At 65.0% G+C, this 54,219-nt stretch carries 61 protein-coding genes and 1 pseudogene (1 of these 62 only partly in view); 34 read left to right on the top strand and 28 right to left on the bottom strand.

From position 1 onward, the window contains the following. Positions 1-268: 268 nt before the first annotated feature. The gene (locus LU671_RS23000) at positions 269-1,132 is read right to left on the bottom strand and encodes a universal stress protein (RefSeq protein ID WP_232856984.1); all 864 of its coding nucleotides are present in this window, start codon (positions 1,130-1,132) and stop codon (positions 269-271) included. A gap of 156 nt (positions 1,133-1,288) precedes the next feature. Between LU671_RS23000 and LU671_RS23005 the strand changes: the two genes are divergently transcribed. Further along, positions 1,289-1,906, top strand: a complete 618-nt coding sequence (locus LU671_RS23005) for a tRNA-(ms[2]io[6]A)-hydroxylase (RefSeq protein WP_232856986.1) — start codon at positions 1,289-1,291, stop codon at positions 1,904-1,906. A 1-nt stretch (position 1,907) separates the two neighbouring features. On the opposite strand, the gene LU671_RS23010 is transcribed toward LU671_RS23005, so the two are convergent. After that, positions 1,908-2,228, bottom strand: coding sequence for a DUF883 family protein (locus LU671_RS23010; RefSeq protein WP_031315252.1), 321 nt, complete (start codon positions 2,226-2,228; stop codon positions 1,908-1,910). A gap of 132 nt (positions 2,229-2,360) precedes the next feature. Here LU671_RS23010 and LU671_RS23015 point away from each other — a divergent pair, with 132 nt between their 5' ends. Both LU671_RS23015 and LU671_RS23020 read left to right on the top strand, forming a co-directional pair. Next, positions 2,361-2,624 (top strand): hypothetical protein, encoded by a 264-nt coding sequence (locus tag LU671_RS23015; protein WP_203651948.1) that lies wholly within the window; start codon positions 2,361-2,363, stop codon positions 2,622-2,624. A gap of 65 nt (positions 2,625-2,689) precedes the next feature. After that, the gene (locus LU671_RS23020) at positions 2,690-3,631 is read left to right on the top strand and encodes a carbon-nitrogen hydrolase family protein (protein WP_232856987.1); all 942 of its coding nucleotides are present in this window, start codon (positions 2,690-2,692) and stop codon (positions 3,629-3,631) included. A 25-nt stretch (positions 3,632-3,656) separates the two neighbouring features. Here the strand turns inward: LU671_RS23020 and LU671_RS23025 are convergent, their stop codons facing one another. Next, positions 3,657-4,127: an LEA type 2 family protein gene (locus LU671_RS23025; protein WP_203652624.1), complete on the bottom strand. Its 471-nt coding sequence runs from the start codon at positions 4,125-4,127 to the stop codon at positions 3,657-3,659. Positions 4,128-4,250: 123 nt separating this feature from the next. Beyond that, a complete protein-coding gene (locus LU671_RS23030) occupies positions 4,251-5,141 on the bottom strand; it encodes a LysR family transcriptional regulator (protein ID WP_232856988.1) in 891 nt (296 codons plus the stop codon). A gap of 102 nt (positions 5,142-5,243) precedes the next feature. On the opposite strand from LU671_RS23030, the gene LU671_RS23035 reads away from it, so the two are divergent. The 6 genes from LU671_RS23035 to LU671_RS23060 all read left to right on the top strand — a co-directional run bounded on the left by LU671_RS23035 (position 5,244) and on the right by LU671_RS23060 (position 10,907). Beyond that, a complete protein-coding gene (locus tag LU671_RS23035; protein WP_232856989.1) occupies positions 5,244-6,323 on the top strand; it encodes an extracellular solute-binding protein in 1,080 nt (359 codons plus the stop codon). 23 nt (positions 6,324-6,346) lie between these two features. Continuing rightward, positions 6,347-7,312 (top strand): agmatinase, encoded by a 966-nt coding sequence (gene speB, locus LU671_RS23040; protein WP_232856990.1) that lies wholly within the window; start codon positions 6,347-6,349, stop codon positions 7,310-7,312. A 332-nt stretch (positions 7,313-7,644) separates the two neighbouring features. Then, positions 7,645-7,965 (top strand): hypothetical protein, encoded by a 321-nt coding sequence (locus LU671_RS23045; RefSeq protein ID WP_186735038.1) that lies wholly within the window; start codon positions 7,645-7,647, stop codon positions 7,963-7,965. A gap of 21 nt (positions 7,966-7,986) precedes the next feature. Then, entirely contained in the window at positions 7,987-9,135 is a 1,149-nt protein-coding gene (locus tag LU671_RS23050) for a PQQ-dependent sugar dehydrogenase (protein WP_232856991.1), read from the top strand. Between the two features lie 75 nt (positions 9,136-9,210). Then, positions 9,211-10,311: a cell division protein ZapE gene (gene zapE, locus LU671_RS23055; protein WP_232856992.1), complete on the top strand. Its 1,101-nt coding sequence runs from the start codon at positions 9,211-9,213 to the stop codon at positions 10,309-10,311. A gap of 11 nt (positions 10,312-10,322) precedes the next feature. Beyond that, positions 10,323-10,907, top strand: coding sequence for a DinB family protein (locus LU671_RS23060; RefSeq protein WP_232856993.1), 585 nt, complete (start codon positions 10,323-10,325; stop codon positions 10,905-10,907). Positions 10,908-10,914: 7 nt separating this feature from the next. Here LU671_RS23060 and LU671_RS23065 read toward each other — a convergent pair whose 3' ends face one another. Next, entirely contained in the window at positions 10,915-11,283 is a 369-nt protein-coding gene (locus tag LU671_RS23065; protein WP_232856995.1) for a CesT family type III secretion system chaperone, read from the bottom strand. A 308-nt stretch (positions 11,284-11,591) separates the two neighbouring features. Between LU671_RS23065 and LU671_RS23070 the strand changes: the two genes are divergently transcribed. From LU671_RS23070 to LU671_RS23135, 13 genes are read left to right on the top strand one after another with little or no spacing between them, the layout of a single operon-like run. Continuing rightward, positions 11,592-12,365 carry a helix-turn-helix transcriptional regulator gene (locus LU671_RS23070; RefSeq protein WP_442800109.1) on the top strand — a complete coding sequence of 258 codons (774 nt, stop codon included), beginning with the start codon at positions 11,592-11,594 and terminating at the stop codon, positions 12,363-12,365. Between the two features lie 34 nt (positions 12,366-12,399). After that, complete coding sequence (locus LU671_RS23075; RefSeq protein ID WP_232856997.1) at positions 12,400-12,822, top strand: CesT family type III secretion system chaperone; 423 nt, start codon at positions 12,400-12,402, stop codon at positions 12,820-12,822. Then, positions 12,810-14,330 (top strand): type III secretion system outer membrane ring subunit SctC, encoded by a 1,521-nt coding sequence (gene sctC, locus LU671_RS23080; protein ID WP_269806797.1) that lies wholly within the window; start codon positions 12,810-12,812, stop codon positions 14,328-14,330. Before LU671_RS23075 ends, sctC begins: the two co-directional genes overlap by 13 nt. Before the next feature lies 1 nt (position 14,331). Then, positions 14,332-15,234: an FHA domain-containing protein gene (locus LU671_RS29470; RefSeq protein WP_269806798.1), complete on the top strand. Its 903-nt coding sequence runs from the start codon at positions 14,332-14,334 to the stop codon at positions 15,232-15,234. Beyond that, entirely contained in the window at positions 15,224-15,421 is a 198-nt protein-coding gene (locus LU671_RS23095; RefSeq protein WP_232856998.1) for an EscE/YscE/SsaE family type III secretion system needle protein co-chaperone, read from the top strand. Before LU671_RS29470 ends, LU671_RS23095 begins: the two co-directional genes overlap by 11 nt. 1 nt (position 15,422) lies before the next feature. Beyond that, complete coding sequence (locus LU671_RS23100; RefSeq protein ID WP_232856999.1) at positions 15,423-15,683, top strand: EscF/YscF/HrpA family type III secretion system needle major subunit; 261 nt, start codon at positions 15,423-15,425, stop codon at positions 15,681-15,683. Positions 15,684-15,685: 2 nt separating this feature from the next. After that, a complete protein-coding gene (locus LU671_RS23105) occupies positions 15,686-16,036 on the top strand; it encodes a YscG family type III secretion system chaperone (RefSeq protein ID WP_232857000.1) in 351 nt (116 codons plus the stop codon). Continuing rightward, positions 16,033-16,254 carry a hypothetical protein gene (locus LU671_RS23110; protein ID WP_232857001.1) on the top strand — a complete coding sequence of 74 codons (222 nt, stop codon included), beginning with the start codon at positions 16,033-16,035 and terminating at the stop codon, positions 16,252-16,254. Before LU671_RS23105 ends, LU671_RS23110 begins: the two co-directional genes overlap by 4 nt. Further along, the gene (gene sctI, locus LU671_RS23115; RefSeq protein WP_203651978.1) at positions 16,251-16,589 is read left to right on the top strand and encodes a type III secretion system inner rod subunit SctI; all 339 of its coding nucleotides are present in this window, start codon (positions 16,251-16,253) and stop codon (positions 16,587-16,589) included. Before LU671_RS23110 ends, sctI begins: the two co-directional genes overlap by 4 nt. Positions 16,590-16,617: 28 nt before the next feature. Then, the gene (gene sctJ, locus LU671_RS23120; protein WP_232857002.1) at positions 16,618-17,331 is read left to right on the top strand and encodes a type III secretion system inner membrane ring lipoprotein SctJ; all 714 of its coding nucleotides are present in this window, start codon (positions 16,618-16,620) and stop codon (positions 17,329-17,331) included. Then, positions 17,328-17,942, top strand: coding sequence for a SctK family type III secretion system sorting platform protein (locus LU671_RS23125; RefSeq protein WP_232857003.1), 615 nt, complete (start codon positions 17,328-17,330; stop codon positions 17,940-17,942). Before sctJ ends, LU671_RS23125 begins: the two co-directional genes overlap by 4 nt. Beyond that, positions 17,921-18,556, top strand: a complete 636-nt coding sequence (locus LU671_RS23130; RefSeq protein WP_232857004.1) for an HrpE/YscL family type III secretion apparatus protein — start codon at positions 17,921-17,923, stop codon at positions 18,554-18,556. Before LU671_RS23125 ends, LU671_RS23130 begins: the two co-directional genes overlap by 22 nt. Then, the gene (locus LU671_RS23135) at positions 18,553-18,729 is read left to right on the top strand and encodes a hypothetical protein (protein ID WP_203651987.1); all 177 of its coding nucleotides are present in this window, start codon (positions 18,553-18,555) and stop codon (positions 18,727-18,729) included. Before LU671_RS23130 ends, LU671_RS23135 begins: the two co-directional genes overlap by 4 nt. A 189-nt stretch (positions 18,730-18,918) precedes the next feature. Here LU671_RS23135 and sctU read toward each other — a convergent pair whose 3' ends face one another. The 8 genes from sctU to sctN are packed head-to-tail and all read right to left on the bottom strand — an operon-like array spanning position 18,919 to position 25,210. Next, the gene (sctU, locus tag LU671_RS23140) at positions 18,919-19,965 is read right to left on the bottom strand and encodes a type III secretion system export apparatus subunit SctU (RefSeq protein WP_232857006.1); all 1,047 of its coding nucleotides are present in this window, start codon (positions 19,963-19,965) and stop codon (positions 18,919-18,921) included. Next, entirely contained in the window at positions 19,962-20,750 is a 789-nt protein-coding gene (sctT, locus tag LU671_RS23145; protein ID WP_203651991.1) for a type III secretion system export apparatus subunit SctT, read from the bottom strand. The genes sctU and sctT overlap by 4 nt, the downstream gene beginning before the upstream one ends. Next, complete coding sequence (sctS, locus tag LU671_RS23150) at positions 20,747-21,013, bottom strand: type III secretion system export apparatus subunit SctS (RefSeq protein WP_232857008.1); 267 nt, start codon at positions 21,011-21,013, stop codon at positions 20,747-20,749. The genes sctT and sctS overlap by 4 nt, the downstream gene beginning before the upstream one ends. 1 nt (position 21,014) lies before the next feature. Continuing rightward, positions 21,015-21,668, bottom strand: coding sequence for a type III secretion system export apparatus subunit SctR (gene sctR, locus LU671_RS23155; RefSeq protein ID WP_203651994.1), 654 nt, complete (start codon positions 21,666-21,668; stop codon positions 21,015-21,017). Next, a complete protein-coding gene (sctQ, locus tag LU671_RS23160) occupies positions 21,665-22,588 on the bottom strand; it encodes a type III secretion system cytoplasmic ring protein SctQ (protein WP_232857010.1) in 924 nt (307 codons plus the stop codon). The genes sctR and sctQ overlap by 4 nt, the downstream gene beginning before the upstream one ends. Continuing rightward, a complete protein-coding gene (locus LU671_RS23165; RefSeq protein ID WP_232857011.1) occupies positions 22,585-23,427 on the bottom strand; it encodes a type III secretion system needle length determinant in 843 nt (280 codons plus the stop codon). The genes sctQ and LU671_RS23165 overlap by 4 nt, the downstream gene beginning before the upstream one ends. After that, entirely contained in the window at positions 23,421-23,891 is a 471-nt protein-coding gene (gene sctO / locus LU671_RS23170; protein ID WP_203651996.1) for a type III secretion system stalk subunit SctO, read from the bottom strand. Before sctO ends, LU671_RS23165 begins: the two co-directional genes overlap by 7 nt. Further along, a complete protein-coding gene (sctN, locus tag LU671_RS23175) occupies positions 23,882-25,210 on the bottom strand; it encodes a type III secretion system ATPase SctN (RefSeq protein WP_232857012.1) in 1,329 nt (442 codons plus the stop codon). The genes sctO and sctN overlap by 10 nt, the downstream gene beginning before the upstream one ends. A 207-nt stretch (positions 25,211-25,417) precedes the next feature. Between sctN and LU671_RS23180 the strand changes: the two genes are divergently transcribed. From LU671_RS23180 to LU671_RS23230, 11 genes and pseudogenes are all read left to right on the top strand, one after another. Next, positions 25,418-26,260 carry an HrpJ domain-containing protein gene (locus LU671_RS23180; RefSeq protein WP_232857013.1) on the top strand — a complete coding sequence of 281 codons (843 nt, stop codon included), beginning with the start codon at positions 25,418-25,420 and terminating at the stop codon, positions 26,258-26,260. Beyond that, positions 26,241-26,525 carry a TyeA family type III secretion system gatekeeper subunit gene (locus LU671_RS23185; protein WP_203651998.1) on the top strand — a complete coding sequence of 95 codons (285 nt, stop codon included), beginning with the start codon at positions 26,241-26,243 and terminating at the stop codon, positions 26,523-26,525. The genes LU671_RS23180 and LU671_RS23185 overlap by 20 nt, the downstream gene beginning before the upstream one ends. Positions 26,526-26,527: 2 nt before the next feature. Further along, complete coding sequence (locus tag LU671_RS23190; protein ID WP_232857014.1) at positions 26,528-26,899, top strand: hypothetical protein; 372 nt, start codon at positions 26,528-26,530, stop codon at positions 26,897-26,899. Next, positions 26,896-27,261 (top strand): hypothetical protein, encoded by a 366-nt coding sequence (locus tag LU671_RS23195; RefSeq protein WP_203652001.1) that lies wholly within the window; start codon positions 26,896-26,898, stop codon positions 27,259-27,261. The genes LU671_RS23190 and LU671_RS23195 overlap by 4 nt, the downstream gene beginning before the upstream one ends. Before the next feature lie 4 nt (positions 27,262-27,265). After that, a complete protein-coding gene (locus LU671_RS23200; protein ID WP_203652003.1) occupies positions 27,266-27,595 on the top strand; it encodes a tetratricopeptide repeat protein in 330 nt (109 codons plus the stop codon). Beyond that, positions 27,592-29,690, top strand: a pseudogene (sctV, locus tag LU671_RS23205) (type III secretion system export apparatus subunit SctV). The gene LU671_RS23200 and the pseudogene sctV overlap by 4 nt, the downstream one beginning before the upstream one ends. A 146-nt stretch (positions 29,691-29,836) precedes the next feature. Continuing rightward, entirely contained in the window at positions 29,837-30,796 is a 960-nt protein-coding gene (locus tag LU671_RS23210) for a virulence-associated V antigen (protein WP_232857015.1), read from the top strand. Between the two features lie 8 nt (positions 30,797-30,804). Continuing rightward, positions 30,805-31,311: a SycD/LcrH family type III secretion system chaperone gene (locus LU671_RS23215; protein WP_232857016.1), complete on the top strand. Its 507-nt coding sequence runs from the start codon at positions 30,805-30,807 to the stop codon at positions 31,309-31,311. Further along, positions 31,301-32,461, top strand: coding sequence for a type III secretion system translocon subunit SctE (gene sctE, locus LU671_RS23220; RefSeq protein ID WP_232857017.1), 1,161 nt, complete (start codon positions 31,301-31,303; stop codon positions 32,459-32,461). Before LU671_RS23215 ends, sctE begins: the two co-directional genes overlap by 11 nt. A gap of 14 nt (positions 32,462-32,475) precedes the next feature. Next, positions 32,476-33,297: a hypothetical protein gene (locus tag LU671_RS23225; RefSeq protein ID WP_232857018.1), complete on the top strand. Its 822-nt coding sequence runs from the start codon at positions 32,476-32,478 to the stop codon at positions 33,295-33,297. Positions 33,298-33,408: 111 nt separating this feature from the next. Next, on the top strand, positions 33,409-34,617 hold the full coding sequence (locus LU671_RS23230) for a hypothetical protein (RefSeq protein WP_232857019.1): 1,209 nt from the start codon (positions 33,409-33,411) through the stop codon (positions 34,615-34,617). A 55-nt stretch (positions 34,618-34,672) separates the two neighbouring features. Here LU671_RS23230 and LU671_RS23235 read toward each other — a convergent pair whose 3' ends face one another. From LU671_RS23235 to trhP, 5 genes are all read right to left on the bottom strand, one after another. Continuing rightward, positions 34,673-35,110, bottom strand: coding sequence for a YqaA family protein (locus LU671_RS23235; protein WP_203652021.1), 438 nt, complete (start codon positions 35,108-35,110; stop codon positions 34,673-34,675). Then, complete coding sequence (locus LU671_RS23240) at positions 35,110-35,538, bottom strand: DUF411 domain-containing protein (protein ID WP_232857020.1); 429 nt, start codon at positions 35,536-35,538, stop codon at positions 35,110-35,112. The genes LU671_RS23235 and LU671_RS23240 overlap by 1 nt, the downstream gene beginning before the upstream one ends. 137 nt (positions 35,539-35,675) lie before the next feature. Next, positions 35,676-36,581, bottom strand: a complete 906-nt coding sequence (locus tag LU671_RS23245; protein WP_203652023.1) for a copper resistance protein B — start codon at positions 36,579-36,581, stop codon at positions 35,676-35,678. Next, positions 36,574-38,310, bottom strand: coding sequence for a copper resistance system multicopper oxidase (locus LU671_RS23250; protein ID WP_232857021.1), 1,737 nt, complete (start codon positions 38,308-38,310; stop codon positions 36,574-36,576). The genes LU671_RS23245 and LU671_RS23250 overlap by 8 nt, the downstream gene beginning before the upstream one ends. 146 nt (positions 38,311-38,456) lie before the next feature. Next, positions 38,457-39,791 (bottom strand): prephenate-dependent tRNA uridine(34) hydroxylase TrhP, encoded by a 1,335-nt coding sequence (gene trhP / locus LU671_RS23255; protein ID WP_232857022.1) that lies wholly within the window; start codon positions 39,789-39,791, stop codon positions 38,457-38,459. A 124-nt stretch (positions 39,792-39,915) separates the two neighbouring features. Here trhP and LU671_RS23260 point away from each other — a divergent pair, with 124 nt between their 5' ends. Then, positions 39,916-40,980 (top strand): AI-2E family transporter, encoded by a 1,065-nt coding sequence (locus tag LU671_RS23260; RefSeq protein WP_110733451.1) that lies wholly within the window; start codon positions 39,916-39,918, stop codon positions 40,978-40,980. A 99-nt stretch (positions 40,981-41,079) separates the two neighbouring features. Here the strand turns inward: LU671_RS23260 and LU671_RS23265 are convergent, their stop codons facing one another. The 10 genes from LU671_RS23265 to nuoF form a co-directional block, all read right to left on the bottom strand. Beyond that, complete coding sequence (locus LU671_RS23265) at positions 41,080-43,131, bottom strand: TonB-dependent receptor family protein (protein ID WP_232857023.1); 2,052 nt, start codon at positions 43,129-43,131, stop codon at positions 41,080-41,082. A gap of 215 nt (positions 43,132-43,346) precedes the next feature. Continuing rightward, the gene (gene nuoN / locus LU671_RS23270) at positions 43,347-44,816 is read right to left on the bottom strand and encodes an NADH-quinone oxidoreductase subunit NuoN (protein WP_102685131.1); all 1,470 of its coding nucleotides are present in this window, start codon (positions 44,814-44,816) and stop codon (positions 43,347-43,349) included. A 7-nt stretch (positions 44,817-44,823) separates the two neighbouring features. Then, complete coding sequence (gene nuoM / locus LU671_RS23275) at positions 44,824-46,356, bottom strand: NADH-quinone oxidoreductase subunit M (RefSeq protein ID WP_110733457.1); 1,533 nt, start codon at positions 46,354-46,356, stop codon at positions 44,824-44,826. Between the two features lie 40 nt (positions 46,357-46,396). Beyond that, on the bottom strand, positions 46,397-48,250 hold the full coding sequence (gene nuoL, locus LU671_RS23280; protein WP_062573488.1) for an NADH-quinone oxidoreductase subunit L: 1,854 nt from the start codon (positions 48,248-48,250) through the stop codon (positions 46,397-46,399). Next, on the bottom strand, positions 48,247-48,555 hold the full coding sequence (nuoK, locus tag LU671_RS23285) for an NADH-quinone oxidoreductase subunit NuoK (protein WP_008096201.1): 309 nt from the start codon (positions 48,553-48,555) through the stop codon (positions 48,247-48,249). Before nuoK ends, nuoL begins: the two co-directional genes overlap by 4 nt. 3 nt (positions 48,556-48,558) lie before the next feature. Beyond that, the gene (nuoJ, locus tag LU671_RS23290) at positions 48,559-49,059 is read right to left on the bottom strand and encodes an NADH-quinone oxidoreductase subunit J (RefSeq protein WP_110733459.1); all 501 of its coding nucleotides are present in this window, start codon (positions 49,057-49,059) and stop codon (positions 48,559-48,561) included. A 10-nt stretch (positions 49,060-49,069) separates the two neighbouring features. Continuing rightward, positions 49,070-49,618 carry an NADH-quinone oxidoreductase subunit NuoI gene (gene nuoI / locus LU671_RS23295; protein ID WP_003251442.1) on the bottom strand — a complete coding sequence of 183 codons (549 nt, stop codon included), beginning with the start codon at positions 49,616-49,618 and terminating at the stop codon, positions 49,070-49,072. Between the two features lie 11 nt (positions 49,619-49,629). After that, positions 49,630-50,637 (bottom strand): NADH-quinone oxidoreductase subunit NuoH, encoded by a 1,008-nt coding sequence (nuoH, locus tag LU671_RS23300; RefSeq protein WP_050706494.1) that lies wholly within the window; start codon positions 50,635-50,637, stop codon positions 49,630-49,632. Next, positions 50,634-53,348, bottom strand: coding sequence for an NADH-quinone oxidoreductase subunit NuoG (nuoG, locus tag LU671_RS23305; protein ID WP_232857025.1), 2,715 nt, complete (start codon positions 53,346-53,348; stop codon positions 50,634-50,636). The genes nuoH and nuoG overlap by 4 nt, the downstream gene beginning before the upstream one ends. Positions 53,349-53,480: 132 nt before the next feature. After that, positions 53,481-54,219: the 3' portion of an NADH-quinone oxidoreductase subunit NuoF gene (gene nuoF, locus LU671_RS23310; protein ID WP_203652033.1), read on the bottom strand. It continues 629 nt past the right edge of the window; only the last 739 of its 1,368 coding nucleotides appear in the window; its start codon lies beyond the right edge, outside the window — the gene reads right to left on this strand; the stop codon is at positions 53,481-53,483.

The raw sequence follows: 54,219 nt of genomic DNA on the forward strand, positions 1-54,219 counted from the left end.
CGCCGATGGTAGTGTGGGGTTTCCCCATGTGAGAGTAGGTCATCGTCAAGATTCATTTCGCAAAACCCCTATCTGCGCGAGCAGGTAGGGGTTTTGTCTTTTCTGCGTTGCAAAATAAACACAGTCTCCCCCTGTAGGAGCGGCCTCGCGCCGCGAAAGGGCCGCAACGCGGCCCCGGCGATATCAGCGTGATGCACAAACCCCGGAGCCGCTACGCGCCCCTTTCGCGGCACAAGGCCGCTCCTACAGAGGGGGCGCGTTGCGTCTTTCAGCCCCGCGCCAACTCGGCCAAATGCGCCTTGGCCTCTTCGCTCTTGAGCACCAGCACATCGCTTTCCAGCGAGTCCAGCACCACCTCCGCGGTATTGCCGATCAGCGCGCCGGAAATCCCGGTTCGGGCCACGGTGCCGATTATCGTCACCACCGCATCGCACTGCTTCTCGGTATAAGGAATGAGCACATCGGCCGGCCCTTCTGCGACATGCAAGCGTTCATCGCTAATGCCGTACTCCGCCTGGAACGCCCTGCACGCCTCGCGATAGCGCTTCTCGATGGTCTCGGTGAGCTGGTAGACCGGGTCCGCAGCGGACAGCATGGGCGAGGGGTGGGCACTGATCACATGCAGCTCGCCCTTGGCCAAGCTGGCGATGTCATAGCCATGGTCGATGATGCTGGCATGCAGCAGGCGATGGGCTTCGTCCTGATTGCCAACATCCACGGCCGCCAGGATCTTGCCACCTGTCCATGGTCGCTCGCTCTTGACCATCAGCACCGCGCAGGGGCACTCGCGCAGCAGCTTCCAGTCGCTGGGGGTGAGCAATGCCTTGCGCAGCGGATTGTCCGGCCGATGCTCCTTGATCACCAGTTCACAGCCTTCGGCCTGCTGCACATGGATGATCGACTTGTGCAGATTGTCCTTCCAATGCTGCTCATGGGTGACACTGTCATACCCATCATCATGCAACTGGCTGCTGAGCAAGCTGAGCAGCGCGTCATGATCCTGCTTCTTGTCGCACATCAACAGATGCAGGCGCGCGCCGGTTACCCCGGCGATCAGCTTGGCCCGGGTCAGGGCACGGCTGTGGGCGTGCTCGGGGTCGAGGACGACAAGGATGCTGCGTACGGCTTGCATGGGCGTGAACTCCCTTCAGAATGGCGGCCAATGCCTGACTATAGACGGCGCCGCTGCCGCCGCCGCTTGATATGTATCAAGCATAGTCACTGGCACTCGGCACGGCCGCCGGTATAATCGCCGGTCCTGCCGATGTCCTGTGTGATTGTGAGTGCCATGTCCCTGATTCCTGAAATCGACGCCTTCCTCGGTTGCCGTACCCCTGATGCCTGGATCGAGGCGGCGCTGGCCGACCAGGAGACCCTGCTGATCGATCACAAGAACTGCGAGTTCAAGGCGGCCAGCACCGCGCTGAGCTTGATCGCCAAATACAACACCCACCTCGACCTGATCAACATGATGTCGCGCCTGGCCCGCGAGGAACTGGTGCACCACGAGCAGGTGTTGCGCCTGATGAAGCGCCGGGGCGTGCCGCTGCGGCCGGTCTCGGCCGGGCGCTATGCTTCGGGCCTGCGGCGGCTGGTGCGCGCCCATGAGCCGGTCAAGCTGGTGGATACCCTGGTGGTGGGGGCTTTTATCGAGGCGCGCAGTTGCGAGCGCTTCGCCGCCCTGGTGCCGCACCTGGACGAAGAACTCGGCACCTTCTACCACGGCCTGCTCAAGAGCGAGGCACGGCATTACCAGGGCTACCTGAAGCTGGCCCACCAGTATGGTGACGAAGCGGATATCGCCCAGGTGGTGGAGCAGGTGCGCGAGGCCGAGGTCGGGCTGATTACTTCACCCGACCAGGAACTGCGCTTCCACAGTGGAATTCCGCTGGCGCAAGCCGCCTGAGCTACTGGCGGCGCCCGAGCAACAAGCCGACCACCAGGCCGAAACCTGCGGAAATCGCCACCGTCTGCCAGGGGTGGCCGCCAATGTACTCCTGTGTCGCCTCGACCACCGGTTGTGCCTTCTGGCCCAGTCGGCTGGTGGCGTCGCGCGCCTGGCGCAGCTTCAGCCCCAGTTGCGCGCGCATGCCTTCGGCTTCCTCACCCACCAGCGACGCGCTGTCGCTGAGCAGCTTTTCGGACTCCTCGATCAATGCCTGCAGCTCGCTGAACACCTGATCCTTGATCTGGTCGTTGTTGCCTTGCGCGGCGGTTTTCCTGGCCATGTACACATCCTCGTGAAGGGTTGGGCGTTGAACAGTGGATGCCACGGCGCCGGGAAAGTTGCAGCGGCGTACCGATGGCGCGTCGCTACAGTGTAAGATAGCGCCCATTTCCCAGCGGCAGGTAATACCCCCATGAGTTTCAATCTGGCCAACATGAGCTTCCAGGAACGGGCGCAGATCGAGGCAGAGAAGGCCCGTTTGTTCGAGTACTGGCAGAACAACCTGGGCAAGGCCAAGGGTGAGGCCGCTCGGCTGATCGCGGAGAAACCGCGGCGCAAGGGCAAGTGGGCCGAGTGGGTGCGTGCGGAGCTCGACGGCATGTCGCCGGCGGAATTCACCCAACTGGTACGCAGTGAAGTGAACAAGATGATGGCCGCCGCCAGCACCAGCCGCTGAGGCAGGCGAACACTTGCGGTGCGGGGTGCGCACCTTTCGGCTTTCTTCTGACAGGAGTCCCCAGGATGCCAAGATCCATCGTTGCCGCCCTGCAGATCGGCTCGCTGCCTGCGGGCAAGGCTGCCACCCTGGAACAGATCCTCGGCTACGAGCAGGCCATCCGCGAGGCCGGTGCCAGCCTGGTGGTGATGCCCGAGGCGTTGCTCGGCGGTTACCCGAAAGGCGAGGGGTTCGGTACCCAGCTCGGTTATCGCCTGCCCGAGGGGCGTGAAGCCTTCGCCCGCTATTTCGCCAACGCCATCGATGTACCGGGTGCCGAAACCGAGGCGCTGGCCGGGCTGTCGGCGCGCACCGGGGCGAGCCTGGTGCTTGGCGTGATCGAGCGCAGCGGCAATACCCTGTACTGCACCGTGCTGTTCTTCGAGCCTGAAGGCGGCCTGGTGGCCAAGCACCGCAAGCTGATGCCCACCGGCACCGAGCGGCTGATCTGGGGCAAGGGCGACGGCTCCACGCTGCCGGTCGTGGAGAGCCGCGCCGGGCGCATCGGCGCGGCGATATGCTGGGAGAACTACATGCCCCTGCTGCGCACTGCCATGTACGCCAAGGGCGTGCAGCTGTGGTGCGCGCCGACGGTGGATGAGCGCGAGCTGTGGCAGGTCAGCATGCGCCATATCGCCGCCGAAGGACGCTGTTTCGTCATCAGTGCCTGCCAGGTGCAGGACTCACCGGCGGCGCTCGGCCTTGAGGTGGCCAACTGGCCGGCAGACCGGCCGTTGATCAACGGTGGCAGCGTGATCGTCGGCCCCCTCGGCGAGGTACTCGCTGGGCCCCTGGTAGGTGAACGAGGGTTGCTTTGTGCCGAGGTCGACACCGATGAGTTGGTACGTGCACGTTACGACTTCGATGTGGTCGGCCACTATGCACGGCCGGATGTGTTCGAACTCAGCGTGGATGAACGTCCACGCCCCGGTGTGCGCTTTGTCGGTTCCGCCGCTGCTGGCGAGTGATCGTTCGCTTACCTGAACAACAGGTTTACCAGCCGGCACTTGTGGCGGCGGGCAGGTCCAGCTTGCCTTTGTCGGTGAAGCGCATTGTCCCGAGCGTGCCGCCCGCCAGCTTGCCGCGCAATACATAGGGCAGGCCTTGCAGGGACTCCACCCGGCTCAGGCCATAGGCCTGGCGCAGGAAGGCGAAGGCGGTGATGCTCACCGGCACCACGATCACCGCCTCGTCGTAGCGACCGATATGCCCGCGTTGATCACTCACTCCGGCGGCCAGGGGCTGGTCGTTGACTTCCAGGTTGAGGGCGATGCCGTTGAAGTCCACCGGGGTTTCGTTGGGGTTCTGCACGCGGATCTTCACCGCCATGCGCAGCTCCAGGTCCTGGCCGGGCAAAGGATCGATGCCGATCACGCTGATGTTCAGCGGGTCACGGCCCTGGAACAGGGCGCAGGCACTCAGGCCAAGGGTCAGCAGCAGGATCAGGCAGGCGCGGGCATACATGGTGATAGGGTCTCGGGACACGGGCGAGTCCTCAGTGTGGCAAATGCGTGGCGCCGCTATCAAGGAATGTGCGGCTCCTGTGGGAGCGGGATTGCCCGCGATGGGCCGCAAAGCGGCCCCAATTCAAACGAATACACTGCGCAGATCTTCCATGAACGCCTGCTGCGCTTCACCGGGCTCCTGCCCACGGTGCCGCGCCAAGGTGAACGGCACCACGAAATCCAGTGTCGGGTCCAGTGCCCGCAACAACCCCTGGGCCTCCCAGGACGCGGCGCAGTGGCAGGGCAGGTAGCCGATATGGCGTCCCGACAGGATCAACGTCAGCGCGCTGTCGATCTGTTCCGCCACCGCCAGGCTGCGTCGGCTCTGGAAGGGTTCGCCCTGCTTGAGAAAGCGGTAGGGATGGCAGACCTGGTCGGCCTCCAGCAATTGCTCGCGACTGACCTGGACCTGGTCGAACAGCTCATGCCCCTGGCCGCAGTAGAGTCGCTGGCGTTCCTCGAACAATGGCAGGTAATCGAATGCCGCCTGGTTGCCGGAGAAGTAACTGATGGCGCAGTCCAGGCGCTGTTCCAGCAACAACCGTTCAAGCTCGGCGGGTGGCGCGCTGGTCAGTTCCAGGCGGACATGCTCGTCGCGTTGGCGAAAACGGGCGATGGTCCGGGCCAGGCGCAAGGTGACCTCGCGGTCCTGGTTCTCGGCCAGGCCGATGCGCAGCGTGCCAAGCAAGCGTCCGGCCACGCCGTTGGCCTGCTGGCGGAACTGCTCGATCTGCAGCAACAGGCCTCGGGTCGCCTGGAGCAGCAGCTCGCCTTTCTCGGTCAGCCGGAAACCGCCCTTGCCACGGCTGCACAGGCGATAGCCCAGGCGGGTCTCCAGCCTGGCCATCTGCTGGCTGATGCTGGGCTGGCTGAGCCCCAGCACGCCCTGGGCGGCGCTGAAGCCGCCGGCCTCGACTACAGTGACGAACAGCCGCAGCAGGTGCAGGTCCGGGTCGTGCAATTGTCCGAGCATCACATTGATCCTGGTGAATGTCAGCTTCGCAAAGTTGCCATTTTTACAATGTAACCCGGCAGGCATGCTGGCGGCATCCACCCCCACGCCGAGGTGCCCGCCATGCGTCGAACGTTGTGCCTGCTTTCATTGTTGATCGCCCTGCCGCTGCAGGCCGAGGAGAAGGTCGTCAACCTGTACAGCTGGGCCGACTATGTCGCCCCGCAGACCCTGGCGCGGTTCGAGCAGGAAACCGGCTACAAGGTCCGCTACGACACCTTCGACACCACCGAGGTGCTGGAGACCAAGCTGCTCACCGGCGGCAGCGGCTACGACGTGGTGGTGCCGTCGGCCACGGTGCTGGCCCGGGCGCTCAAGGCCGGCGCCCTGCAGCCGCTCGAGGCGCAGGCGATGCCCGGCTACGCCAACCTCGACCCGGACCTGCTGGCCAAGCTGGCCGAGGCCGACCCCGGCAACCGCCATGCCGTGCCATACACCTGGGGCACGCTGGGGCTGGGGGTGAATGTCGAGGCCGTGCGCCAGCGCCTGGGCGATGTGCCGCTGGACAGCCTCGACCTGTTGTTCAAGCCCGAATACGCCAGCCGCCTGAAGGACTGCGGGATCGCCATGCCGGACTCGCCCCAGGAGGTAATCGGCCTGACCCTCAACTACCTGGGCAAGGACCCGTACAGCCAGAGCAAGGCCGACCTGGACGCCGCCCAGGCACTGTTGCAGCAGTTGCAGCCGTCGATCAGCTACGTGGCCAACGGCCGCCAGATCAACGACCTGGCCAACGGCAGCGTGTGCCTGGCGCTGACCTACAACGGCGACGCTGCCATGGCCGCCGACCAGGCCCGTCGCGCCGGCAAGCCGTTCGAGCTGATCTACCGCATCCCCCGCGAGGGCACCCTGGTCTGGCAGGACAACCTGGTGATCCCCAAGGACGCGCCGCACCCCGAGGCGGCCCGTGCCTTCATCGCCTTCATGTTGCGCCCAGAATCGGTGGCGGCGCTGACCAACACGCTGTTCTTCGCCAACGCCAACCAGGCCGCGACGCCGCTGGTGGATGCGGCGATCCGCAATGACCCGGACATCTACCCGCCGGCCGAGGTGCGCCAGCGCCTGTTCGCCGACCGCAGCATGGCGCTGTCCGACCTGCGCCAGCGCAACCGCCTGTGGACCACCTTCCGCAGCCGCCAGTGAACAACAACGACAGGAGACAGACCGTGGACCTCGCCCAGGACAACGACCAGGCCATGACCCGTGACAGCCTCTACGGCACCGCCGCCGAGAGCACCTATGCCGGTATCACCAGTTTTTCCCGGCGCCGCTATAGCCGCGACCTGCGCGGTGTCGACGTGGTGGTCAGCGGTGTGCCGTTCGACACCGCCACCAGTAACCGCCCCGGCGCGCGCTTCGGCCCGCGGGCGATCCGCAACGCCTCGGTGCAGCAAGCCTGGGCCCGACACTGGCCCTGGACGTTCGACCCGTTCGATCACCTGGCGGTGATCGACTACGGCGACTGCGCGTTCGACAGCGGCACGCCCGCGTCGGTGCCGGACAGCATCGAGGCGCACGCCGAGCACATCCTCGAGGCCGGCTGCGCCATGCTCACCCTGGGTGGCGACCACTTCATCAGCTATCCGCTACTCAAGGCCCATGCCCGCCGGCATGGCCCGCTGGCGCTGGTGCACTTCGACGCCCACAGCGACACCTGGCCGGATGAGGAGGGCAAGCGCATCGACCACGGCACCATGTTCTGGCACGCGGCGCGCGAAGGCCTGGTGGACCCGGCGCACTCGGTGCAGATCGGCCTGCGCACCACCAATGACGACAGCCAGGGGTTCGCCATCCTCGATGCCCGCCAGGTACATCGTTCGGGCACCGAGGCGATCATCGCCGCGATCCGCCAGCGGGTGGGGGACAGGCCGGTGTACCTGACCTTCGATATCGACTGTCTGGACCCGGCCTTCGCGCCCGGCACCGGCACGCCGGTATGCGGGGGGCTGAGCACGGTGCAGGCGCTGGAGATCCTCGGCGGCTTGCGCGGGATCAACCTGGTGGGCATGGACCTGGTGGAGGTGGCGCCGGCCTATGACCATGCCGATATCACCGCGCTGGCCGGGGCGACGCTGGCGATGGAGATGCTGTGCCTGTATGCGGCGCGGCACAAGGTGGATATGGCAAGGTAGCGCAGGGGCCGCTTTGCGGCCCTTTCCGGCCGGTCCGACGCCTCGGCAAGGCCGCTCTCATGGAACAAAACATAAATCTTTGATTTGACTGGAGCCGCGTGGGAGCGGGCTTGCCCCGCGATGTGGCGTTTGGCACCGGCTTCGCCGGTGATCCGGGCGGTGCGGCGTTCCGACCAGCCCGCTCCCACGCTGGAACCCTGTTCCCTACGCGACAGCGCAGCCCAGGGGGCCATACTGAAACATCAGGACCCACATTCATCCTTTTGCGTCGAACCCTGCGCGCTTTAGGCTATCCAACCCTGGAGCGCGCCTTTTCGTACCGGAGGTGAAGCATGAACCCCACCCTGCCAATCCTGGGCCTCGGCCTGTTGCTGGCCATGCCGCTCCAGGCGGCGCCCCTGCCGGCGCCGTTGCTCGCCGCCAACGACAGCAACAACCCGTACAACAGCCCGATCATGCGTGCCAACCCCAACAGCCGCCAGGGCAGCGTGCCCGCCACGCCGCCGGTGCGCGGCCCGTCCACGCAACCCAACCCGCGCCCGCCGACTCTCGACAACCGCGGTATCGGCAATGGCGACAACCTGCGCCGCGAGCAGCAGACCCCGAACCTGGAACCCACCCGGCCACCACGCGATTCGCTGCGCGTGCCGTGAGCCCCTTCGAAGGAATCGAGCATGACGCCACGTACCTGGTTGACCACCCTGGCCGCCGCCAGCCTGTTTCCGCTGTTGGCCCAGGCGGCCGCCGAGCAGGAATTTCCCAGTGAAGCGGGGCAACTGACCGTCAGCACTGTCGCCGACGGCCTGCGCAACCCCTGGGCCCTGGCCTTCCTGCCGGGTGGCAAGGACATGCTGGTGAGTGAACGCCCCGGCAACCTGCGCATTGTCAGTGCAGAGGGCAAGGTCGGCCCGCCATTGTCCGGCGTGCCCAAGGTGTGGGCCGAAGGCCAGGGTGGCCTGCTCGACGTGGTGCTGTCGCCGGACTTCGACAAGGACCGAACGGTCTATCTGTCGTTCGCCGAAGAAGGCCCTGACGGCAAGGCGGGGACTGCGGTCGGCCGTGGCCAGCTGTCCCAGGACCGCGCGCGGTTGGAGAATTTCACGGTGATTTTCCGTCAGCAGCCCAAGCTCTCCGAAGGCAATCATTTCGGTTCGCGGCTGGTATTCGACCGCGACGGTTACCTGTTCATCGCCCTGGGCGAGAACAACCAGCGGCCCACCGCCCAGGACCTGGACAAGCTGCAGGGCAAGATCGTGCGCATCCTGCCCGATGGCGAGGTACCCAGGGACAACCCCTTGGTCGGCCGCGACAATGTGCGCCCGGAGATCTGGTCGTTCGGCCACCGCAACCAGCAGGGCGCGGCGTTGAACCCCTGGACCGGCCAGCTGTGGACCCACGAGCATGGCCCCCGTGGCGGCGACGAGATCAACATTCCACGGCCCGGCAAGAACTACGGTTGGCCGATCGCCACCCATGGCATCAATTACTCGATGCTGCCGATCCCGGAAGCCAAGGGCAAGCACGTCGATGGCATGGTCGACCCGCATCATGTGTGGGAGAAGTCGCCGGGCATCAGCGGCATGGCGTTCTATGACAGCCCGACCTTCAAGGCGTGGGAACACAACCTGTTCATTGGCGCCCTGGCGACCCAGGAGTTGATCCGTTTGCAGCTCGATGGTGACAAGATCGTGCATGAAGAACGCTTGTTGGGCGATCTCAAGGCGCGGATCCGCGATGTGCGAGTGGGGCCGGATGGTTATGTGTATGTGCTGACCGATGCCAAGGACGGGGCATTGCTGAAGGTGGGCTTGAAGGACGGATGATGGCTGAGGGGGCTTATCGCGGGGCACGCCCGCTCCCACGCACGATAGGGGCGAAAGTGTCGTACCATGGCCGGCATGACGCCAGAATCCCTCTACCTCCAGGCCCTCACTGAACGCGGCTACTTTCCCGACCCGGACCAGGCGGCCGCCGTCACCGCATTGCAGGCCTGCTTCGATGCCCTGGGCCAGGACAAGTCGACCCAGGGCCTGTACCTCTGGGGCCCGGTGGGCCGTGGCAAGACCTGGTTGATGGACCTGTTTCACCGTTCGTTGTCGCTACCTGCCCGGCGCCAGCACTTCCATCACTTCATGGCCTGGGTCCACCAGCGCCTGTTCCAGCTCAACGGCACCGCCGACCCGCTCAAGGCCCTGGCCCGCGAGTTGGCTGGCGAGATTCGCGTGCTGTGTTTCGACGAGCTGTTCGTCAGCGATATCGGTGACGCGATCATCCTCGGTCGGCTGTTCCAGGTGTTGTTCGACCAGGGCGTAGTAATCGTCGCCACCTCCAATCAGCCCCCCGACCAACTGTACCGCGACGGCTTCAATCGCGAGCGCTTCCTGCCGGCCATTGCCGCCATCGAGCAGCATATGCGCGTGCTGTCGGTGGCCGGAGAGCAGGACCATCGCCTGCACCCGGGGGCACGGTTGCAACGCTACTGGGTGGCGCCAGCGGGAGGTGGCGGGGCGTTGTCGACGGTGTTCGACCAGTTGAGCCCGGATGACCCCGGCAGCGCGCAGGCCGTGCAGATCGGCTCGCGCCACGTTCAGGTCGTGCGCCACAGCCCGCGGGCGCTCTGGTGTCGATTTGCCGATCTGTGCGAGCAGCCCCTGGCCGCCATGGACTTCATGGCGTTGTGCGACCGTTACCCGGCCATTCTGCTGAGTGATGTGCCGGCCCTGGGCGGCGTGCAGCAGGCCGGGCGTATCGCCCGTGGCACTGAAGATGGCGCCGCCCGTGTCGAGGCCGGAGACCGCGAACTGCCGACGTTGGCGCCCAAGGATGACAGCGTGCGGCGTTTCATCGCGCTGGTCGACGAGTGTTACGACCGGCGGGTCGCGTTGTACCTGGAGGCCGAGGTCCCGCTGGAAGCGCTCTACACTCAAGGGTATCTGGCGTTCCCGTACCAACGGACCCTGAGCCGGCTACGGGAGATGCAACTGCAACGCTTCGCCTGAAGGAGCCGACCATGGAGCCGCTGTCGCATCATCTGCTGACCCAGGCCTACAACAACGGCTGGGCCAACCATCGCCTGTACAAGGCCTGCCTGCAACTGACCCAGGACGAGTTCGTCGCCCCCCGTTGCAGCTTCTTCCCCTCGATCAAGGCCACCCTCAACCACCTGTTGACGGTGGACTGGTTCTACCTGGACGCGCTGGAGTGCGAGCAGCGCGGGGCAACGCCCGACCCGGACGGCGAGCGCTTCTTCGTGCCCGAGCAGCCTTTCGCTACCTGTACCGACCTGCAAGCCCAGCAGGCCCAGGCCGACCAGCGGCTGATCGCTTACTGCCGGCAATTGCGCGATGACCAACTCGGGCGCTATGTCAGCATCGTGCGGCCGGAGCGGATGCAGCATGAGCCGCGCCTGCGCTTGCTGTCGCACCTGTTCGAGCACCAGATCCACCACCGCGGCCAGGTGCACGCGATGCTCAGCGACACGGCGGTCAGGCCTCCGCAACTGGACGAATTCTTCTGCGAAGAGGAGGCCTCGCTGCGCGCCGAGGACTTTGCCGCCCTGGGGTGGAGCGAAGCGCAGATCTGGGCGCAGCGCTGAACGCCATTCAGGGTGTTTCGCCGTCGGCCAGATCATGGGCGGCCTGAACCAGCTGTTCCAGTTGGTGATGCACCATGGCGCGGTCCATCTGCATCAGGGATTGGCGGTTCCATAGCACCTGGCAGCCCGTGATCGGGTCGAGGCCGAGCACGGGCTTGCAGGCGTCCTGGCAGAACAGGTTCTGCTGGCCCCAGCGTACGTCGTCGATGGCGGGTAGTTCGATGAACATCAGCAACTGGTCGGCGGGGTGCTCGGTCACGTTGCACACATGGGTGCCTACCCGCAGGCTGATCACCGGCTCGAAGGCCACTGGGGGATCCAGCTTCAAGGCCGCGTACAGCTGGGTCAACGCATAGTCATAGTTTGTGCCTGGCATGGCGAGTTCTCGTTGGAGGGGACCGCCACGGTAACGACCACGCTGCTTGCCCGACTATCGGAGGCTGTCGTCGTTTTTTAGCTGCTGGCTGTCGCTCACTTTCTGCCGTGCGCCAGGTTCAGCGAACTTCCTACAGATGGTGGCGAAATGCCTCCGCCCATTCCAGGACAATCCCTGCGTTCAAGCAGGGGAGGGCATCGTAGCCTATGGCCATGTCTACACCCGTTGAGCTTCGACGTGGTGTGTAAAGGGGTCTACGGGAAGTACGGCCTGGTGCGAGAGGGATTTCTCCAGTTGAGGACTGGTGTGTGCAAGGGCGGCAGTTGGATGTTGTCGGGGCGGGTTTTGCGTCCCAGGGGCAGGAAGGCTTCTACGCGATCATGGCAGGCGAGCTGGCCGTGCGCGAAAAAGACAATGTCATCGATCTACAGGCCGGCGAGCTGCTGTTCGTCAAGCGTGGCACCTACCTGGTGGCGACCCGATGGCAGGCGTGCCAGGTGCTGTGGTTGCCGCTGGACGTGAATTTCGTGCAGGCGTTCATGCAGCGCCACGGCCAGGAACTGAGCCATCTCGAGCGCTGCGGCGAGCCCGGTGTGAATACCTTGCGGCTTCACCCCTGCACCGCGGCGCAGGAATGCGTGACCCGCCTGGCGGGGCTCGAAGGCGAGGGGACCTCGTCGATGCTGGCAATGCTGCGCCTGGAGGAGTTGCTGTTGCTGCTGGTGTTCGGGGCGCAGGGCCGGGCATTGCTGGCAGCCCTGCGGCAGCAGGGCAATCGCCATGTCGATCGCCTGCACGCCTTCATGGAGCAGCACTACCTGCGCGAGTGGCGCCTGGACCAGTACGCCGAGGCCTTCGGGCTGGGCCTGACGGCATTCAAGAGCCTGTTCTGCTCCTTCTACAACTGCTCGCCGCGGGCCTGGATCACCGAGCGCCGGATTGTCCACGCGCATCATCTGCTGCTGAACACGCGCATGAGCATTGTCGACATCGCCATGGAAAGCGGCTTTTCCAGCCAGTCGTATTTCAGCCAGAGCTATCGCCGGCGTTTCGGTTGCACGCCCAGCGACGCCCGTCGCTAGACGCCAACCCCTACCTCGCATGGACAAGACCCGTATGAACAGACTTTCCACGCAGCTGGCCCGCCGGCTGGGCATGGCGCCATGGCTGGCCGATGATGCTGGCGGCTACCACCTGTGCATTGATGGCCATGGCCTGCGGCTCGAACCGCGTGGCGTACGGCTGGTGGTTCGCAGCTCGCTATCGTCGGTGGTTGGTCAAGGCGCCAGTCTCGACCAACAGGTCCTGCGCCGCCTCTCGGGCATGCTCGTTGCGTGGGCTGCGCAGTGCCCGCAGCGGTTGGCACTGACACCTGAGGGAGAACTGCTGCTTGAGGCCTGGATAGACCTGTCAAAGGGCGATGTGGATGCCCTTGAGCATGTGCTCGGGGTTCAGCTCGCCCTGCTGAATGTCCTGTGCGCGTTCCGTCGCGGCCCGACACCCCTGATTGCCCGTGGAGCAAGCGTATGGCTGCCATGAGATCGCTTGCCACCGGTCTGGCAGCCCTGCTGGCCAGTCTTGTCGCCCAGGGCGAGCCGCTGGATTGGGCGGACGAGCCGTTCCACTACATCGCCCAGGGCGAGAGCCTGCGCGATGTGCTGACCAATTTTGCCACCAACTATCAAGGTTCGGTGGTGGTCAGCGACAAGGTCAGGGACCAGGTTAGCGCCACCTTCGAGCAGCCGGACCCGCAGGCGTTTCTCGAGCAGGTCGCGGTGCTCTACAACCTGGCCTGGTACTACGACGGCGCGGTGCTGCATGTCGACAAGTCGAGCGAAGTGCAGACCCGCCTGATCCACCTGGACAGGGTACGCGAGCCGCAACTACGTGCGGCGCTCCAGGAGGGTGGTGGCTGGACCTCGCGCTTTGCCTGGCGTGCCACGTCGGGTGGACGGCTGGTGTATGCGTCGGGACCGCCCCGCTATCTGGACCGGGTCGAGCAGACCGTCAAGGCCCTGGAGCAGCAGGCCAGCCTGCAGGATGAACTGGGTGGCAGCCTGAGCGTCGAGGTGATCCCACTCCGGCATGCGGTGGCCGTGGACCGCGAGATCGACTATCGCGAACAGAAGGTGGCGGTGCCCGGCGTGGCCACGCTCCTTTCCCGGGTGCTGGCCGATGCCAATGTGGTGGCGGTCGACGGCCAGTCCGTGGGAGAGGGCGCGCCCGTGCGTGCCGGCCGGGCCGTGGTCCAGGCCGAACCGTCGATCAATTCCATCATCGTGCGTGATCACGCCGAGCGCCTGCCCATGTACCGGCGCCTGGTCATGGCGCTGGACCGGCCGGCGGCGCGGATAGAGGTAGGCCTGACGATCCTCGATATCAACGCCGAACACCTGGATGAGCTGGGCGTGGAATGGCAGTTCGGAGTCGGTAAGCATCAACTGATGGACATCCGAACCCAAGCGGGATTGGCGCAAACCACGTTGGCTGGCAGCCTGGTCGATAGTCGGGGATTGAACCGGCTGCTGGCCAAGATCACCCTGATGCAGGGCGAGGGTCATGCCCAGGTGGTATCACGCCCGACCTTGCTGACCCAGGAAAACACCCTGGCGGTGATCGATCACAGCGAAACCTACTATGTGCGGGTGATGGGCGAGCGGGTGGCCGAGCTCAAGGCCATTACCTACGGCACCTTGCTGAAGATGACGCCACGCCTGATCCGCAGCGCGGACCGGCCGGAAATCAGCCTGAGCCTGCATATCGAGGATGGCAGCCAGAAGCCCAACAGCACCGGGTCCGATGGCATTCCCACCATCAGCCGCACGGTCATCGACACGCTGGCCCGGGTAGACCTTGGGCAGAGTCTGATGATCGGCGGCATCCATCGCGGCGAGACGAGCGAAAGCATCCGCAAGGTCCCGTTGCTGGGTGACATTCCCTTCCTGGGCGCCTTGTTCCGCTATCAGTCGAGCAACACCCGTCGTTCGGTGCGCCTGTTCCTGATCGAGCCGAGGCTGATTGACCCCGGGCTTGGCGAGCGTGCCTGATATGACCTGGAAACTGCGGCTCTACAGCGGTTTGAATGCCGGCGCCGAGGTGTCCCTGATGCCTGGGCGGGTGGTCATCGGCGCCGATCCGGCCCAGGCCGACCTGGTGCTGGCGGATACGGGCATTGCCGCCATTCACCTGGTGCTGATGGTCGAGGCCGGTGGCGTACGCTTGCTGGAGTGGGGTTCGAGCGAAGCACCCACCCAGGATGGACGAGAGGTGGCAGCGCAGGCCGAACTCCAGGCATTGGCGACTCAATGTTGCGGTCCGCTGCAGTGGGCCTTCTGCAATCAAGACGACCTGTTCGCCGAGTGGCTTCCCGCGCAGCGTTCTCGGTCAGGCTTGCGCCACGGCTGGTTCATGGTGCCGGGTGCCGGGTTGCTTTTGCTGCTCGTGTTGCTCACGCGATTGTTGATTGCCGACGCTGAGGCACAGGACACGCCAACAGCAGTGGTAGCGCCCGTCGAGCAACCGCCCCAGCCCCGGGAGCAAGCCCGGACGCGGCTGGCGCAACTGCTGCGCGAATGGCGCCTGGAGGACACCTTGAGCGTGACCGACCAGGGACACACCCTGGTGCTGCGCGGGGCGCTGCGCGAGCGCCAGCTCCAGGACTACCAGAACCTGCAGCGACAGTACCGCGAGGCATTCGGCGACCACCCATCATTGCGCTTGGTCGACGAGGGCAGGGCACCTGCGCCCGCGAAACTCGATTTCCCTGTTCGAGGCGTCTCACTGGGGCGGTTGCCCTACGTGACGCTGAGCGACAACCGCCGTTACCCAGTGGGGGCACTGATGCCCTCCGGCATTCGCATCCTGGCGATCGATCGGCAGGCGATCACGCTGAGCAAGGGTGGCCGGGACTACGTGATCAACCTGAAGGAGAGACCGGCAGATGATGGATGAACTCATGTGGGAGGTGCGTGATCCGCGTAAGCAGGCGCGAATGTTCTCGGTGCTGGAGCACGCACGGCAGGCCTGTGCCAGGCAGTTGTCGGAGCCGCTGCCACCTTCCGAGTTCCAGGAATTGCACCAACAACTGGCGGCCCTTGAAGCAGCCTTGAAAATACTCGAGAAACTGGAGGAACACTGAAATGACGAACATCAGCAGCGGCTTCTACGACGGTACCAGCAACACCATGGACATGGTGCACAAGGGGATGGTCGAGCAGGTACAAAAGGCCAACAAGGATGTTCTCGATTCGCTCGAGAAGCTCAACAAGAAAAGTGACGATCCTGCGTTGCTGGCCGACATGCGCCATCGTACGAACATCTGGTCGAACGTGTTCCAGGTCGATGCGACCCTGGGTCAGACCTTCAAGAACACTCTCAGCAGCATCCTGCAGAAGTTCTGAGCATGAACCATTCCGTGAACAATCTGATGGCCCGCCTGGGCCTGCTGGGTGTCGAGCATCGTCACCATGACGAGGCGTTGTGCATCGCGCAATGGCTGGCCCGGGAACCGGCAACCATGGAGGCCGCCTGTGCGATACGCATTGCCAGCCTGATGGGGCAGGGGCGTTGCGAGGAAGCCCTGGCAGAGGGCAACCAGGCACCCTGGCCATCCCTCGAGCCGTGGCTGGCGCTGTGCGAGCGTCAGTTGGGCTACATGGCCGTGCTTGAGCGGCGTCTCGAGGGCATGGCGCAGAGCGGTGATCCTGACCTGGTCCGCTTTGCCCAGGGCATGCGCGCCCAGGTGGTGGCATGAGTCCGCTGGCCTCGGCGCTTGTGTCTGGTGCGCAAGGTGCACTGATCGCGTTGCCCACGCACAGTGATCAAGACGCAGCCGAGTTCCAGGCAAGCCTTGTTGAACATCAAACCCGCGAACAGGTGTCCTCGGAACTGACGCAGCAAACGAGGCTGCAAGTGCTCGCCATGGCGATGGACCTGCTGAATGATTCCTTCACGGTGGAGGGCGACTCATGAATGGCATTACCGAGGTAACCCGGGTTGTCACCGACCTGCAGTCCCTGTCAGCACCGGCTGCCGATTCCCGGCAGGTGGCCGAGTTCGAGCAAGCGCTTTCCGGTGCCGCCGACAGCCCTGGCGATGGACTGCTGCACCAGATAGGACAGCTCCACCAGCAGCATACCGAAGCCCGGCAGGGCGCGCAGGCCAGCCTGGTCTCGCGCACGGGGGACCCCGTGGCACTGATGGACGCCCATTGGTCGCTGATCCGCAGCAACCTGCAGGTAGAGTTGATCGCCAAGGGTGTCGGGCGCACCACGCAGAACATCGAAACCCTCATGAAAGCCCAGTAGGTGTCCTGTGAAAAGATCATGGCAGTGCATGCTGCTTCTGGCAGTGCTGACACTGGGCGGGTGCAGGGTCGAGCTTTACCTTGGCCTCGCCCAGCGCGAGGCCAACGAAATGCTCGCGGTGCTGGACACCGAGGGCATCGCAGCGGTGAAGGCCCAGGACAAGGACGGCAAGGTGAAGATCCTGATCGACGAAGCCGATATCGGCCACGCGGTGGCGGCGCTCAAGCGTCAGGGCTATCCGCGGGAGATGTTCTCCACGGTCAATGACGTGTTTCCCCGGGACAGCCTGATCTCCTCGCCCTTGGAGGAACAGGCGCGGCTGACCTATGTGAAGTCACAGGAACTGTCGCGGACCTTGTCGGAGATCGATGGTGTACTGGTGGCCCGGGTGCACGTGGTATTGCCGGAGCCCCGTGACGGCCTGCGCGCGCAGGCCGGCGTAGCGTCGGCGTCGATCTTTATCAAACATGCGGCGGATGCGGCGCTGGAGCTGTACATCGGGCAGATGAAACAGCTGTTGAGCAACAGCATCGAAGGCCTGGACTACGAGCGCATCAGCGTGGTGCTGGTGCCGTCGAACCAGGCGCGTCAACCGCTGGCGGGCCTGCGCCATGTCACGCTGTTGTCGATCCAGGTTCTGGAAGGTTCGCGCTGGCGGCTTGTGGCGCTGCTGGGCGTGCTGCTCGGGGTGCTGGTACTGAGCAACCTGGCGCAGTACCTGTGGTGGCGTCAGAGAGCATGACCGAGTTCCAGTTTCGTTACTGCCCGGCGCACTACCTGCATTCGACCCACTGTCCCGAAGCGCTGGATCAGATGGTTCAGGCCTTGCCGTACTGGCGGGAGAGTCGCGAGGTCAACGGCTGGCTGATGTCGGTGCTGGCGCTGTGCGAGCCGTTCGACTTGCCAGAACGACTCGGTAGGCTGGCCCTGTTTTCACAGCCGGCGTTGGAGCGGGTGTTGGCCAGTTTGGGCGGCCTGCTGCATGGCCAGGCCATCCGACAAGTACTCGAACGGTCGGGGCAGGCGCGGTTGCGGGCGGCACTCAACCCACAGGGCCTGCGCTATTGCCTGGAAAAGTGGTGTCTCGTCATTGGCCCTTGGCCTGTGGGCTGGCAACAGGCGCTGCCAGCCGGTGACCTGGACGCGTACCTGCCTGGTTGTGGCTTGTCGTTCTGGCTGCAGGCATGCGGTGAGATCGATTCGGGGTTCGCTCGGCGTCTGAACCTGCGCCTGCCCGCCGTGACTGCAATGCCGACTTGGCCGATGGACGATGAACAACGCGTCCTGGCACGCACCCTTTGCCTGAAAGTGGCCCGAGACAGGAGCCCGGAATGTTGCCATTTATTGAGTTGAATGAGGCCCGGCCGATGATCGACCCGAGCCTGAACGTATTGCGCAGCGCTGACTATCAGCAGTACCTCGATGCCAGCGTACTGACCGAAAACGCACGTCAGCGTGCCCGGGATATCGATGCCCGGGCCGATGCGGTGCTCGAGGAGCATCAGCGGCTCGGGCGGGAGGTCGGACTGGAAATGGCCGCCATCGAACAGGTGGCGTTGCTGCATGGGACACGCTTGCGCTGCGATGCCTTCTATCGCCAGGTCGACCAGCAGATGAGCGAGGTGGTGCGCCAGGCCGTGTGCAAGGTGCTGGGGGAGTACCCTGATATCGAGCTGACACTGGCCGCGACCCGTCAGGCGCTGGCGCAGGTTCAGCCAATGGAAGCGTTGTTGCTGCACGTAGGGCCCGATCAGTTGCCTGAGGTTCGCCAGCGTTTGGATGAAGTGCTCGCGCTATATCCCGAGGTCGGGCCTGTCGAGGTATGCGCCGATGCCAGGCTAGCGCGAGGCGGCTGTCGCCTGGAGACCGCAGGCTGCGTGATCGATGCCAGTATCGAAGGGCAGTTGGCCGCGTTGCAGCGGGCGCTGACGCAACGGCACCTTGACGATGAGGCTGGAACGCCATGAACGAAGCCGTGTTGGCCGCAGCCGCGCGGGCGATCCGTGATGATCAGGAGCGCGATGCGTTGCTCCAGGTGTTCTGGACACAGCTTCGCCAGCCTGCTCGGAATCTGGCGAGGGAGCGCGCAGAAACCGTGCCTGTGCGCCGGCCATTGCCGCAGCGTGGGATCCTGGTCTAGCGCTCCCATCTCCATTGTCCTGGACCTGTGGGAGCAACTGTCTTGCTCAATTTTTAGAATCTGGCGCGATCCCTGTGGGAGCGGGTTTACCCGCGAACACCAGCGAAGCTGGTGCCAACCACCGCGGCGCTTGCTTCGCGGGTAAACCCGCTCCCACAGGGACCTTGGTTTGCCTGTGGTTTACGTTATCTATGCCATCTCCTCCTGCGCCTGCAACCAGCGAATCACCTCGGCCACTGGCTGGATCAACTCGCCGGGAATGTACTGCTCCACCCGGCTGTCGGCGAATAGCGCCCGGGCCAGGGGAATACGTTCGAGCACCGGTACTCCTTCTTCCTCGGCAATCCGCCGCACCAGCAGGGCCTGCTCGTCGGTGTACTTGAGGGTGACCAGCGGCAAGGGTGTTTCCCCGGGTTTGTAGCGCAGGCCCACGGCGATATGGGTCGGGTTGGCGACGATGACCGACGAGCGCCTGACATCCGCGCGCAACGTGCCGTTGTGCATTTCGCGATGGCGCTTGCGGCGCTCGCGCTTGAGCTCGGGGGCGCCCTCCATCTCCTTGTGCTCGCGCTTGACCTCTTCCTTGCTCATGCGCAATTGCTTGAGATGCTGCCAGCGCTCCAGGCCGTAGTCGGCTGCCGAGATCGCCAGGAAACCCACGGCACAGACCCCGATCAGTCTGCCCATCAGGCTGCCCAGCAACGGCAGGATGCACTCGATGCCGCACGATGACACCCGCAGCAGCGTGCGCAGGTGGTCGCTGAGCAGGCCAAGCACCAGCGCGCCGAGCAGCAGTACCTTGAGCGACGACTTGAGAAAGTCGAGCAGGTTCCTGACCGAGAAGATTCGTTTCACCCCCTCCAGTGGACTGACTTTCTTCAGGTCGGGTGAGAGCGACTTGCCGCTGAACACGAAGCCGGTCTGCAGCAGGTTGCCGGCGATGGCGGCGAGCACGGCCGTCAGCAGGAACGGCAGGGTGAGCCATAGCAACTCATGCAGCAGTTGCTCGAGCATCAGCTCCAGCGCTTGGCGAAAGGGCAGGTGGAGCAGGGGGGCGGGGAGCATCATCAGCTCACGCAGATGCCCGAGAAAGTAATCGGGAAAAGCCATGGGCAACGCAACCAGGCTCAGGATCAGCACTGTGGAGACCAGCTCCTTGCTTTTGGCCACCTGACCGTTGCGGCGCGCATCGCGCAATTTTGCCCGTGTGGGCTGTTCAGTTTTCTCGCTGCTCATGGTTGCTCCAGCAACGGAGCGAGCAGACTTGCCTTGGCCAGCGCGATGGACACCTGATCCTCGGCCAGTGTCATCAGCAGGACCAGGTACGGCACAAGTAGCGTGCTGCAGACCAGGCTCTTGATCGGCATGGACAGGATGAACACGTTCAGCGACGGCGCGAAGCGGCTGACCAGGGCCAGGCCGAGTTCGGCGAGGAACATGGCGATCAGCAAGGGTGCTGCGAACAGCACGCACAGGGCCAGCAGGTAATCGAACTGGGCCAGGAAGAAGGTGTTCCACTGGCTGCCGATGTGTGGGTAGAAGCTTGCCACCGGCCAGCTGGCGTAACTGCCCAGCAGTGCCCCCAGCAACCCCAGGAAGGCGCCGCCGGTGAAGAACAGGGTAAGGAGCGTCTGCGCCAGCAAGGTGCCGGAGGGGCTGGTCTGGCTGCCCAGCAGCGGGTTGAGGGTGGAGGCCAGGGTGGCGCCGCGCTGGTTGTCGATGAGAAAACCGCAGGCCTCCAGGGCCCAGAACGGGATGACCACCACAAAGCCCAGCAGCAGGCCGAGCAGCACTTCCTTGCCGATCAGCAGCCCCAGCTGCAACCCGTCCAGCTCGGCGGGCAGGGTACCGGCCACGCAGGGGTAGATGAACAGCGCCAGCGAACAGGCCACGCCATTGCGCACCAGCGCGCCGCCCAGTACCTGCTTGCCGAGGATCGGCAGCAGGAGAAAGCAGCCGAACAACCGGGGCAGGATCAGGCTGAAGCCCAGCAGCATCTGTTCAAGTGTCTGGACCGTCATCGCACCGAGGGAATCCGGTTGAGCACCAGGTCGGTGTAGCGATATAGCTCGCTGCCCATCCAGTCGGCGGTGACGAACAGGGTGACGACCACCGCCACCAGCTTGGCGACGAAGCCCAGGGTCTGTTCCTGCACCTGGGTCAACGCCTGCACCAGGGATACCAGGGTGCCCACCAGCGCGGCCATCAATACTGTCGGCAGGGAAAGGACCAGCACCAGCCACAGCGACTGGCTGGCGAAGTGCAACACTTCGGTACTGTGCATGTCAGCCTCCGTAGCTCAGCACCAGGCCATGGGAGAGTCGTCCCCAGCCGTCGAGCAGGACGAACAGCAGCAGCTTGAAGGGCAGTGAAATGGTCACCGGCGAGACCATCATCATGCCCATGGCCAGGAGGATGTTGGAGATGATCAGGTCGATGGCGATGAAGGGCAGGCAGATCAGGAAGCCGATCTCAAAGGCCCGGCTCAGTTCGCTGATGGTGAACGCCGGCAGTAGCACCAGCAGGCTGTTGCCATCGATCCGCTCGGCGTAGTGGCTGGGCCATAGCTGGCGGGCGCTGTCGAGGAAGAAGGCGCGTTCGCGCTCGTTGACCTGGCCATCGAGGAAGGCGCGAAACGGCGCCATGCCTTCGTCGAGAAAACGTTCGACCGAGCGGGCATCGCCGAGGGTCGTTTCATGGGCGTTCAGGTAGTCGTAGGTAGCCATGCCCACCGGGGCCATGACGTAGATACTGAGAATGATCGCCAGGCCGTACAGGGCCATGTTCGGCGGAATCTGCTGGACACCCAGGGCATTGCGCAGCAACGAGAAGACCACGGCCATCTTCAGGAACGAGGTGGCCATGACCGCGATGAAGGGCACCAGCGACAGCAGCGCCAGGCCGAGGATCAGGCTCAGTTCGTTCGGCAGCTGGATCATGTCGGTTGCTGTTCCAGCAGGCGGTTGATCCGCACCCCGAGGCGGCCGTCGATCTGCACCAGCAGACCGGTGCCGACACAGCGCTGGTTGGCGAGGATACGCACCTGGGCATCCAGCGGGCTGTGCAGTTCGATCAGCGCTCCAGGTTGCAGGGTCGACAGCGTGTGCAGGTCGAGGGTCTGGCGACCGACTTCGAAACTGACCGGTATTGGTAGTTGCTCCAGTGTTTCCAGGGCGGTGTCGGTCACAGGGGGGGTGTCGTGCATGCGGACTAGCTCCAGGTGTGTGTCGTCGAGTTGCAGTTCGGCCCAGGGGTGGCCATCGAGCACGCCCAACAGTCGCGGGGAGCTTGGCGTACCTGCGGGCAGCAGCAGGATGTCGCCCGTGCCGAGGTCGCGCAGCTCGTGCAACGTCAGTTCGAGGGGTCGCCACTGCAGCGAGAGGTTCAGCAGGATGTTCAGGCGTTCGCGCAGTGGACGCCGTGGCAAGACCGTCAGCAGGCGCTCGCTGTCGCCTTGCACCCAGCAGGGCAGCAGGCCTTGCGTGCTGCTCAGCGTCACTTGCAGACCGGGTGTGCGGTCGATGGTTTCTGCCGGCTCGATGCCCAGGCATTGCAGGCCGGGCAGGCGAGGAGTGTCCCGTTGCAGCACCGCCAACTGCAGTGCGCTGGGGAGGCTGGCAAAGTCGGCGGCCTGCAACTGCGGTGCAAGCCATTGCGCCAGCTGCTGCCGACGACACAGCAGGCGAGTCGGTACGCCGAGCCAATCGATCTGCACGGCCAGATCCAGGTCATCGCCTGGAACGCTGACACTCAGCGAGACCTGCCCTTGATCGTCGGCATAATGGGGTTGGCGATGGCTCAGTAACTGCTGCAAGCGCAGTTCCTGGGTGTGGGCGGCAGGCAAGTTCAATGTACTCATGGTTGAGGCCAGCCTTCGTCCTCTACATGGCGCTTGTTGCGTGAGCCTTGCTGGCTGTCGCCATTTGCGCCGAAGCCGAGGCTGACCGGCTGCGCGGGATCGAGCCGTTGCAGACGCTCAAGCAGGTCCGTACCGGCTACCTGCAATTGCCGCAGGGCGGCTGGCGCCGCCTGGATCTCCACCTGCAGGCCAGCGCTCACAGGGTTCATGCGTACTTCGACATGGCCCAGCTGAGGTAACTGCACCTGCAACAGGGCCTGTTCGCGGGTACCCGTCCTGCTGGCGAACAGTTGCAATTGCAGGCGCTCCACAAGCGTCTGCAGATCCTGGATGGGGGCCGCGACAGTTGCCGGCAAGGCCCTGTCGATCAGGGGGCGCTCGCCCGATGAGGCAGGGGGCGCAAGGATTGGCTCGATATCACTGGGTAGCAGACGATCCGGCACGTTGTCGGTACTGTCGCGGACGGTTTGCAGGCCCGCATCGGCACGGCTTGCCTCGGTCAATGAGGTCGGCTCGACCTCATCAAGTATCGCTGGCATGGGCTCCGGAAGGGGGCGTTCGATGACGTTCTCGATCAGCGCAGGTCGTTCTGCTGCGCAGGCGGGTGGGCACTTTGCGATCAAGGCAGCCATGCTCAGGACCACTTGGGTGACAGGGCGTTCAGGGCTGGCCTCGTCCCGGGCAGGTCGAAGGCCTGTATCCTGCGGCGCGCTGCGCTTGAACCGTGGAATTTCCAGCAGGTGTTCGAACAACAGTCGCTGCTCGTTGCAAGGCCCACGTTCAGGCGGGTCATGCAATGGGTTGTCCGGCAGCGCAGGAACAGGCTGGGTGTTCAGCATGGCGAGCCTCCCTGGCCATGGCACTCCTCCACTTCGAGCTCCTGGCTGTGCTCTGTGCGCCGAGCGGCTTGCCGGGATGCCTGCTCGTGCAGTTGCTTGAAACTGTCCAGCTGTTGTCTGGCCTGGGCAAGTTTCGCTTGCGCCTGCTGGCGTGCGGTGTGCTGGCGCGCCAGTGCATTCTCGCAGGCCACGACTTGTCCACGCAGGCTCGCTTCCCGCTCGCCGAGCAGGCCGACCTGGCGACGCCACTGTTCCAGGTCATGGCGCTTGGTCAGGCGCCCCACCTGCGCATCGAACAGGCGCTGCTCCTCTTCGCGGGACCAGCACCGATACGTCAGGTGCGCCTCGAGCGATTTTGCCTTGTCCGCCTGTGCCGCCTGCAAGCGGGCCTGCTGATTGCGCGCTTCGTGCTCGGCCCGTTGCAGTCGGCGTTGCTTGATGGATAACAGGGTGGTCAAGGGCACCGGGCGATCTCCAGCAGTTGTTCGAGGCTCTGCTGCAGCGAACTGTGTTCGTGCGGTGCCTGGCACAGCCAGGCACGAATGGCATCGTGCTTGTCGATGGCCAGGTCCACGGCAGGGTCCTGGCCTCGGGAGTATTCGCCGACTCGCAGCAGCAGTTCGACGTCTTCATAGCGCGCCATCCACTGGCGCAACTGGCTGGCGGCGGCACGGTGGGCAGGGCTGACCACCTGGTGCATGACCCGGCTGACCGAGCGCAGCACGTCGATGGCCGGGTAGTGGTTGGCCGCCCCCAGAGCCTGTGACAGCACGATATGGCCATCGAGGATCGAGCGGGTTTCCTCGGCGATCGGTTCGTTCAGGTCGTCGCCCTCCACCAGCACGGTGTAGAGCGCGGTGATCGAGCCCTTGTCCGAGTGCCCGGCGCGCTCGAGCAGGCGTGGCAACTGGGCGAACACCGAGGGCGGAAAGCCGCGTCGGGTCGGCGGTTCACCCGCGGCCAGGCCGATCTCGCGTTGGGCCCTGGCGAAGCGGGTCAGCGAGTCCATCAGCAACAGGACCTTGCAACCCTGGTCGCGGAAATACTCGGCCACGGTGGTGGCGACGAAGCCCGCCCGGGCCCGCTCCATCGCCGGGCGGTCGGAGGTCGAAACCACCAGCACCGCGCGGCGCAGCCCGTGTTCGCCAAGCTCGTGATGAATGAACTCGCGCACCTCGCGACCGCGCTCGCCGATCAGCGCAAGGACGATCACGTCGGCCTTCGCGTTGCGCATCAACGAGGCCAGCAGCGTGCTCTTGCCGCCGCCGGCAGGGGCGAAGATGCCGACGCGTTGCCCTTCGGCGCAGGTGAGCAGGCCATCGATGCAACGGATGCCCAGGCTCAAGGGGGTGTCGACCAGCTTGCGGCTCAAGGGCGCCGGCGCATCCCGGTGCACCGGGTACCAGGCCTGTGGTGTGGCCGGCATGCTGCCGTCGAGCGGGTTGCCGAAGCCGTCAAGCACTGTTCCCAGCAAATGATCCCCCACGCCCACGCGGTGCATGCTCCCGGTGGGGCAGACCTCGGTGCGCGTGCAAAGGCCCTGCATGTCGCCCAGCGGGGCGAGCAACGCCTGGTCCTGTTGCAGGCCGATGACCTCGGCCAGCAGCGCCTGCTCATGGTTGGGCCTGCGCAGTCGGCACAGCTCGCCGACCTGCACGCCGGGCGCCAGCGCACGGATCAGGGTGCCGGTGACCTGGGTGACCTTGCCGTTGACCTGGACCAGGGTGGCGCCGTTCACGGCAGACTTCAGGGTCTGGGGAATCTGCAGCAGCGATGGCGACATGGGTACGATGTGGGTGCGTGAATGAAGGGGACCATTCTAGGAAGCCTGCCCGGGGATGGATTTCACTGTGAGTCGCATGTTTTTAGATTCCGGTCGCTATGTGTTGCGCGCGCCGGCAGGCTAAAAAGAAGCGCCCGACGATGACAGTACGGCTGCTGGCTTGCCTCTAGCATGCCGCTCATTCATTTATTTCGAAGTGAGGTGGGGATGAGCGAAGGCATCGGCTTTGCCCGGGTTGACCCGATGGTGGACATGGGGGGCGGCTGGGAGGCGCAGGCAACCGTCCAGGCGCGGCAGGTGACCCCGATGGGGCAGCAGGCCGAGATGGCGGAGGAGCTGTCGATGGCATTCTCGTCGCTGGCCAATGCCCGGCTCAGTGCCCGCAGTCGCGTCACCGATGCGCGCCTGCATGGGCAGCAGGCGGGCCAGGCGGCCGAGGAGATGCTGGCCAAGGTGCCGGACGTCCAGCGCCGCGCCCTGGATGAACTGGTGGCCTGGTTGCGTCAGCATCCTCATCTGACACCGGGGGAGCTGGAGGCACGCCTGGATGGCTTCTCCGGCGAAGCCTGCCATCGCTACCTGGCCCTGGCCTATGCCCGTGATGCATTGGGCAAGGCGGCTGATACCCGCGACTTGCTCGGCAAGCTGGACCAAGCCATGGCAAGCATGGCGCAGACGCAAGGCCAGGCGATCGAACTGGGGATCGAGATCGGTCCGCTGGCACAGGCGACCCAGGAGCAGGGTGTCGCCGAGGTGGCCGCGCTGCGCGAGGTTTATTGCGACTTCCTGTGCGGTTATCGCGGGCTTCGGCACGCCTGGGACGACTTGCGCGCACGCTTCGGCGATGCGGCCATCGGCGATATCGCCCAGTTCATGCTCAACGGCCTGGCCAGTCATATCAGCGGGCCGTCCTCGCACCTGGACAGCAACCAGCTGCAGCAGGTCATCAGCGACATGAAGCTGGTGCAGGCCCTCAAGAAACTGGAAAGCGACACGGCCGCGCTGTTCCGCCAGCTTGCCGGAGAGCCCAGTGGCGTACGGGCCTTCTGATCTGGTCAGCGACCTGTTGGCGCTGCTCGACAAGCGCTGGATCACCGAACAGGACATCCTGCGCCTGCTCGCCGCGCTGCCGCTGGCCCCTGGCGCTCAACGTGTCCATTGCCTGCGTGAACTGCGGCGGATCTTTCGCCTGCTGCCCTTGCAGGTGTTCAGCGAAGAGGTCCAGCGCGAGCACCTGCTGGCGATCTGTCAGTTGACCATGGACCAGCTCATCGACGACGAAGAAGCGTCGCTGCATGGCGGGCGGGAGGCGTGAGCATGGACTTGTGTACTGAAGCCATGGTCCGGTTCTGTCGCGATCAGGGAGTGATTCTGGCGCATCCGCAGGAGACCTTTCAGCGTCTGGAACTTGCGGATATCGGTGTCGTGCAGTTTGAGCGACAGGCAGGGCAGTTGACACTCTGGCTGACCTTTCCCGTGCATGGAGCACTGTTTGAACGTGCCCTGTCGAGTGCGCTCAGGCAGGTCCATGATCATCAGGCGCCTGGCCAACTGCTGCGTTGCGGCCTGCTGCCTGACGACCGCCTGGTGTTGCTGGTCAGCCTTGATGAGCACCGGGTGACCGAGCAGGTACTGCATGAGGCTTGCCGGCTGCTGTCGCGGGTGCGTGTCGAAGTGCTCACGGCATGAGCGTGATCGAGCGAGCCGGGCAGCTCCCTGACCTGTGGTTGCCGTCATTGGCAGCCGACACTGCGTTGCCACGGCCGGCTGGCGAACCGCTGCCGATGCCGGGGCAACCCGTGCAGGCTCATCTGCGTGAACTGTACCCGCGGCATCGGATGGAACGCCTGCGTCTGTCCTACGCCAGCCCCGAACAGGAACTGCATGCCCTGTACGACCCGCAGCGCTTCGCCACGACGCTGGACGCCCTGGCGGAGCAACTCCTCAACACCCAGGCCCGCGAGAACCGCCAGGCGGCGGCGCTGCTGCAGGCATTGCTGGCCGACCGGCATACGCTGGCGTGCTACGCCAACCTTCTGCTCAAGGTATGAATAGATGCAATTGACGATTGAACAGCGTGATGTCCTGCAGCTGTTGGCCTGGCTGCACCTGCGATGTGGCCTGCCCGAGGGCGCGCATACGTTGCTGGAGGTGCTGTTGCGGGTTGATCCCGATCACATCGCCGGGCGCCGCGCCTCGGTAGTGGCTGCATTGGAACTGGGCGACTGGGCGCGTGCCGAGCAGCAGTGCCTGGCGCTGCGTGACGCCGGTGAGCAGCGGGCCCCCCTGTGGCTGTGCCTGAGCCAGGCGCAGCAGATGGCGGGCCGGTTGGAGCAGGCCCAGGCCACCTTCGCCGAGTACCTGCGACGCAAGGCCCACCCATGAACACCTTGACCCGGGTGCTTGGCCATATCGGCGCGCGCAAGGACCTGATGCTGGCCGTGATGCTGCTGGCGGTGGTGTTCATGATGATCCTGCCGTTGCCACCGCTGTTGCTGGACCTGCTGATCGCCCTGAACATGACCATCGCCGTGGTGCTGCTGATGATGTCGGTGTATGTCGTATCGCCGCTGCATTTCTCGGTGTTTCCCTCGGTGCTGCTGGTCACCACGCTGTTTCGCCTGGCACTGTCGATCAGCACCACGCGGATGATCCTGCTGGAGGCCGACGCCGGGCAGATCGTGCAGACCTTCGGCGACTTCGTGGTCGGCGGCAACCTGGTGGTGGGCTGCATCCTGTTCCTGATCATCACCATCGTGCAGTTCCTGGTCATCACCAAGGGCGCCGAGCGGGTGGCGGAGGTCAGCGCGCGGTTTTCCCTCGATGCCATGCCGGGCAAGCAGATGAGCATCGATGGCGATCTGCGCGCCGGGGTCATCGACGTCAACGAGGCCCGCGAGCGCCGTGGCGAGGTGGAGAAGGCCAGCCAGATGTATGGAGCCATGGACGGGGCGATGAAGTTCGTCAAGGGCGACGCCATCGCCGGGCTGGTGATCATCGTGGTCAACCTGCTGGCGGGCCTGGCCATCGGCGTGATGCAGAAGGGCATGAGCGCGGCTGACGCCTTGCAGCTCTACGCGGTGCTTACCGTGGGCGATGGCATGGTCAGCCAGGTGCCGGCGCTGCTGATCGCCATCACAGCCGGCATCATCGTCACCCGCGATGGCGAAGGGGCGCGCGACCTTGGGGCGAATATCGGCAACCAGGTAATGGCGCAACCCAAGGCCCTGATGATCGGCGGCGCATTGCTGGTGTTGTTCGGGCTTGTTCCAGGCTTTCCGACGGTCACTTTCCTTACCCTGGCACTGCTGGTCGGGGGCGGTGGCTGGTGGGCGATCCGCCAACGGCGCATCGCGGAGGAGGGCCGGCTGCACACTGGTGGCCTGCCGGCGTTGCTGGCCAATGGCGCTGGCGCCCCCACGCTCAAGCCTTCCGGCAAGGCGAAGACGGCCGCTGACGCGCAAGCGTTCGCCTTGACGGTGCCCTTGCTCATCGATGTGGACAGTGGCCTGCAAGCCGCCTTGGAGGCTGCCTCGCTGAACGAAGAGCTGGCGCGGGTCCGGCAGGCGCTGTATCTGGATCATGGCGTGCCGTTTCCCGGTATCCGCCTGCGTTTCAGCAGCGTGCTCGGCCCCGGCGAGTACCGCATCCTGTTGCAGGAAGTGCCGGTGGCGCGTGGCAGGCTGATGCCGGAACGGCTGCTGGTCCAGGAAAAGCCCAGCCAGCTGGCGCTTGTCGGCGTGCCCTACGAGGAAGGCGAAGCCCTGCTGCCAGGACGGGCAGCGCTGTGGGTGGAGCAGGCCCAGCGCGAGCGTCTGGAGCGCGCCGGATGCGCCTTCCTGGCGATTGACCAGGTGCTTGCCTGGCACCTGTCGCAGGTTTTGTGCGAATACGCCGGGGACTTCATCGGTATCCAGGAGACCCGCTACCTGCTGGAGCAGATGGAGCAGGGCTATGGGGAGCTGGTCAAGGAGGTGCAGCGCATCCTGCCGTTGCAGCGCATCACCGAGGTGTTCCAGCGGCTGGTGGGCGAGGGTATCTCGATCCGCAACATGCGCTCGATCCTCGAAGCCTTGGTGGAGTGGGGCAGAAAGAGAAGGACGTGGTGCAGCTGGCCGAATACGTGCGCAGCAGCCTCAAGCGCTATATCTGCTACAAGTACGCCAGCGGGCACAACCTGCTGCCGGCCTACCTGCTGGATCCGGCGGTCGAGGAGATGATCCGCAACGGCATCCGCCAGACCAGTGCCGGCAGCTACCTGGCCCTGGAGCCTGCGCAGAGCGACACCTTTCTCGCCCAGGTGAAAGCCGTGGTGGGCGACTTGCAGGATGCCCAGGCAAGGCCCGTGCTGGTGGTGTCGATGGATATCCGCCGCTATGTGCGCAAGCTGGTCGAGGGCATCTATTTCGACTTGCCGGTGCTGTCCTTCCAGGAACTCACCACGCAGATCAACATCCAGCCATTGGGGCGCATCGGCTGACGCCAGCCTGGCGTCAGAAAGCGTACCCACAAACTACAAAATCGCGGCCGGGTCTGACGGAGCGGCCGCTTGCACCTCAATAGACTTCATCGGCATGTACCCCGGCCTTGTGCCAGGAAGGGTACCTGACCAACCGGATGCAGATGATGAGCAGTTCTATTGAAGCAAGTAGTCGCCCTGTCCCTTTGCCGTACGTAGACCGTGTCGCGCCGCCGGACACCTGGCGGGATATCAAACGGCTGGAGGCGATCCAGGATCAGCACGGGATCGTGGCCGTGGACGGCCAAGGCCAGCCGCTGAGCGCGGAGCACCGGTCGCAGGCCATCGAGACGTTGCTGGGGGCCGAGGGGCAGGCGCGTCTGGCACAGAGCCGTCCCTATTTCGAGAGCCTGTTGGCGCAACCGTTGCCCGAGCAGCATGTCGACGCGCTGTACCGATTGCTCGAGGCTTATGCCGGCTGGTTGCCGGGAGCGCCCTTGCAGCTGCAGAACCTGGGCGAGCGCCTGTGCATGGACGAGCTGGTGATGGCGGCGATGGGCCTGCGCATGCGCAAGCAGAAGACCGAACGCACCGAGCTCAGCGAGCAGCTCAAGTGCCTCACGGCGGAGCTGAAGATCTTCAGCGTGATCCAGTCGAAGGTCAACGTGGTGATGGCCGACAAGGGCACCTTCAAGCTGGAAGACGGTGGCTTCAACCTCTTCGACCGCAAGCTCTACGACCTCGATGCGGACAGTTGGGAGAAGAGCTCCGAGCGCCGATTGCTCTCGAGCCTGGATACGTTCCAGTCGGACGGGATCGTCACGGTGCGGCATTTCCTCGAGGGCGCGCAATCTGCCTCTGCGTCGAGTGAAAACGGCGGCCGCCTGCAAAAGGTCAGTGGACCGATGAGCGACCTGAAAGCGCAGTACGCCTGGGACAAGGACAACAACCCGTTGGCCAATTTCTCCCAGGCCCTGAGCGACCGCACCCGCATCGTCAACGACAAGGTGACCGAACAGACCACCCTGCTCAACGACGTGGGCTCGCGCTACACCACCTCCACCGAGGTGATGATGAAGTTCGTCGAGACCTGGTTCTCGATGCTGTCCAGGATTCTGCAGAACTGAGGTAGGTGATGACGGCAGTACAACAGATGGCCGGCGACGATGCCGATGCCAACAACGTCGATGCGATCGAGCGCTTCTTTGGCGATGGCGGCACCTTCGCCATGCTGCGCGGGGTATGCGCGGGGCAACTGGAAACGCTTTACGCCCAGGCGTTCAACTTCTACCAGGCGGGACGGCTGGACGATGCGCTCACGCTGTTCAAGGGGCTGGCGGCACTCGACCATTATGACCCCCGGGCGTTTCTTGGCGTGGCAGGCGCGTACCAGGCGCTTGAGCGCTACCAGGACGCATTGCCGGCTTATGCTTATGGCGCGATGCTCGCGCCGCAGGACCCGCGTTTCAGCTTCCATGGCGCGCAATGCCACCAGTACCTGGGCGACCTGGCAGCGGCGCGCAGCGGCTACGAGCAGGCGCTGATCCTGGCGGTAGACAGCGAGCATGCCGGCCTGGCAGGTCAGGCGCAGGTACTGCTCGAGGCCCTGCAGCAGAAGGAGGGCGCACGTCATGCGAATTGAGCTTCTGTCTGTGGAGCAGCCGCTCCTGATACCGGCTGAAATCGAATCGGAAATGCTGCTGCCGGGCACGGCGATCCAGTTGCCCGGCGAGACCGGTACAGCGTCCAGCGTCGCAACGATCAAGCAGGACATGAGTGTCCGATTGGACCCTCCAGCGCCGCTGGCGAAGGGGCTGCATCAGGGGTTGGCATTCGACAAGCTGATCGACGCTGAAGGCCTCATGCAACCAGTGCTGGTCGCGGTACCTGATGTCGGTGCATTGATACTCGGCCAACTCGCCGGGGATATCTCCGACGCTGAACTGGATATCCGCCTCACTGAACTGCTGAGCCAGTTGGGTGCGCGCCAGACCGAGCTGAACCTGCAGCAGGTACGTCAGCTCACCGAGCAAAACCGCCAGCAGATGGCGCTCAATGCGCAGAAGATGGAGGAGGTGGCTCAGCGACACCAGGACGCCGGCACGGCGAGCGTGTTCGCCAAGGTCTTCGGCTGGGCCGCAGCCATCGTCTCCATCGTGGTGGGGACCGTCATGGTCGCCACTGGCCTTGGCGCCGTCGCGGGCGCCTTGATGATCGCGGGTGGCGTCATGGGGGTGGTGTCCATGTCGTTGAACCAGGCCGCCGAGGACGGGCATATCTCCAAGGCGGTGATGAAGTACCTCGGGCCGGTGTTGATGGCGGTCGAGGTCGCCCTGGCGCTGGCCTCGGTGGTGCTGACCTGCGGCGGCAGCCTCGCGGTGGTCGCCGCCAAGGTGGCCGGCAAGGTGAGTGGCAAGGTCGCGCAGACGGTCCTTTCAGTGGGCCAGAAGATCCAGGGCGTCGCCTCCACCGGGGTCAGCTCGACCGCCAGCGCGGGCACCCAGGCCAAGCTGCAGATGACCCTGACCGGCGCCAGCATGGCCACCACCACGCTGTCCAGCGCCGGGCAGGCGGCCAGTTCGGTGATGCAGGGGTTGGCACTGCGCAGCGAGGCGCAACTGGCGGAAATGCGCCTGCTGCTGGACCAGGGACACAGTTTTCTCGAGCAGTTGGCCAAGGCGCTTGAACAACTGCTCGCGGGGAAGGCGCAACGCTTCGAGCAACTACTGGAACTGTTGAACAACCGCAGCAAGGCCTGCACCGATATCGCTTGCCGAAACGTCATTGCCTGATCAAGGAGTCAATCATGAATCTGTCCATTTCCACTGTCGATCATTCGTCCCACGTGGATGCCCAACTGCCGGTCACCGAGGGGCAGAAGGCCGGGCTGCCGCTATGGGCGATGCTGGCCATGCCCTGCGCGGCGACGCGCGCGGTATTTGCCGAGAAGCAAGGGCGGGTAAGCCTGGATACACCGCAGGCCACGCCCTGCAGCCAGGACCTGGAGAGCCTGCTGGCGATTCTCCGCGCCGCCATGCAGGTGCGTGACGGCAACGCCCAGGGACGCAGGACCCAGGCCGAAGTCAGCGTGCTGGCGAGCAAGGAGCAGATCGGCTGGATGAGAACCGCCAGCAATGCGCTGTTCGCCTCGGCGGCCGTCAGTGGTGCATTGGGCGCGTTCACCCTGGCCAGCGGCACCACCGGCATGCTCAAGAACCTGGGGGATGCGCGCACGATCAAGGGCCTGGAACAAGCCAGCCATGCTGCCGAGTTTGCCAAGTCCGGTGAGGTTGCGATGGCCTCGAAGAGGCTGATTGCCGAGAACCGTATCGAGGTCAAGCACCTGCAGAACGCCATCGACACCCGCAATACCACGCTGCATACGCTCAATGGCGTGGCCCAGAGCGGCGCAGCCTTTGGCACTGGCATCGCCCATGCCATCAAGTCGCTGCAGGATGTCTGGGCAAAAGAGCAGGAGCTCGAGGCGGCGGTTGCCGGCAACCAGAAGGAGCTGTTCCAGCGCTGTACCGATGACCTGGCGAAGATGATCGATCAGTTGCGTCAACTGATCCAGGAAATCCTGCGCAACGACAATCAGGGGATCAGGGCTGCGGGCATCATGGCCTGAGCACGTCAGCTTTCCTGCAAGGATGTTGCAAGCCGTAAGGATCCAGGTTCTTGCGGGTGTGAGAGTGGTCTTTTCCCAAGTTAAACGATGCTGCAAGAAGAGGTTTGTACAATGATCGAATCGGTTTCAACCAGTTGGGTGTGTGCCGCCCAGTTGCATCCAGTCAACGAGAGCAGTGACTGCGCACAGGTGAAAACCAGCGAGTCAGCGCAGCGCCTGGCGCGTCACGAGGAGCCGCAGAAGCATGGCATCCTGATGCGCCTGTTCATCGCGATTGCCGAGTTCCTCGGCTTTCGTCCCGGTGTGGCGACGGGCGGCGCGCAGGCCACGGCTTCGGCGCCGGACATGATGCGTTCATTAAACGAGCAGATGGCCAAAGGGCTGCCGGATGTCATGAGGTCGCAGGCCAGCGGGATACTGGCGAAGCAGGAGAATCTGCCAACCGAGCAGTTCATGGCCAGTTACACGGAGCAGCTCACGGGCAGCAATATCATGCGTAACGCCAACTGCCTGTTATCGAATGTCGTCAAGCTGGGCGAGCTTGTGCCAGAGCTGAAGGTTGGGACGAGCATCACCGAGGTCGATATCGTCGGTGGCTACTCTTTGCAAGAGGCCCAGTTTCCGGACAATATCAAACTGATGCAGAACGATCCGATGGCTGCCGCCAAGGTACTCGATGCGGTGATTTTCCTGGCTTCGAAGTTTGCCGAGTTTCCGGATCCCGAGCAGGTAGGCCCTGAAGCGGTGGTGGCGTTTGTCAAAGAGGTCGATGCCGAGTTCATCGACCTGTTCGCCCAGAAGTCCGATGCGCTGGCGCCAGTTGTCGTGGCGCAAGCATACGACGATGCCGCTTCGGTGGTAGCCGGCACTTTGGCCGAAGCGAGCCCTGCACAGCCTGTGGAGCCTGAAGCGAGTTACGGTGGGGCGACCATCGGACAGCCTGATCCGCTAACATCGTTGAAGGACGTCAAGCTCGGATTTGTCAAGATCGACGATGAGGTCGCTCTGCCAACGCGTAATGACTTCAACGCGACCATGAATTCGCTGCAACGGCCGACCAGTCCGCTTTCTCAGTCATTTGAGCACCTGGAGCGTCTTGCCGAGCATGGCAGTGCCGCCGAAAAGGCAATCGCTTCAATGGTGCTGGACCACACGGCGATAGGGCAGACCCACTCCTACGGCGACCTCTTCGGGCAGCGTAAGCTGGAACCCGATCTGTTGCAGGCCCACTCTGCGCTCTCGTTCGTGGACACACTGCAGAAGAAGCTGGACATGGCAGGGCGTCTGCTCGGCAACCTGCAGGCTGCCGACGCGGCTTGAGCTTGAGACTGGCTGGAGCCTCAGGGCCCCGGCCAGCCTTTCGAATCCCTTCAGGTCACCCGCTGTGAAACCAGCCCAGGGTGATCATTGCCACCACGATATAGCGCCCGCCCTTGGCCAGGGTGACCAGCAGCACGAAACGCCAGAACGGCTCGCGCATGATCCCGGCGATCAAGGTCAGCGGGTCGCCGATCACCGGCATCCAGCTCAGCAGCAATGACCACTGGCCCCAGCGCTGGTAGCGTTGCTGGGCGCGTTCCAGCTGGCTGGCGCTGAACGGGAACCAGCGGCGTTCGCGCAGGTGCTCGATGGCCCGGCCCAGCAGCCAGTTGACGATGGAGCCGAGCACGTTGCCGAGCGTGGCCACCAGCAGCAGGGTCGCCCAGGCGCCCGGTTCGCGCAGCAGCAGCCCGACCAGCACGGCCTCGGACTGCAGCGGCAACAGGGTGGCGGCGCCGAAGGCGCTGAGGAACAGCGCCCCGAGGCTGAGCATCAGTAGCTGGCGACCACGGTATCCTGGCCATCCCGGGTCACGCCGATGACCTGGTAGGCGTCCTTGTGGTCACCCATTTCCATGCCCGGCGAACCCATCGGCATGCCCGGCACCGCGATACCCTTGAGGTCGTTGCGTTTGGCCAGCAGACGCACCTGCTCGGCCGGGACATGGCCTTCGACGAACTTGCCGTCGATCACCCCGGTGTGGCACGACGCCAGGCGTGGCTCGACGCCCAGGCGCTGCTTGACCGCGCTCATGTTCGGCTCGACGTGGTCGTTGACGGTGAAGCCGTTACCGCTCAGGTGCTTGATCCACTCCTTGCAGCAACCGCAGTTGGGGTCGCGGTAGACATCGATGGTCTCGGCGGCCTGGGCCAGGCCGGTGACGGCCAGCAGGCCGAGGGTGAGCAGGTGTTTGCGCAGCATGGTGGAGCTCCTGTGAAACAGCATGATCCAATGGCCAGGTGGCGGTCTGCGTGGGAGCGGGCTTGCCCCGCGATCACCGGCAATGCCGGTGCCATCCATCGCGGGGCAAGCCCGCTCCCACGCAGACCGTGAGTGCATCAGAAACGCAGGCGAACCCCGGCCACCAGCCGGGTCTGGCCGATGTCCTCGCCATCCTCCCTGGCCTGCTCGGCGCGGTTGCCGTGCAGGCGGTTGAAGCTGACCCCGACATAGGGCGCGAACGCGCGGGTGATCTCGTAACGCAGGCGCAGGCCCACTTCGCTTTCGGCCAGCCCCGAGCCCTGTTCGCGCCCGGCGTCGTTGCGACCAAAGAAGTTGGCCTCGACGGTCGGTTCGAGGACCCAGCGATTGGTCAGCAGCATAGCGTAACCGGCCTCCAGGCGCAGCGCGGTCTGCTGCCGCTCGCCGGCGTAGGCGGTGGCTTCCAGCTCCAGGCCGTAGAGCGGCGTGCCCTGGATGCCGAAGGCGGCCCAGCCCTGGCCGCTGGCGGGCTTGAAGTCCTGGCGCACGCCACCGACCAGTTCCCACCAGGGGCTGATGGCATGGCCCCAGAGGGCCTGCAGCTCGGCCTTGTGGGTCTTGCCTTGTTCCCGCTCACCCTCGGTGCGCAGCCACAGGCGGTCGATATCGCCGCCGACCCAGGCAGTGGCGTTCCAGTTCAGGGCGCCGCTGCTTTCGAAGTTCTGGTACTCCAGTTGGTCGACGATCACTGCCCAGTTGGTCGCCCGGTCGTGCACCTGATGCCCCGGCAACGGCGGGAAGGCGGCGCGGCGATCGGCATCGGTGATCACCGGCAGCGGTGTGCGCGGTTGGCCGGGGGCCGCCGCCGCGTGGTTCATCTGGCTGTGGTCCATGGGCATGCTGGTGTGGTTCATCTGGCCGTGGTCCATCGGCATGGCGCCATGGTTCATGTGGTCCATGCCCGCGGCCAGGGCCCGTTCACTGGCCAGCAAGGCCATCAGCGCGACACCGGTGACGATGTGGCGGTTGCGGTTCTCATTCATCGACCCGTACCTCGCGGAACATGCCGGTCTCCATGTGGTAGAGCAGGTGGCAGTGATAGGCCCAGCGGCCCAGGGCATCGGCGGTTACGCGGTAGCTGCGCCGGCTGCCGGGGGGCATGTCGATGGTGTGCTTGCGCACCAGGAAGCGCCCTTGTTCATCCTCCAGGTCGCTCCACATGCCGTGCAGGTGGATGGGGTGGGTCATCATGGTGTCGTTGACCAGGGTGATGCGCACCCGTTCGCCGTATTTCAGGCGCAGCGGCTCGGCATCGCTGAACTTGATGCCGTCGAACGACCAGGCGAAGCGTTCCATGTGGCCTGTCAGGTGCAGCTCGATGTCCCGCGACGGTTCGCGTCCGTCCGGGTCGGAGTAGGGGCTGCGCAGGTCGGCGTAGGTCAGCACCCGGCGGCCGTTGTCGCGCAGGCCGATGCCGGGATCGGCCAGGTTGGCCCGGGGGGCCATGGTCTGCATGTCCACCAGCGGGTTGTCGGTTTCGCTGGCGGGGTGGCCTTGCATCATGGCCATGCCGGCCATGTTCGAGTGGTCCATGCCCGCCATATTGCCGTGGTCCATCGCTGGCATGTTCGAATGGTCCATCTCACCCATGCCGCCGTGGCCCATGTCGTCCATGGTCAGCACCGGACGCGGGTCCGGCTCGGGCACGGGGGCCTGCAAACCCGCCGCGCGGGCCAGGGTGCCACGGGCGAAGCCGGTGCGGTCCATGCTCTGGGCAAACAGCGTGTAGGCGGGCAGGTCGCCCACGGTGACCAGCACGTCATAGGTCTCGGCCACGGCGATGCGCAGCTCGTCCACGGTCACCGGGGTCACCGGCAGGCCGTCGGCGGCGATCACCGTGAGCTTCAGGCCCGGAATGCGGAAGTCGAAGTAGGTCATCGCCGAGGCGTTGATCAGGCGCAGGCGTACGGTCTCGCCGGGCTGGAACAGGCAGGTGAAGTTGCCGTCCGGGGGCTGGCCGTTGAGCAGGTAGGTGTAGCTGGCGGCGCTGATGTCGGCCAGGTCGGTGGGGCTCATGCGCATCTTCGCCCAGGCCCAGCGATTGTCGACGGCCTTGCCCCAGCCGTTCTCAGCAACATCATCGACGAAGTCGCCGACCGTGCGCTTGTGGTAGTTGAAAGCGTCTGACTGCTTCTTCAGGGTGGCCATCAGGGCTTCCGGCGCCTGGTCCGACCAGTCGCTGAACAACAGCACATGGTCGCGTTGGTACTTGTGCGGCTCGGGTTCGCGGGGCTCGATGACGATGGCGCCGTACACGCCGGCCTGCTCCTGCAGCCCGGAGTGGCTGTGGTACCAGTAGGTGCCGCTCTGGCGCAGGGTGAACTGATAGAGGTAGTCGCCGCCGGGCTCGATGCCGGCGAAGCTCAGGCCCGGCACGCCGTCCATGTTGGCCGGCAGGATGATGCCGTGCCAGTGGATCGAGGTGGGCTGGTCCAGGCGGTTGCGCACGCGCAGGGTCACGGTGTCGCCCTCGCGCCAGCGCAGCTGCGGGCCGGGCAGGCTGGCGTTGATGGTCTGCGCGGTGCGTGGGCGGCCGGTGATGTTGACCGGGGTCTGGCCGATGAACAGGTCGAACTGCTGGCCGCTCAGGTCATGCAGCGGCAGACGGCCCTCGGCGGCCTGGGCCAGCGGGCGCCAGAGGCCGAGGCCGGCCAGGGCGCTGGCGGCACCCAGGCCCTTGACGAAGGTGCGGCGGGTTGGAGTCGGTGGCATGGCATGTTCTCGGTGCTGGCAAGGTCCATCCGATCGCGGGGCAAGCCCGCTCCCACGGTGGGAGCGGGCTTGCCCCGCGATCGGGAATGACACCGATGGTCGTCGCCAGCGCCTGTCAGCCACCTGAGGCGCGGATTACAGATTTGTCAGGCAACGGCCTCGCCACTCTCCAGGTCGCGCATCAGCAGGCCGAACTCCAGCGACACCTGCTCGGGAATCGGCAGGTACACCACATGGCCGTCGCCCGGCGCCACCCCGATGGCCTGCTGCTGGCGGTCGCACAGGCGGTGCAGGTCGAAGTGGTAGTTGCCGCGGGGGGTCATCAGCTCCAGGTGATCGCCCACCGCGAAGCGGTTCTTTACCTTCACTTCGGCCAGGCCGTCCACGCGCACACCGGTCAGTTCGCCGACGAACTGCTGGCGCTCGGACACCGAGTTGCCGCGCTGGTAGTTCTGGTACTCGTCGTGCACGTGGCGGCGCAGAAAGCCTTCGGTATATCCACGTTGGGCGAGGGACTCGAGGTTGCTCATCAGGCTGCGGTCGAACGGCCGTCCGGCCACGGCGTCGTCGATGGCCTGGCGGTAGGACTGCACAGCGCGGGCACAGTAGAAGTGCGACTTGGTGCGGCCTTCGATCTTCAGCGAGTGCACGCCCATCCGGGCCAGGCGCTCGACGTGCTGGATCGCGCGCAGGTCCTTGGCGTTCATGATGTAGGTGCCGTGCTCGTCCTCGAAGGCGGGCATCTCTTCGCCGGGGCGGTTGGACTCCTGGAGCAGGAACACCTGTTCGGTCGGTGCGCCGAGGCCCAGGGTCGGCTCGCATTCACGAACGATGTCGCCCGTGGCGTTTTCGCTGGCCGGGGTGGCCTGGTACTTCCAGCGGCAGGCATTGGTGCAGGTGCCCTGGTTGGCGTCGCGCTTGTTCATGTAGCCCGACAGCAGGCAGCGCCCGGAATAGGCCATGCACAACGCGCCGTGCACGAAGACTTCCAGCTCCATTTCAGGCACCTGCTGGCGGATCTCTTCGATCTCTTCCAGCGACAGCTCCCGCGACAGGATCACCCGGGTCAGCCCCATGCCTTGCCAGAACTGCACGCTGGCCCAGTTCACCGTGTTGGCCTGCACCGACAGGTGGATGGGCATCTGCGGGAAGTGCTGGCGCACCAGCATGATCAGCCCCGGGTCGGACATGATCAGCGCATCCGGGCCCATCTCGATCACTGGCGCCAGGTCCTTGAGGAAGGTCTTGAGCTTGGCGTTGTGCGGGGCGATGTTGACCACCACGTAGAAGCGCTTGCCCTGGGCCTGGGCCTCCTGGATGCCCAGGGCCAGGTTGGCGTGGTCGAACTCATTGTTGCGCACCCGCAGGCTGTAGCGCGGCTGGCCGGCATAGACTGCGTCGGCGCCGTAGGCGAAGGCGTAGCGCATGGTCTTGAGGGAGCCGGCGGGGGCGAGCAGTTCGGGCTTGGCGGGAGAGGTCATGGTGCGCACCGGGGGCAAAAGGCGCGGATGCTAAGTCGGCGGCACTGTGCAGGTATTGATCTGGATCAACGGCACTTTTGCCGATGCGCGGGGCACTAAATTGTTGAGCCCCCGAGGAATGACCATGAACGAAGCCGTCTTGCAGAACAAAGCCCTGACCGTGCTGCTGGCACTGGTGACCATCGCCTTCATCTGGATCCTGCTGCCGTATTCCGGCGCGATCTTCTGGGCGGTGATCCTCGGTATTCTATTCTCTCCGTTGCAACGCCATCTGCTGCTGCGCCTGGGCGGGCGGCGCAACCTGGCCACGGCGACGGCGCTGGCCACCTGCCTGCTGGTCGCCGTGCTGCCGGTGATCATCATCAGTGCCTTGCTAGTGCAGGAGGGCGCGGCGCTGTACCAACGCATCGAAAGCGGCCAGCTGGACATTGCCGGCTATATCGAGCGTGGCAAGGATATGCTGCCTGTCTATGCCCAGCATTTCCTCGACCGCATGGGCATGGGCAACCTCGATGGCCTGCGCGACAAGATCACCAAGTGGGCCACCCAGGGCAGCCAGTTCCTCGCCGGCCAGGCGTTCAGCTTCGGCCAGGGTACCTTCGAGTTCCTGGTGAGCTTCGGCATCATGCTCTACCTGCTGTTCTTCTTCCTGCGCGAGGGCGCGGAGGTGGCGCGCAAGGTGCGCCAGGCGGTGCCGCTGCCCGAGCAGCAGAAGCGCCGCCTGCAGTTGAAGTTCAAGCGCGTGGTGCGGGCCACGGTCAAGGGCAACCTGCTGGTGGCGATCACCCAGGGGGCGCTGGGTGGGCTGATCTTCTGGGTGCTGGGCATTCCCAGCGTGCTGGTGTGGGCGGTGCTGATGGCGTTCCTGTCGCTATTGCCGGCGGTGGGCGCGGGGATCGTCTGGGGACCGGTGGCGCTGTATTTCCTGCTGACCGGGGCGATCTGGCAGGGGATCGTGCTGACGGCGTTCGGCGTGCTGGTGATCGGGTTGGTGGACAACCTGCTACGGCCGATCCTGGTGGGCAAGGATACGCGGATGCCGGATTACCTGGTGCTGGTGTCGACCTTGGGCGGGTTGGCGGTGTTCGGGCTCAATGGCTTCGTGATCGGGCCGTTGATCGCGGCGTTGTTCATTTCCAGCTGGGCGATCTTTGCCTCGACCAAGCCGCAGGTGCAACTGCCATCCTGAAAGGGCCATTCGCGGGTAAACCCGCTCCCACAGGGCACTGCACGAAACCTGTGGGAGCGGGTTTACCCGCGAATGGGCTGCATCGTAGCCCCAAGCTATTTATCGGAAACTGTAGGAAACCCCCGCATACACCCCGAACCCTTCCCCCGGCGTCGAGCGGGCGATGTCCTGCCCGGCATCGTTGTACCCCGGTGTCACCGTCGCCGCATACCGCTTGTTGGTCAGGTTGCGCAGGTCGAGCCAGGTCTGCCAGTCCCGTTTCGGCGAGTCCCAGCCCAGGCGCGCGCCGAGCAGGGCGTAGGCATCGGCGTGGTAGCTGTTGGCGTAGTCCACCTGCACCTTGGAGGCCATCTGCGTGTTCACCCCGGCGTAGAAACCGCTCGGCCAGTCGTAGCGCAGTTCGGCCTGGTAGTAGTGCATGGGGATGCCAGGCAGGCGGTTGTCGCCGAACTTGTCGTCGTCACGGTAGTGGAAGTCGCTGAAGGTGTAGGCCTGGCGCAGGCTGAGCTTGCCGGTGCCGGGTTGCTCCCAGAGCAGGCTGTCCAGGCCGGCCTCGATGCCCTGGTGCACGGTGGGGCTGGCATTGAACTCCTTGAACGGCAGACCCTGCACGACTTCCACGTTCAACAGTTCGTGGCGTACCTGGGCGTAGTACCAGGCCAGGTCCCAATGCCCCAGTGCCGAGTCGCCGCGGGCACCCAGCTCGAGGGTGGTGGCGGTCTGGTTCTGCATCTTCATGGGCTGGTTGGCGACCGGCGCACTCCAGACCAGCGACCACGGGTGCGGCGGCTCCACCGAGCGACTGAGGTTGCCGTAGACCTGCAGGTCAGGGCGGATGTCGTAACGCAGGCCCAGGCGTGGGGCGTAGTCCCAGTCATGCTGGCTGACCTTGCCGCCACTGGTCGGGTAGGTGACGTCGCTTTCGCGGCGGGTATAGATCATCGCCAGGCCCGTGCTCAGCCACAGGTTCGGGATCAGCTCCAGGTCGTTGCCCGCATGCAGCACGGTATCCGAGCCCTGGTAGCTGAAATCGCGGCTGCGGGCGCCGAAGTTGTCGCCGCCGGGGCGAGCGAACTGCGAGGCGCCGCTGTTGGGCAGGTGCTTGGTGGTACGCCAGCCGAGGGTGGTCTTGCTCTCATGGCCGAACAGGGTGTCGCGACGCAAGTAGTTCAGCGTGCCGCTGACATCGGTGTAGGCGACCTTAAGGCGCATCGGGCCTTCGCGCAGGTCCATGGGGTAGTCGTGATAGACCAGCCCCGCCTCCAGGCGTGAATCGTCATCCAGGAAGAAGGTGGTCTTGTTGCCCACCCAGGTGCTGCCCGGTTGCGGGCGGCTGTCGTCGCGGGCCAGGTACGCTGGATTGGCGGCACGGGGATGGTGCTTGATCTGGTCCTTGGTCAGGCGCCCGGCCAGGTCGTTCTCGGTTTCCCGGTAGCGCAGGTAGAAGCGCGTCTCCAGGTTCGGGTTGAAGCGATAGCCGACGTTGGCGGCGATGCCCTTGGCGCTGCCGCTGCTGTGGTCCTGGTAGCCGTCGTACTCGGCATCGGTCAGGGCCACGTAGTAGTCGAGGTTGCCCAGCACCTGCCCGGAGCTGATGTGCCGGCGCTGGTAGCCACGGCTGCCGACTTCGTAGCGCACCTGCAAGGGCGCGGCATCGTAGCCGGTGTGGGTCACGTAGTTGATCGCGCCACCCAGGGCCAGCGAGCCCTGGTCGAAACCGTTGGCGCCGCGCAGCACTTCGGCGCGGCTCAGCCACAGCGGTTCGAACAGCTCGTAGGGCGTGCCGCCCGGGCCGGTCAGCGGCAGGCCGTCGAACATCGTGTACACGCCCGAGCCGTGGGCGCCCGGTGCGCGATTGATGCCCGAACCACGGATCGACAGCTTGATGCCGTCATTGCCCGCCGACTGGGCGAACACCCCCGGCTGGTAGGCCAGCACGTCCTGGTTGCTGGCCACCCGGCCCTGGCCGACCTTGTCCATGTCCACCAGGTTGCTGGCACCGGGGATCTCGCGCAGGTGCTCGGCGGCGGCTTCCAGTTCGGATTGCTGCCGGTCCTGGATCAGCACCTGGTCGAGTTCGACGCGATTGGCGGCCTGGGCGGTGCCAGCGACGAACAGGGCCAGCAGGGAGTAGGGGAGGGTGGGGCGCATGGGGACGGGGTTCCAGATCGGGGGCGGAAGTCTGACGCTGCAAAGGGCAGACGAAGCACAGTGGTCGATCTGTAATGGCCATCGCGGGGCAAGCCCGCTCCCACGCCATTTCGCTCAATTGGCGTGGGAGCGGGCTTGCCCCGCGATGGGCTGCAACGCAGCCCCCAAAAAAAACACCCCGCCGAGGCGGGGTGTCTTGTGACGCAGTCAGCCGATCAACCGATCAGTTGCAGACCCGCCTGCTGCACCATCTCCAGCAACGGCTGCGGGTACACGCCCAGCACGAAGGCGAGGATGGCAATGGCCAGCAGCATCACGCCGCCGGTGCGCTGTTCCCACTTCAGCGGGGCGTCGTGGCGACGCAGGTTCGGCTCGACCAGGTACAGGGTGACCATGACGCGCAGGTAGTAGTACACGCCGATGGCGCTGCCGATCACCAGGGCGCCGACCAGCCACCACAGGTGCGATTCGACGCCGGTGGCGATGATGTAGAACTTGCCGATGAAGCCCGCGGTCAACGGGATACCGGCCAGCGAGAGCATCATCACGGTCAGCACGGCGGTCAGGTACGGACGGCGCCAGAACAGGCCGCGGTACTCGTACAGGGCGTCGGCGTCACGGCCGGCGTACGGCGAGGACATCAGGGTGATCACGCCGAAGGCGCCGAGGCTGGTGATCACGTAGGTGACCAGGTACACGCCCATGGCTTCCAGGGCCAGGCCCTTGCTGGCGACCAGGGCGATGACCAGGTAGCCGAAGTGGGCGATGGACGAGTAACCGAGCAGACGCTTGAGGTTGCTCTGGGTCAGCGCCAGCAGGTTGCCGATGATGATCGAGGCAACCGCGATCACCGCCAGCACGGTGCTCAGCACGCCGCTGCTGGCGGCGGGGGAGAGCATGAACAGGCGTACCACGACGGCGAACACCGCGACCTTGCTGGCGGTGGCCAGGAACGCGGCGACCGGCGCCGGGGCGCCTTCGTACACGTCCGGGGTCCACAGGTGGAACGGCACCAGCGACAGCTTGAAGGCCAGGCCCACCAGCATCATGCCCAGGCCCAACTGCGCCAGCAGGCTCGGCATGCTGGTGGCGGCCAGGGCCTTGCCCAGCTGGTCGAAGGTCAGCGCGCCGGCATCGGCGTACAGCAGCGCCATGCCGAACAGCAGGAAGGCGGAACCGGCGGCCGACAGCACCATGTACTTGATGCCGGCTTCCAGCGAGCGCTTGTTGAAGAAGGCGTACGCCACCAGGCCGTAGACCGGCACCGACAGCAGCTCCAGGCCGATGAACAGGCCCGCCAGGTGGTTGGCGCTGACCAGCACCAGGCCACCCAGTGCCGACATCAGCAGCAGCAGGTACAGCTCTTCACGGTTGCCCGGGAAGCCCTTGGAACCCTCGCCCAGATAGGCGTGGGCAAGGGTGACGCAGGCCAGGGTGGCCACCAGGATGATCGCCATGTACAGGCAGGCGAACTTGTCGATGGTCACAAGCGAGGTGACCGCCAGCGGCGCGACTTTAAGTGCCGGCAGGATCGACAGCAGGGCCAGGTTCAGGCCCACGGTGGACAGCAGGAAGGTCTGCGAGTGGTTGCGCTTCCAGGCGATCGCCAGCATCACCACCACCGTGGTGATGGTGGTGATCAGCATCGGCGCCAATGCGATGAAGTGTTGAGTGGTGAATTCCATAGCGCTCTTACCGGGCCGAAGCGAGTTGAGTGAAAGCGGAACCGAGCCACTGCTGCACACCGCTCATGGTGGCGGCAGAGGTGTCCAGGAACGGCTGCGGATACACGCCCAGCAGGATCAGCAGGCCCGCCAGGCCCAGCACCATGATCAGCTCGCGACCGTCCATGCCGGCCAGCACGGTGTCGGCCTTGGCCGGACCGAAGTAGGCGCGGTGGATCATGATCAGCGAGTACACCGAACCGAAGACCAGGCCGGTGGTGGCGATCACGGTGATCCATGGGACGTGGGCGAAGCTGCCGATCAGGATCAGGAACTCGCCGACGAAGTTGCCGGTGCCCGGCAGGCCCAGCGATGCGGCGGCGAAGAACAGGCTGATGGCCGGAAGATACGCGATGCGGTGCCACAGGCCACCCATCTCGCGCATGTCACGGGTGTGCAGGCGCTCGTACAGCTGGCCGGCCAGGATGAACAGCGCGGCGGCCGACAGGCCGTGGGCCAGCATCTGGATCACCGCGCCCTGCAGGGCCTGCTGGCTGCCGGAGTAGATGCCGATCAGCACGAAGCCCATGTGCGAGACGCTGGAGAAGGCCACCAGGCGCTTGATGTCGGTTTGCGCGAAGGCCAGGAAGGCACCGTAGAAGATACCGATCAGGCCCAGGGTCATGGCGATCGGCGCGAACTCGGCCGAGGCGTTCGGGAACAGCGGCAGGGCGAAGCGCAGCAGGCCGTAGGCCGCGGTCTTCAGCAGGATGCCCGCGAGGTCCACGGAACCTGCGGTCGGTGCCTGGGCGTGAGCGTCAGGCAGCCAGGAGTGGAACGGCACCACCGGCAGCTTCACCGCGAAGGCGATGAAGAAGCCCAGCATCAGGATGTACTCGACGCCGGCCGGCAGCTCGGCCTTGAGCAGGTCGCTGTAGTTGAAGGTGATCACGCCGGTGCTGTTGTAGTTGACCAGCACCAGGCCGAGGATCGCCACCAGCATGATCAGGCCGCTGGCCTGGGTGAAGATGAAGAACTTGGTCGCCGCGTAGATCCGGGTCTTCTTGCCGTCGGAGGAGCTGTGACCCCAGAGCGCGATGAGGAAGTACATCGGCACCAGCATCATTTCCCAGAAGAAGAAGAACAGGAACAGGTCCAGGGCCAGGAACACACCGACCACGCCGCCGAGGATCCACATCAGGTTGAGGTGGAAGAAGCCGACGTGGCGCTGGATCTCTTTCCACGAGCACAGCACCGACAGCACACCGAGCAGGCCGGTGAGCAGGATCATCAGCAGCGACAGGCCGTCGAGGGCCAGGTGGATGCTGATGCCGAAGCGCTTGATCCACTCGACTTTGTACTCGAGGGCCCAGGCGGGCTCCGCGCCAGGGGCGGGAGCCAGGGTGTAGTTGCCGTTCGCCCACAGCCACAGGCCGATGCCAAGCAGCAGGGACATGGTCAGCAGCGCGATCCAGCGCGGCAGGGTGGAGCCGAAGCGCTCACCCAGCCAGCACAGGAAGCCGCCGATGAAGGGGATCAGGATCAGCCAAGGCAAAATCATGACGGGTTGGTTTCCTTTGGCAAAGTCGCAAGATTCATAGTCATACCGCGGCCACTACCACGGCACCGAGCACCAGCACGGCGCCGACGGCGATCGAGGCGGTGTACCAGCGCAGCTGGCCGGTCTCGGTCTTGCTCATGGCGACGTGACCGCCGCGAGCCAGGCGAGGGATGAGGCCGATGCTGCGGTCAACCGGGTCCTTGCGCAGGATGTGGCTGATCAGCAGGTAAGGTTTGACGAAGAGCTTGTCGTAGATCCAGTCGAAGCCCCAGGCGGCGAACCACCAGGCCGACAGGACGCGACCGATACCGCTGTTGGCGACCGCAGTGACGAAGCGGCGCTTGCCCAGGAACAGCAGGGCCGACAGCAGGATACCGGCGATGGCGATGGCGCCCGAGGCGATCTCCAGCGAGTGCTTGGCTTCGCCACCGGCGTGGCCGGCGCTTTCAGGCAGCACGCCTGCCAGCGGCGGGTGGATCCAGGCGCCGATGAAGGTCGACAGCACGATCAGCACGCCCAGCGGCAGCCAGTGGCTGATGCCGTGGCCGGCGTGGGCTTCGGTCTTGGCTTCGCCGTGGAAGGCGATGAAGATCAGGCGGAAGGTGTACAGCGAGGTCATGAACGCGCCCACCAGGCCGGCGTACAGCAGGCCGGTGTTGCCGCTGGCGAAGGCTTCCCAGAGGATCTCGTCCTTGGAGTAGAAGCCCACGGTCAGGATCGGCAGGGCGGCCAGGGCGGCGCCACCGACCACGAAGCTGGCGTAGGCCAGCGGCAGTTTCTTCCACAGGCCGCCCATCTTGAAGATGTTCTGCTCGTGGTGGCAGGCGACGATCACCGCACCGGAGGCAAGGAACAGCAGGGCCTTGAAGAAGGCGTGGGTCATCAGGTGGAAGATCGCCGCGTCCCAGGCGCCGACGCCCAGGGCCAGGAACATGTAGCCGATCTGGCTCATGGTCGAGTAGGCGAGGATACGCTTGATGTCGGTCTGTACCAGGGCGGCGAAGCCGGCCAGGACCAGGGTCACGCCACCGACCACGCCGACCAGGTGCAGGACGTCCGGCGCCAGCAGGAACAGGCCGTTGGTACGGGCGATCAGGTACACGCCCGCGGTCACCATGGTGGCCGCGTGGATCAGCGCCGAAACCGGGGTCGGGCCGGCCATCGCGTCGGCCAGCCAGGTCTGCAGCGGCAGCTGGGCCGATTTACCGACCGCGCCACCCAGCAGCATCAGGGTCGCCAGGACCATCCAGGTGTCACCGGCCTGGAACTTCTGCGGTGCCAGCACCAGCAGTTCCTGCACGTTCAGGGTACCCAGCTGGACGAACAGGATGAACAGGCCGATGGCCATGAACACGTCGCCGATGCGGGTGACGATGAACGCCTTGAGCGCCGCGTTACCGTTGTTGCGGTTGCTGTAGTAGAAACCGATCAACAGGTACGAGCACAGGCCCACGCCTTCCCAGCCGAAGTAGATGAACAGCAGGTTGTCGCCCAGCACCAGGAACAGCATGCTGGCGATGAACAGGTTGGTGTACGAGAAGAAGCGCGAGTAACCGGCTTCGCCACGCATGTACCAGGAGGCGAACAGGTGGATCAGGAAGCCGACACCGGTGACCACGCCCAGCATGGTGACCGACAGGCCGTCCACGTACAGGGTGAAGTTCGGCGCGAAGCCGTCCACCGACATCCACTGCCACAGCAGCTGGCTGTACGCACCGCCCTCAGGCGGGGCGACGTTGAACTGCCAGATCACGTACGCGGCGGTGGCCGCCGACAGACCGACCGAGCCGACACCGACCAGCGCCGACAGGTTCTCGGACCAGCGGCCGCGCGAGAACGACAGCAGCAGGAAGCCGATCAGGGGGAATACGAACGTCAGGAAGATAAGGTTCATCCGCGCATCTCACTGGCAGCATCGATGTCGAGAGTGTGGAAGCGGCGATACAGCTGCAGCAGGATCGCCAGGCCAATGCTGGCCTCGGCGGCTGCCAGGCTGATCACCAGGATGAACATCACCTGGCCGTCGGGCTGGACCCAACGGGCACCGGCGACGATGAACGCCAGGGCAGAGGCGTTCATCATGACTTCCAGGCTCATGAGCACGAAGAGGATGTTGCGGCGGACCATCAGGCCAACCAGACCTAAGCAGAACAGGATGCCGGCGACCGCCAGACCATGCTCGAGAGGGATAGCACCCATGATTTACTCCTTCGCCTCGTTGCGGCCCAGGTGGAAGGCGGTGACGGCTGCCGCGAGCAGCAGCATCGAGGCCAGTTCGACCACCAGCAGGTACGGCCCGAACAGGCTGATGCCGACGTCCTTGGCGCTGACGGTGGTACCGCTGATGGCGGCGCCCGACGGGGTGACGAACAGCACGTACAGCAGCTCCAGCAGCAGCAGGGCGGCGAGGATCACCGGCCCCGCCCAGATGCCGGGCTTGAGCCAGCCGCGCTCCTGGGCGACCGAGGCCGGCCCGAGGTTGAGCATCATCACCACGAACACGAACAGCACCATGATGGCGCCAGCGTAGGCGATCACTTCCAGGGCGCCGGCGAATGGCGCGCCGAGGGAGAAGAAGATCATCGCCACGGAAATCAGCGAGATGATCAGGTAGAGCAGGGCGTGCACCGGGTTGGTGCCGGTCACCACGCGGAGCGTGGAGACAACGGCGACACCGGATGCGAAGTAGAAAGCGAATTCCATCTTTCTGTCCTTATGGGAGCAAGCTCTTCACGTTGATCGGCTCGGCTTCGTTCTGCGCAGAGCCTTTCGGCTTGCCAGCGATCGCCATGCCGGCAACACGGTAGAAGTTGTAGTCAGGGTTCTTGCCGGGGCCGGAGATCAGCAGATCTTCTTTCTCGTACACCAGGTCCTGACGCTTGAACTCGGCCATTTCGAAATCCGGAGTCAGCTGGATCGCGGTGGTCGGGCACGCCTCTTCGCACAGGCCGCAGAAGATGCAGCGCGAGAAGTTGATGCGGAAGAACTCGGGGTACCAACGGCCGTCCTCGGTCTCGGCCTTCTGCAGCGAGATGCAGCCGACCGGGCAGGCCACCGCGCAGAGGTTGCACGCCACGCAGCGCTCCTCGCCATCGGGGTCGCGGGTGAGGACGATGCGGCCGCGGTAGCGCGGCGGCAGGTACACGGGTTCTTCGGGGTACTGCAGGGTGTCGCGCTTGCGGAACCCGTGGGAGAACACCATGGCCAGGCTGCGCAGCTGTGTGCCGGTGCCCTTAACGATGTCGCCGATATACTTGAACATGGGTCAAATCCTCACTGGGCCGCGACGGCTGGCGTGTTGTAGAGCACGATCGCAGCGGTCACCAGCAAATTGATCAGGGTCAGCGGCAGGCAGAACTTCCAGCTGAAGTCCATCACCTGGTCATAGCGTGGGCGCGGGATCGAGGCGCGCAGCAGGATGAACAGCATGATGAAGAACGCGGTCTTCAGGGCGAACCACAGGAACGGTACTTGCGGCAGGATGCCGAACGGACCGTGCCAGCCACCGAAGAACAGGGTTACCAGCAGCGCCGAGATCAGGATGATGCCGATGTACTCACCGACGAAGAACATGCCCCATTTCATGCCGGCATATTCGATGTGGTAGCCGTCGGCCAGTTCCTGTTCCGCTTCCGGCTGGTCGAACGGGTGACGGTGAGTCACGGCGACGCCAGCGATGAAGAAGGTGCAGAAGCCGAAGAACTGCGGAATGATGAACCACAGGTTGTTGGCCTGGTATTCAACGATGTCGCGCATGTTGAACGAACCCACCTGCACCACCACGCCCATCAGCGCCAGGCCCAGGAACACTTCGTACGACACGGTCTGCGCCGAGGCCCGCAGGCTGCCCAGCAGGGCGTACTTGTTGTTCGACGACCAGCCGGCGAACAGCACGGCGTAGACCGACAGGCCAGCCATGGCGAAGAAGAACAGCAGGCCGATGTTCAGGTCGGCCACGCCCCAGCCCGGGGTGATCGGGATGATCGAGAAGCCGATCAGCAGGGCGCTCATGGCCACTACCGGCGCCAGGGTGAAGATCATCTTGTCGACGAAGGGCGGGTTCCAGTCTTCCTTGAAGAACATCTTCAGCATGTCGGCGGCGATCTGGAACATACCGAACGGGCCGACCCGGTTCGGACCGTAGCGGTCCTGCCACCAGCCCAGCAGGCGACGCTCGACGAAGCTGAGCAGCGCGCCGCAGACCACCACGGCCAGCAGCACCACGATGGCCTTGACGACCTGAATGATCACGTCGATCACTTCGGGGGTGAACCAGCTCATTGTGCTGCCTCCTGCAGGCCTTCGACGGCTGCACCGAAGATGGCGGGCGGAATGCCGGCCAGGCCTTTGGGCAACGCAACCAGGCCAGCGCCCAGTTCTTCATTGATACGCAGCGGCAGGCGCAGCGAAACACCGGCCACGTTCAGGCTCAGCAGCGCGCCGTCGTTGACGCCCAGGCGGTCGGCTTCGGACTTGGCCAGGCCGACGTAGGCGGCTGGAATACGCTCTTGTACCGGTGCGGCGCGCGAGGAACTCTCTTCGCTGCCGAACAGGTGGAAGAACGGTACGGCGGTCCAGGTGCCGCGAGCCGGGTTGAACGCGCCCGGAATGGCGGTGAACCAGTCGAGCTTGTCGCCTTGCGACTCGATCAGGCGCACGCCCGGGTCACCGGCACGCAGGTGGCCACCCACTTCGTCCTGGAACTTGTTCCAGGCCTGTGGCGAGTTCCAGCCTGGCGACCAGGCGAATGGCACCTGCTGGCGCGGTTCGGCCGAGCCCGAGTAGCCTTCCATGGAGAAGGCGAACGCGGTGTCCTTGTCCTGCGGGGTACGCGGCTCGTGCACGCTGATGTTGGCGCGCATGGCGGTACGGCCGGAGTAGCGCAGCGGCTCGCGGGCCAGCTTCATGCCCTTGATGCGGAAGGCTGCGCTTGGTGCGGCATTGATGATGCCGGCCAGTTGCGGCGCGGCTTCGGCGCAGGCGCTGGTGACGTGGTCCAGCTGGGTCCAGTCCACCGGCTTGTTCAGCAGGGTGGCACGCAGGGCGTGCATCCAGCGCCAGCCTTCGTGGATCTGGATGCTGCTGTCCAGGTACTGCGGGTCGAACACCTGGAAGAAGCGCTGGGCACGGCCTTCCTGGCTGACCAGGGTGCCGTCGCCTTCGGCGAACGAGGCGGCGGGCAGCACCAGGTGGGCGCGGTCGAGGGTCGGGGTCTTGGAGTGGTCGGCAACGATCACCACCTTGGCCGCGGCCAGGGCGGCGTCGACCTTGGCGGCCGGTACGCGGGCGTACAGGTCGTTTTCCAGCACGACGATGGCGTCGGCCTTGCCGCTGATCACGGCGTCCAGGGCCGCATCGACGGACTCGCCGCCCAGCATCGCCATGCCGAGGCTGTTGGCTTCAGGCACGACCAGGCTCAGCGAACCGTTCTTTTCGCGCAGCTTGAGGGCCTTGGCGATGTTGGCGGCGGCTTCGATCAGCGCAGGATCCGCCAGGGAAGTGCCGGCGACCACCAGCGGGCGGTTGGCGGCGACCAGGGCATCGGCGATGCGCTGGGCCAGGGCCTTGGCTTCGTCGTCCAGGCCGGCGACGGCAGGCGCGCTCGGGTCGATGGCGTGGGCCACGGCGAAACCGATGCGGGCCAGGTCAGCGGGAGCAGCGTGCACACACTCTTCGGCGACGTCGTCCAGCTTGGTTTCAGCCAAGGATGCGATGAACAGCGGGTACAGCGCGTGCTGGCCGATGTTCTTCACCGCAGCGTCCAGCCAAGGCTGTACGCGCATGGCGTCGGCCATGGCCTCGGCCTTGCCCTTGGTGGCCTGGCGCACGGCCAGGGCGACGCGGGCGGCGGTCTGGGTCAGGTCTTCACCGAGCACGAACACGGCGTCGTGGTCTTCGATGTCGCGCAGGGTCGGGACTGGCAGCGGGCTGTCGTTCAGCACGTTCAGCGCCAGGCGCACGCGGGCCAGTTCGCCAGCTTCCATACCGGAGTAGAAGTACTCGGCGCCGACCAGCTCACGCAGGCCATAGTTGCTCTCGAGGCTGGCGCGCGGCGAGCCGATACCGACGATGGTGCGGCCGCGCAGCAGGTCGGCGGCCTTGTCCAGGGCGGCGTCCAGGCCCAGCTTGCTGCCATCGGCGAGGAACGGCTGGCGCGGACGGTCCTTGCGGTTGACGTAGCCATAGCCGAAGCGGCCACGGTCGCACAGGAAGTACTGGTTCACCGAGCCGTTGAAACGGTTCTCGATGCGGCGCAGTTCGCCGTAGCGCTCGCCGGGGCTGATGTTGCAGCCGCTGGAGCAGCCATGGCAGATGCTCGGGGCGAACTGCATGTCCCACTTGCGGTTGTAACGCTCGGAGTGGGTCTTGTCGGTGAACACACCGGTCGGGCAGACCTCGGTGAGGTTGCCGGAGAACTCGCTTTCCAGCACGCCGTCTTCGACGCGACCGAAGTACACGTTGTCGTGGGCGCCGTATACGCCCAGGTCGGTGCCGCCGGCGTAGTCCTTGTAGTAGCGCACGCAGCGGTAGCAGGCGATGCAGCGGTTCATCTCATGGGCGATGAACGGGCCGAGGTCCTGGTTCTGGTGGGTACGCTTGGTGAAACGGTAGCGGCGCTCGTTGTGGCCGGTCATTACCGTCATGTCCTGCAGGTGGCAGTGACCGCCTTCCTCGCACACCGGGCAGTCGTGCGGGTGGTTGGTCATCAGCCATTCGACGACGCTGGCGCGGAACGCCTTGGACTCGTCATCGTCGATGGAGATCCAGGTGCCGTCGGAGGCAGGGGTCATGCAGGACATGACGATACGACCACGGGTGTCGTTCTCGTCGGTGTACTGCTTGACCGCGCACTGCCGGCAGGCGCCGACGCTACCGAGCGCCGGGTGCCAGCAGAAATAGGGGATGTCGAGGCCGAGCGACAGACAGGCCTGTAACAGGTTGTCCGCACCGTTGACTTCGAGCGCTTTGCCGTCTACGTGGATAGTGGCCATTGTTCAAAGTTCTTCGTTGGCCCGCGTGGGCGGGCGTGGCTAATGGAAATCGGTGAGCCTGCGGCCGGCCACGAATCGTTCGGGCCGGCCGGCGGGCTGGCGGATGGCACGGACCATCCGCTGTTCATCTTGTTATGCGCCGACCACGATCGGCTTCGCCAGGTTCGGGCGCAGGGCTTCGCTGCCAGCAGTGGCTGGGGCGACGCCGGCCTCGAACTCCGAGCGGAAATACTTGATGGCACTGCCCAATGGCTCGACGGCACCCGGTGCGTGAGCACAGAAGGTGCGGCCTGGGCCGAGGAAGTTGACCAGACCCAGCAGGGTCTCGATGTCTTCGGCGCGGCCCTGGCCTTTCTCCAGGGCGCGCAGCATCTTCACGCTCCATGGCAGGCCGTCGCGGCATGGCGTGCACCAGCCGCAGGATTCGCGGGCGAAGAACTCTTCCATGTTGCGCAGCAGCGAGACCATGTTGACGCTGTCGTCGACCGCCATGGCCAGGCCCGTACCCATACGGGTGCCGACCTTGGCGATGCCACCGGCGTACATCTGCGCATCGAGGTGCTCGGGCAGCAGGAAGCCGGTACCGGCGCCGCCTGGCTGCCAGCACTTGAGCTTGAAGCCGTCGCGCATGCCACCGGCGTAGTCTTCGAACAGCTCGCGGGCGGTGACGCCGAACGGCAGCTCCCACAGGCCCGGGTTCTTCACCTTGCCGGAGAAGCCCATCAGCTTGGTGCCGTGGTCTTCGCTGCCTTCGCGGGCCAGCGACTTGTACCAGTCGTTGCCGTTGGCGACGATGGCCGGCACGTTGCACAGGGTCTCGACGTTGTTCACGCAGGTCGGCTTGCCCCACACGCCGACGGCGGCAGGGAAG

Source organism: Pseudomonas sp. NMI760_13 (assembly GCF_021283245.1).
In the GTDB taxonomy this organism is placed as follows: Bacteria; Pseudomonadota; Gammaproteobacteria; order Pseudomonadales; family Pseudomonadaceae; genus Aquipseudomonas; species Aquipseudomonas peradeniyensis.

Bases quoted from the DNA above. Each gene is read 5' to 3' on its own strand.
- sctN (WP_232857012.1), bottom strand. From the start codon at position 25,210: ATGTCGCCATCGCTGCTGCAGATTCCCCAGACCCTGAAGTCTGCCGTG.
- LU671_RS23035 (WP_232856989.1), top strand. From the start codon at position 5,244: ATGCGTCGAACGTTGTGCCTGCTTTCATTGTTGATCGCCCTGCCGCTG.
- LU671_RS23225 (WP_232857018.1), top strand. From the start codon at position 32,476: ATGAATCTGTCCATTTCCACTGTCGATCATTCGTCCCACGTGGATGCC.
- LU671_RS23210 (WP_232857015.1), top strand. From the start codon at position 29,837: ATGAGCAGTTCTATTGAAGCAAGTAGTCGCCCTGTCCCTTTGCCGTAC.
- LU671_RS23190 (WP_232857014.1), top strand. From the start codon at position 26,528: ATGGACTTGTGTACTGAAGCCATGGTCCGGTTCTGTCGCGATCAGGGA.
- LU671_RS23265 (WP_232857023.1), bottom strand. From the start codon at position 43,131: ATGCGCCCCACCCTCCCCTACTCCCTGCTGGCCCTGTTCGTCGCTGGC.
- LU671_RS23075 (WP_232856997.1), top strand. From the start codon at position 12,400: ATGAACAGACTTTCCACGCAGCTGGCCCGCCGGCTGGGCATGGCGCCA.
- sctJ (WP_232857002.1), top strand. From the start codon at position 16,618: ATGCTGCTTCTGGCAGTGCTGACACTGGGCGGGTGCAGGGTCGAGCTT.
- zapE (WP_232856992.1), top strand. From the start codon at position 9,211: ATGACGCCAGAATCCCTCTACCTCCAGGCCCTCACTGAACGCGGCTAC.
- LU671_RS29470 (WP_269806798.1), top strand. From the start codon at position 14,332: ATGACCTGGAAACTGCGGCTCTACAGCGGTTTGAATGCCGGCGCCGAG.
- LU671_RS23180 (WP_232857013.1), top strand. From the start codon at position 25,418: ATGAGCGAAGGCATCGGCTTTGCCCGGGTTGACCCGATGGTGGACATG.
- LU671_RS23050 (WP_232856991.1), top strand. From the start codon at position 7,987: ATGACGCCACGTACCTGGTTGACCACCCTGGCCGCCGCCAGCCTGTTT.
- LU671_RS23005 (WP_232856986.1), top strand. From the start codon at position 1,289: ATGTCCCTGATTCCTGAAATCGACGCCTTCCTCGGTTGCCGTACCCCT.
- LU671_RS23095 (WP_232856998.1), top strand. From the start codon at position 15,224: ATGATGGATGAACTCATGTGGGAGGTGCGTGATCCGCGTAAGCAGGCG.
- sctS (WP_232857008.1), bottom strand. From the start codon at position 21,013: ATGCACAGTACCGAAGTGTTGCACTTCGCCAGCCAGTCGCTGTGGCTG.
- trhP (WP_232857022.1), bottom strand. From the start codon at position 39,791: ATGACCTCTCCCGCCAAGCCCGAACTGCTCGCCCCCGCCGGCTCCCTC.
- LU671_RS23020 (WP_232856987.1), top strand. From the start codon at position 2,690: ATGCCAAGATCCATCGTTGCCGCCCTGCAGATCGGCTCGCTGCCTGCG.
- nuoM (WP_110733457.1), bottom strand. From the start codon at position 46,356: ATGATTTTGCCTTGGCTGATCCTGATCCCCTTCATCGGCGGCTTCCTG.
- LU671_RS23250 (WP_232857021.1), bottom strand. From the start codon at position 38,310: ATGCCACCGACTCCAACCCGCCGCACCTTCGTCAAGGGCCTGGGTGCC.
- LU671_RS23135 (WP_203651987.1), top strand. From the start codon at position 18,553: ATGAACGAAGCCGTGTTGGCCGCAGCCGCGCGGGCGATCCGTGATGAT.
- LU671_RS23130 (WP_232857004.1), top strand. From the start codon at position 17,921: ATGTTGCCATTTATTGAGTTGAATGAGGCCCGGCCGATGATCGACCCG.
- sctU (WP_232857006.1), bottom strand. From the start codon at position 19,965: ATGAGCAGCGAGAAAACTGAACAGCCCACACGGGCAAAATTGCGCGAT.
- LU671_RS23165 (WP_232857011.1), bottom strand. From the start codon at position 23,427: ATGCTGAACACCCAGCCTGTTCCTGCGCTGCCGGACAACCCATTGCAT.
- LU671_RS23045 (WP_186735038.1), top strand. From the start codon at position 7,645: ATGAACCCCACCCTGCCAATCCTGGGCCTCGGCCTGTTGCTGGCCATG.
- LU671_RS23200 (WP_203652003.1), top strand. From the start codon at position 27,266: ATGCAATTGACGATTGAACAGCGTGATGTCCTGCAGCTGTTGGCCTGG.
- nuoN (WP_102685131.1), bottom strand. From the start codon at position 44,816: ATGGAATTCACCACTCAACACTTCATCGCATTGGCGCCGATGCTGATC.
- LU671_RS23110 (WP_232857001.1), top strand. From the start codon at position 16,033: ATGAGTCCGCTGGCCTCGGCGCTTGTGTCTGGTGCGCAAGGTGCACTG.
- LU671_RS23230 (WP_232857019.1), top strand. From the start codon at position 33,409: ATGATCGAATCGGTTTCAACCAGTTGGGTGTGTGCCGCCCAGTTGCAT.
- LU671_RS23105 (WP_232857000.1), top strand. From the start codon at position 15,686: ATGAACCATTCCGTGAACAATCTGATGGCCCGCCTGGGCCTGCTGGGT.
- LU671_RS23030 (WP_232856988.1), bottom strand. From the start codon at position 5,141: ATGCTCGGACAATTGCACGACCCGGACCTGCACCTGCTGCGGCTGTTC.
- LU671_RS23215 (WP_232857016.1), top strand. From the start codon at position 30,805: ATGACGGCAGTACAACAGATGGCCGGCGACGATGCCGATGCCAACAAC.
- sctT (WP_203651991.1), bottom strand. From the start codon at position 20,750: ATGACGGTCCAGACACTTGAACAGATGCTGCTGGGCTTCAGCCTGATC.
- LU671_RS23260 (WP_110733451.1), top strand. From the start codon at position 39,916: ATGAACGAAGCCGTCTTGCAGAACAAAGCCCTGACCGTGCTGCTGGCA.
- LU671_RS23240 (WP_232857020.1), bottom strand. From the start codon at position 35,538: ATGCTGCGCAAACACCTGCTCACCCTCGGCCTGCTGGCCGTCACCGGC.
- sctC (WP_269806797.1), top strand. From the start codon at position 12,810: ATGGCTGCCATGAGATCGCTTGCCACCGGTCTGGCAGCCCTGCTGGCC.
- LU671_RS23125 (WP_232857003.1), top strand. From the start codon at position 17,328: ATGACCGAGTTCCAGTTTCGTTACTGCCCGGCGCACTACCTGCATTCG.
- nuoH (WP_050706494.1), bottom strand. From the start codon at position 50,637: ATGAGCTGGTTCACCCCCGAAGTGATCGACGTGATCATTCAGGTCGTC.
- LU671_RS23245 (WP_203652023.1), bottom strand. From the start codon at position 36,581: ATGAATGAGAACCGCAACCGCCACATCGTCACCGGTGTCGCGCTGATG.
- LU671_RS23000 (WP_232856984.1), bottom strand. From the start codon at position 1,132: ATGCAAGCCGTACGCAGCATCCTTGTCGTCCTCGACCCCGAGCACGCC.
- LU671_RS23100 (WP_232856999.1), top strand. From the start codon at position 15,423: ATGACGAACATCAGCAGCGGCTTCTACGACGGTACCAGCAACACCATG.
- nuoG (WP_232857025.1), bottom strand. From the start codon at position 53,348: ATGGCCACTATCCACGTAGACGGCAAAGCGCTCGAAGTCAACGGTGCG.
- LU671_RS23065 (WP_232856995.1), bottom strand. From the start codon at position 11,283: ATGCCAGGCACAAACTATGACTATGCGTTGACCCAGCTGTACGCGGCC.
- sctI (WP_203651978.1), top strand. From the start codon at position 16,251: ATGAATGGCATTACCGAGGTAACCCGGGTTGTCACCGACCTGCAGTCC.
- sctE (WP_232857017.1), top strand. From the start codon at position 31,301: ATGCGAATTGAGCTTCTGTCTGTGGAGCAGCCGCTCCTGATACCGGCT.
- LU671_RS23010 (WP_031315252.1), bottom strand. From the start codon at position 2,228: ATGGCCAGGAAAACCGCCGCGCAAGGCAACAACGACCAGATCAAGGAT.
- LU671_RS23015 (WP_203651948.1), top strand. From the start codon at position 2,361: ATGAGTTTCAATCTGGCCAACATGAGCTTCCAGGAACGGGCGCAGATC.
- nuoI (WP_003251442.1), bottom strand. From the start codon at position 49,618: ATGTTCAAGTATATCGGCGACATCGTTAAGGGCACCGGCACACAGCTG.
- nuoJ (WP_110733459.1), bottom strand. From the start codon at position 49,059: ATGGAATTCGCTTTCTACTTCGCATCCGGTGTCGCCGTTGTCTCCACG.
- LU671_RS23195 (WP_203652001.1), top strand. From the start codon at position 26,896: ATGAGCGTGATCGAGCGAGCCGGGCAGCTCCCTGACCTGTGGTTGCCG.
- sctQ (WP_232857010.1), bottom strand. From the start codon at position 22,588: ATGAGTACATTGAACTTGCCTGCCGCCCACACCCAGGAACTGCGCTTG.
- LU671_RS23235 (WP_203652021.1), bottom strand. From the start codon at position 35,110: ATGCTCAGCCTCGGGGCGCTGTTCCTCAGCGCCTTCGGCGCCGCCACC.
- nuoL (WP_062573488.1), bottom strand. From the start codon at position 48,250: ATGAACCTTATCTTCCTGACGTTCGTATTCCCCCTGATCGGCTTCCTG.
- sctR (WP_203651994.1), bottom strand. From the start codon at position 21,668: ATGATCCAGCTGCCGAACGAACTGAGCCTGATCCTCGGCCTGGCGCTG.
- LU671_RS23060 (WP_232856993.1), top strand. From the start codon at position 10,323: ATGGAGCCGCTGTCGCATCATCTGCTGACCCAGGCCTACAACAACGGC.
- LU671_RS23025 (WP_203652624.1), bottom strand. From the start codon at position 4,127: ATGTATGCCCGCGCCTGCCTGATCCTGCTGCTGACCCTTGGCCTGAGT.
- nuoK (WP_008096201.1), bottom strand. From the start codon at position 48,555: ATGGGTGCTATCCCTCTCGAGCATGGTCTGGCGGTCGCCGGCATCCTG.